The sequence below is a fragment of the Bradyrhizobium sp. CCBAU 11386 genome (assembly GCF_028128955.1).
Lineage (GTDB): Bacteria > Pseudomonadota > Alphaproteobacteria > Rhizobiales > Xanthobacteraceae > Bradyrhizobium.
This window is the reverse complement of sequence record NZ_LBKA01000002.1, coordinates 171,423-215,251: the sequence shown is the minus strand read 5'-3', so window position 1 is coordinate 215,251 and position 43,829 is coordinate 171,423. Positions and strand designations below refer to the sequence as shown.

The window sequence follows — 43,829 nt, the reverse complement described above, 5'->3', positions numbered from 1 at the left end:
GCTTAAGCTCGCTGCCCAGGGAGAGCGCCAGCCCGAGAACATCAAACGACATTTGCGAAACGAATTTTTCGCGTCGGATATCGCGCGGCATTGAGAGCCACGCCAGCGTGAACTGGCCGGCCTCTGGTTGCCCGCCGCGCTTACAGCCTCAGATTACCTGCCGACTGCTTGCCTCGATCCGTCACGATTTCGTAGCTCACCTTGGCACCCTCTGCCAAGCTGCTGAAGCCGGCCTTCTCCACCGCGGAAATATGCACAAAAATGTCCTTCCCGCCGTCGTCGGGCTGAATGAAGCCATAGCCCTTGGTCGGGTTGAACCATTTCACAATACCTGTAGCCACGCTCATCTCTCCCAAAAAATAAAGGTCGCCAAGTTGGCATAACCTGGTGACAACGAAAAGGCCCCGCCAGCGTGAACCGGCGGCTCATCTCGCCACCCACGACAGGCAGTAGTTTGACGCCATCCGCACAAGGTTCGCGTCGGCGTTTGACCGAGGGCTATTCCTAGTTTTTGAGCGACCTTCCGAAGCTTTGGCCGCCGTCAGAGCAAGACAATTGTCGGTAGGGATAAGATCCCGAGACGGTGCAAGCGACGGTCACGTTGCCAGATGATAAAGTGAATAGTGCAGTGTGCTGCTTGGGCGGCTTAGTCATAAAGCATCGAATCTGACTGTTACTGTACTGTTTTAGCTGCGAATTGGCCTTCACGTAGTTTAAAAATCCGGGACAATCGTTGGCGAAAGCGCTCGCCGGAAAAATCATGAGGATTGAAAGAATAAGCTTCATGAATATCTCCTCGTGTGTCGATCGCGACCGCACAGGCCGAGGAAACATTAGAAAAACAAACCCTCGCGCGTTGTGAAGCAGTTCACAAATGCCTGAAAAAGCCCGCCATCCTGATACACGACGGGCTGTATTTCACGCCCGTTCCGAGCCACCAGTAATCGACAATTTGACTCTCGCCCACGCCGCGTTTCGATGGCGGCATGCCACGCCATGTCCGCCGCCACACGCCTACGCACGCCGATGGTCGGCCGCGCAAGATATCCTTCGGCGAGATGCGCGAGATGGGCCTGCGCGGTGTCCTAGTTTACTGCGCAGATTACCGCTGTAGCCACTCAATAGCCCTCAGCGCCGACCGCTGGGCCGATGACGTGCGACTGTCAGATATCGAGCCTCGCTTCGTGTGCGGCGCCTGCGGCAGGCGCGGTGCGGACGTGCGGCCGGACTTCAACTGGAAGGCCATAGGGCCTATCGGTGGCATGGGCTATCGGTAGCCATTTGAAAGACGACCCCGGCCATGGGGGCTTTTGAGGTGTGGAAGGCCGGGGCCGCTGGAGGTGCTGGACTGCGTCGATCCAGCGACCCGAGCCTAGGAAAATTCGGCATTCAGCTCTGTTCGCTTTCACACCTTGGCAGTACGGTTCCCCTCAGGGAACGGAATAGCTGCAATGAAAGACATGCAGGTTCAGTTGGAAAAGCTCCGCACAGATGCGGCGGAGGCCGCATCGGCGCAAGCTGAAGCGGGATCAATGATCGTCTCTCTCTCTCTCTCTCTCTCTCTCTCTCTCTCTCTCTCTCTCTCTCTCTCTCTCTCTCTCTCTCTGGGGAGACGCCACACGATTTTCGTTTTGTCGGAATCAAATTGAGCCGTTGCTTCAATTATAAGGACGTCATTCATGACCAAGGAAAATTGCCTGATCGTCCACGTTACTGGAAGAAAGTTGGATCTGCTGCGAGGAGAAGCCTCCCGCATTGCAAGGGACAGTAAAATTGATTGGTGGATCGATCGCGCCGATGTCGGCACGCGCTTCTGCTTTGAGGATGCGAAGGCGAAAGAGACCTTCGCTCTCACCTGCGACAACTTCGGTGTTCCGTGCCGCGACGGCTAGGAACTAACTCCAACGGGAAAAGCCGCAGCGTGGTTCCAGCCCCACTGCGGCCATATCCCGGGCAACTTGAAATTGGCTGATACTTAAATCTCGCCGGTGTTCTCACAGTAGAACACCCCGTTCCGAATAAGGACTCCGTGTAACTACCGGAGTCCGCTGTTCCGCCCGTTGTCATTAACGGCCGAACATGGCACCGCTCGCTCTTCCAGCCCCGATGCTCCCGGCTGCCGATCCAATTGCGGATTAGAGCGCCGGGAGTGCTAGGCCCGCCAGCGTGAACCGGCGGGGCCTTAATTCTTCACTTCGCCGAGAACGCGTTCTCAAGCGCCTGGGCTCGTACCCAATATGGCCAGGTCGAACGCGGCACCTAGCGCCATAAAGACTCTATCACGATGCGGTCTAGCGATGGCGCCGCCGACAACTGCGTGAGTGCTTAAAATCATATCTCGTCGGCTCGTATACTACGTCGCTATTAGGGCGCCGCTCATTGCCCCACCTCTTAGCACGGCCCCCCGCAGATGAGCAGGGATCGGCATCGCGTTTCGCCTGGCTGGTTCCTGACCGCCGAGACAAGGGGAAATGTCCCCGCCGCGGGTGCACGCGATCCGGAAGTTCGAACTGTCCCACTGAGCCCGCGGGGACGGTGCCGCTTATTTGCGCGAGATGCCCAACATTCTCGCCATCCGAAAGCTTCAATCCAACGTTCTACCAAGGCGGGTCCTTGGCACGACACCTCGCAAGAGCCTCGCGCCATCCATCTGCACGGCCCCTGTCGCGTGCACCGGCAGGGGCTTGTTTACGTTCGGCGCTCTCACGCTCGGAACGTCTAGCCTTTGGATGGAATCCTGCGCTTCATCGCATCGAACCCAGATCTGTGATCCGATATTTTCGGTTTGGCCCCACCAGTTCGATCCAGCCCTTCGCGAGCATTTTGATCACAGTGCGGGGACCGACTTCGCCGGGGATTAGCTAACTTTTTATGGTCGCTTCAAGACCTAGGCGCTCGAAATAAGTCGGAATGTGCGAGGGCCTAGCCGGCATCCTAATCCACAGATTTGAACCAGGGCCGTGCGGGATCTATGCCGCACGGCCCTGGCTGCAACTGTCCAGCCCCGGCCGGATTCCGTCGCTGCCGACAGACTAGCCGATTCCTGTAAGTCGCCACCGATTCGGAGGGGCCTTCTTCACACCTATACGGGAGGCAATAGCGCGCTGACGTCCGGGCCACCATCGATCGACAATTTGCAGAATGCTCACCGGGCCACTTTCATCGGCATGGCAGACCTATTGCCTCTGGATCCAGACTCAGATCTCGTTCCGTTCATTGCGACCAAATTGCTTTTCCGGAGGATCTATCGTGAACGGCGAAGCCGGATGCATGCTTTGTAACCAACCTCGAGTGCTCAAGGTCCTTTTTCCCGTCGGCAAAGGTTACGAGCTGAAGCTCTATGAATGCACCAGCTGCGGCAGCAATCTGCGGCTAGTTACCAGAGTTTCCAAATTATCGCCCAAGCGGCAGAGGGGACTATCTCCTCGCGGCACCCGTTTCAAGACCATCGATGCGGCGCTGAAAAGGGCCGCTCGTGCGGCAGTTGCGCCAAAACTGAAAGGCCCGCCAGCGTGAACCGCCGGGCCTCGGAAGTGTTTACAGCGCCCGTTAGGGGATTCGGGAAGTGCCTTTAGGCAAACTGCTCTCGAAGCTGCTCCTGCAGGCCTGGATTGAGGATCAACGATAATGGACACTCGCTCCGGTCTCCCAAGCGAGCAAGAAACCGCCGTCAAGCAGCTGTTGAGGCAAGCGGCCAAACGCTACCGTCCAAGCAGAGCGTATTCGGTCATCGTCCGTCATGGCACCGAAAAAGATGCAAACCGTGAGTTTTCGCGGGATGCAGACAACAACGTGGTGTGGTTTTTCTTCGCTCTTCCTGTTTTCATGATCTTACACGCGGTCTGCGCGAAGCTAGGCGCAATTTAGGTGACGAGTAGCGAATTGANTGTTGAAGGGGGTTCTCGTCACCTCCTTCAACCCAGATCCGCCCTCGTCGCTCCAACCTCGAATCCGAAGCGCCGCACCTCAGATCAGGCGCTCAGTGGACCTTGTCTTCCTCGCGACGATCCACACGTGCAACAGATGACAGGTCAGAGCGCGCGGTCTCCGAAATCCTTTCAAGCCAAATCTCACGCCACCAGGAATAGATGCTTCGAGGACAGAACATTCGATTGTGACTGTAACGAGATTGGCAGCACACGCCCTCCAACAGCACGGCGGGGGTTTTCAACCTAGTCATCTTTCCGGTTCGTTCGTCTATAAAGTTGTTCACCCTCGCTCTGACGCGATAGGTTCCTCCGCAATAAGGCGCCAATTCTGCGTCGAAACCCATTCCTCGGTTTTGGCCTGCTGTGTCGAGTGAAGCACGGATCTCCTCGAACGACTTAACACGAACCAGTTCACCGGGCTGTAGATTCAGGTCGCACTTGGGTGTGGGGTGTCCGAACGGTATATTTCCTTCTCTTCGCGGGAATGGAACCCCGCCCCTCATCGCCTGGAAGCGATCGTACAACCAACGACCTGGACGTCCCAGTCTCCCGCGGTACGCCAGTGATCCGAAATAGTAAGCTACGTAGAGAAAGCCGCAAGCCATACGACCCAATGATGCATTGCCGGAGGTATAATCCTCAACGTACTGCCTGACGTCCCACCACGGCAACTGCGTGGTGTAGTCGAGCAATCGCGTTGCTTGGCAACGGTATACTGCCTCGCCAAAGGGACCGCGGACATGCGTTGCATTGCAGACGTCCTCCTCGGTGCAAACGGCCGAGGCGGCCTTGCCGCTCGGCGCGGAGTCAGATCGTGGCGAGGTTACCGTGGAAGCCGCACCTTCCATGACCGGCTTAAGCCACGCTTCCTTCCAAAAAATCAGGCAGGCAGCTTGGCAGCTGCCGTATGCCTTGCCATCACAACGCAGATCAAGATGCACCCCGTCCGGGAGCTTTCGTCCGAGTGAATTACCGGTGACCGTATCGCAAGTCTTGTGCGCCCGCTTGTAGACCCTGAAGCGCTGACCGCAATACTGGAACATCTGCGGCATGAATGGGAGCCCTTCCAAGCAACCATTCTTGCCGAGTGTGCGCAAGATTTCTGCTTTGCTCCGGACTTCCACCCAATCGCCTGATCGTAGCCTGCTCATGTCCGTTCTCCAATGCACTCAGCCGCGGTACTCATGCGAAAGTCTGATCAGCAATCCCACAAAGTAGTATCTAGGGTGCGGAAAACGCGCCCCTAATTTCCTTGAATAGAGCAAGGTAAAACGTCCTCTGTCCCATGAAGAACAGAAGCACCAAAGAGTAAACGGCAACAACGGTGGCGCCTCCCACGAATAGCTTCGCGAGGTGCCATTCCGACCGACCGAGACAGAGTTCCACTGCTACGCCGAAACCAGCAGCGACAATTCCTGCAAGCAACGGCCGCCCCGCTGCCAACAGCAGGTCCCGCGGGGAGACCAGCGTTCCATGCAAGCACCAGAGAATGTGTGGGATGAACCACAAAATCATGGCGGCGGAGTAGGCAAATGCGACCCCGCGGGGGCCATAAGGTAGACCAATGATGTAGGCCGTAATCACCAAGGGAGCGATGACCAACGCGATCTTCAGGCTTCGTACTTGCAGTCCGAGCGCAAAGAGAAGCCATGCAACGGGATTGATGACGCCAAAGATCAGGATTGTCGGCGTCAGCAAGCGAAAAATATCCGCCACAGCTGCCCATCTTGGCCCGAGCACCACCGCGATAATGTCATCGACGAACACTGCGCAAAGAATGGTGATGGGAATCGTCATGGCCACAATGATCGAGTATCCCTTCAGAAAGTAGTTCCTCAACCGAATGCGATCGTTTTGAATCCGCGATAAGCCCGAAAATGCGATTCCACCGATAGCTGAGTTGAGTTCTGCGGTCGGGATGTTGATGAGCCGGTATCCTCGTTCATAAATTCCGAGTGCGTCCGCTCCCCAGTATCGACCGAGCAGCAGCTTTTCGACGTTGTAAGCGACGTAGACGACGAAAGCATTCAGCGTCACTACTCCACCAAAACCCAGCAAACCACGGACTCCAGCCGTGCGTCGCGGCAACGCGGGACTCCACCCACTGACTAACCATACGCAGATCGCATAGACGGCGCTCGAAACGAGCGCCATGCTCAGGATGGCCCAGTATCCCAAGCCAACAAGGGCCATACCCACTCCCGCAGCGAAGCTCACCAGCAATGAGAGAACTTCAATGACGGTGAGAGCCGTGTACCGCAGGTGGCGTTGCAGAAGCGCGGAATGCTGTGCCCCCGCAGCACCGAGGATGAACCCCGCCCCCGCTGCGACAGTCAGCCAGAACAGCCGTGGCTCGTTATAGAATGCGACAAGAATCGGTGCAGCGAGCACACAAAGCAATGCTAGAGTTGCTCCAATCAAGAGGTTGACCCAGAATAACGTTGAGAGCTGCTCGTGCGTAATCGTGTCCTTCTGAATTGTCGCTGAAGACAGCCCAGTAGTCGCGAGCAACTGAAAGACTCCGGTCACGACCGTGGTCATGGCGACCAATCCGAAATCCTGGGGCTCTAGCAGGCGCGCCAGGGTCGCCATGGTCGCAAGACGGAGCGAGAAACTGGCCGCCTGCCCTCCCAGCCTCACGAAGCCGCTGCGAACCACCACCCTTTTCAGATTGTCCATCCTAGTCTCCGCAGACGGAAGACCCGAGTTCTGCTCTGCCCTCGCATGACTCTGCCCGAGGGCTCCTGTTAGCATCCGACGCAAAGCTCAGTTCACCGTGAGTTTCCTCGCTACAAACGCTTCGGCGTATTCCTCCGGTGCCCGACACTCCATCCCACGGAGGCGCGCCAGCCCGCGGAAGACTTCGGGATCGAACCATTGCTTGGAGCGCTGGCTTCCGAAGTGTGACACCAATAGATCGATCTTGCGTTGCAGGGCCCGCGCCGAGACAGGCGCATAGAAATTTGGCCGTCCTACATCCCCATCCCACTTGGGGACTTCGTATTCGAGGATGAAGTGATCTCGGAACGTGTTCCACGTCAGGCGCGACACTTGGCGATGATCCTGATGAGCATCATCGCGCTTGTGGGTGAGAATCACATCCGGCCCAACTCGTCCCTTCAGGGCCTCGAACCAGCATTTGATCTCCTCGCCCTGCTCGGGAAACAACCCGTCTCGGAAACCCGCGATGTCGATTTGAGCCCTGGCCGCCTCGGATAGAAAGTCCGCCGCGGATGCTCGCGCCTCGCCCTCACGCTCGCCAGCGGCACTCAGGACACACCAGTGCACATCCAGACGAATGCCGCGCTCAAGCAAACTCAGAAGCGTGGCTCCTGCTCCAATTTCGATGTCATCCGAATGGGCGCCCAGGCAAAGCACAGACAAACGATCGCCAGGCGCAGCAAGCCGCAACGACTTCATGGCGCTACCGCGGCCCGAGCGCCACCATCGAGCCGCCACGGCATTTTTCCGCGTTCGATCATCTCTTCGAGGACTTGCCTATCTCTAAGAGTATCCATCGCCCGCCAGAAGCCTTCATGCTTGAATGCCATCAACTTGTCGCATTCGATCAACCGCTTGAATGGCTCAACCACGAGCTCTTCGCCTTCCTGGATGAAATCGAAGATCTCCTTACGAAAGATAAAGTAGCCTCCGTTGATCCAAATATCGGATTCCTGGCTGGCGCGTAGCCGCCGCACGGCACCTTGCTCGTCAAATTCGGCAAGGTGAAAACTGACCGGCGGATGGATGGCGATGAAGGAGGCAATCTTGCCGCTCTTCCTGAAGCGGTCGATCATGTCCGGCAGGTATGCGTCCGTCAGACCGTCACTGTAGTTCGCCAGGAATATCTCCTCGCTCTCGACAAGGTGGCGGACCGCCATCAAACGCTGTCCGATATTGCGCCAGATACCGGTATCCATCAGGGAGACACGCCAATCCGGCGGTCTCTGGCCCAGTATCTCGACCTTCTTGCCGAAGTTTGAAACCGTGCAGTCGCTATTTGCGGTCTGCCTGTAATTCAGGAAGTAGTCTTTGACGACGTTTGCCTTGTATCCAAGGCAGAGAATGAAATCCTGATGGCCGTACTGGCTGTAGTACTCCATGACGTGCCACAGAATCGGCTGGTGGCCGATAGGCACCATCGGCTTCGGAACGCTGTCGGAGTACTCGCGAATGCGGGTGCCGAGCCCGCCGCAGAACAGCACTACTTTCATGTTGCGAACTCCCGGGGATCGATCACTTCCACGTCGGGTATCGGCACAACCATCTTGCATCCCCACGAACTCACGTGTCGCATCTGCTCGACGATCTCGCGCTTCAGATTCCACGGCAAAATCAACAGATAGTCCGGCCGAAGCTCATCGATCGTCGATACTGGATAGATCGGGACATGCATCCCGGGGGTCACTCGCCCGTGCTTGTATGGATTGCGGTCAACGGTGCATTCGAGGAAATCCATACCGATGCCGCAGTAGTTCAGCAGCGTATTGCCTTTGCCCGGCGCTCCATATCCGCATATCTTTGCACCCTTCTCCTTGCATCCGATCAAGAATGACAAGAGCTGGCGCTTTGTGCGATGGACCTTTGCGGCGAACCGCGCGTAGCTTGCGATGTCCTCAAACCCGATTTCCCGTTCATGGCTCAGCAGCGCATTCACACTCGCGGACCGAGTGTGTGTCGCATCTGCGCGGCACAGATAGACGCGCAGTGATCCGCCATGCGTGCTGATCTGCTCAACGTCGAATATTCTGAGCTGATGGCGTTGCGCGAGACGATCAATCGTGAGGAGGGAAAAATACGAGAAGTGCTCATGGTAAATAGTGTCGAACTGGTTCTCGACTATGAGCCGTTCGAGGTGCGGGAATTCCAGTGTGATGACCCCTTCCGGCGCCAAAAGATGAGCCATTCCGGCCGCAAAGTCGTTCAGGTCGGGGACTTGTGCCAGGACATTGTTTCCAATGATCAGGTCAGCGCGCTGCCCCTCCGACACGAGACGACGAGCCAGCCTCAATCCGAAGAACTCGACCAAAGTTGGAATGTTCTTGCGGCGAGCCGCTTCAGCGACGTTGGCCGCGGGCTCAATGCCGAGAACGGGCACACCAAGCGGCAGAAAATGCTGGAGAAGGTATCCATCGTTGCTTGCAATTTCGAACACCTGGCTAGTTGACCCGAGTCCGAACCGCGCCACTGCCATCTCGCAATAGCGGCGCGCATGCTCGACCCATGACGTCGAGAATGAGGAAAAATATGCGTACTCGCTGAAGATGTTGACCGGCTGGACGTATTCGCGGAGCTGAACCAGGAAACATTCGCCGCAAACCAGCGCGTGGAGAGGGAAGTAGGCCTCCATCTTGTCCGTCTCGCCGGCTGCCAGGAAGCTTTCGCACAGCGGCGTCATCCCAAGGTTCACAAAGGTCGTCGCCAACGGCGCGCCGCACAGGCGACAACATCCATACTGCGCTGCGCCACTTTGTGCGGTTGCGCTTTCCTTGATCGTGGCGTGCATAGGCCCGGGTTCCTGGTGTGAATCGTGCGTCCGGCCGGCGCACTTCCGGCCAAGCTGCGCGCTAAAATCTCAACTAAGCCTGCATTTATTTAATAACGTAATCCAACTTTAAATCTAATAAATAGTCAACTATTATAATAGTCATCAAACCGCCGGCTCTATGGCCAGAGCCAGGCATTAACCACGAATGTCGCCTGAGTTTAACGAAATGGGACCGAAAGGGCGCAATCTCGAAGACCGGATGGCGGTCATTACAGGAGGCGGATCCGGAATCGGCGCCGCCGTCGCCCTCGCCCTCGCCCGCGAAGGCGCAGGCCTTTGCCTGATCGGTCGCAGGCTGGAAGCACTGGAGTCCGTCGCTTCAAGAGCACGTGACATGGGAGTGCCGGCCGTCTGCTATCGTGCCGATCTGTCCGTCCCCAGGGGCCAGCTCGAGTTGACGCAGGGCGTCAGGCAGAGCCTCCACCGGATTGACTTTCTGATACAGAGTGCGGCCCTGCATAAAGCCGGACCGGTCGAACAGAGCAGTCTCGCGGAGTTCGACGAACTCTACCAGACCAATGTTCGTGCACCCCTCGCCCTCGCACAAGCGCTCTTGCCCATGCTGAAGGAGCACAAGGGACAGATCGTCTTCATCAATTCGAGCAGCGGCATTACTGCCAAACCGATGTCCGCCCAATATGACGCAACCAAGCACGCCCTCAAGGCGATCGCCGATAGCCTGCGCGGTGAGGTCAATTCGTATGGTGTCAGGGTCCTGAGCGTATACCCGGGACGGACGGCTACCGACATGCAGGAGCGGCTCCACCGAATCGAGGACAAGAGCTATCACTCCGAGCTTCTGCTGCAGCCCGCTGACGTAGCGTCGGTCATCGTGAATGCCCTGCTCCTGCCACGTACGGCTGAGGTCACCGACATTCACATCCGCCCAATGATTAAGACCTGAATGACGAGCTATGCGGTTCGCGCCGCGCGCCGGCGGCACACACTGTGAGACGCATCAAAAACAGAGACAACCTGTGCAAATTATCCCAACGCCCCTCCACGGAGCTTACATCGTTGAATTGGAGCCAGCCCATGACAACCGGGGATTCTTTGCTCGCACCTTTTGCATGGACGCGTTCGCCGAACATGGACTCGAGCAGCAATATCCCCAGCACAGCATCTCGTTTTCGGCGCGGAGAGGCACCTTGCGTGGGCTTCATTTTCAGCGTGAGCCGTACTCGGAAGCAAAGCTGATACGCTGCACGAGCGGTTCAATTCTTGATGTCATCGTTGACATCAGGCGGGATTCGCCGTCCTTTCGCCGCTGGCAGAAATTTGAACTCTCTTCTGCCAACGGTTCCCAGCTCTACGTTCCAAAGGGGTTCGCCCACGGGTTTCAAACCCTCTGCGATGATGTCGAGGTGAGCTACCTGATCTCGACGCGCTACGAACCGGCGTTTGCCGGCGGCATCCGCTACGATGACCCGGCATTCGACATTGATTGGCCGTTACCGGTCGTGGAAGTTTCCGAGAGGGATTTGCGTTGGCCCGGCTTTTCTGAATAGCCCATGGGCGGTCATGGCCGATCATCGGATTGACCCAGCATGATTGACACCACCACATTCGCGTCGGGGATCAGGGTGCTCCCATGGCGCCTCCGCGCCTGCACGGAAAGGTGGATGCGCGCGTCGGCTCACCCCCTCCTCGTCGCCGCGACACTTCTAGCGTTTGGCTCCGACGCCGTTGCGCTCGATGCCTCAACGGGACCCAACGCGAATACAGCCGCCGACAGGATAAATCTGCTGTGCAATGATGCACTGAGATGCAGGTCCGACGGCGGGACCGAGGACGGGATTGTTCCGTTCGTCGTAACGAACGACCTCCCGACACCGAATCCGGCCTTTTTTCAACGGGCAGAGAACATCATCCGCCATGCCGAAGAGCTCGGACTTGCCGTGATCCTCGATCCCATCGAGACTACAGGATGGCTACATACCTTGCGGGTCAATGGCGTCGCGGGAGCCTACAGATATGGCCTATACCTGGGTAACCGCTACCGAGACATCCCGAATATCATCTGGTTGCATGGCAACGATTTCCAGTCCTGGCAAAACAAGGATGACGATGCGCTCGTCCAGGCGGTCGCGCGGGGAATCCGCCATGAGGCCCCAAACCAGCTTCAGACAGTCGAACTGAACTTCCTGACGAGTGGCTCGCTCGATGATCCGGGTTGGCAGCCCCTGATTGATATGAGTGCCGCATACACCTATTTCCCAACCTACGTCCAAATATTGAACGAGTATAATCGTGCCAACTACAAGCTGGTTTTCCTGGTAGAAGCGAATTACGAGCTTGAACAACAGCCTAACACCGACGGCGGTAGCGCCCAGAACCTGCGGCGGCAGGAATACTGGACCATGTTGAGCGGCGCGGCCGGTCAGCTTTACGGCTCGAGGAACTGGAGCTTCGAAGAAGGCTGGAGGACTGATCTGAATACTCGCGGCGCTATCGAGCTTCGCTATATGAAGGATCTGTTTGCTCGCCGAAGGTGGTATGATCTCATTCCTGACCAAACGCATAGCGTCACAAAGGCCGGCTACCACTGGCTGGCCGAATCTGTTGCGAAACTTACCGCTTATCTCGGTAGCTATCGGGTCTCCAACTCGGTTCGAAGACGCTTTCTTTCATTCAAGGCATCGACCCGATTTGGATCGATCACAACCAATTCCTATGCTGCCACGGCCCGGACAAGCGACGGTTCGCTCGTAATCACCTATTTACCTACCGCTCGAGCAGCTAACATTGACATGTCGAAACTGGCCGCGACCGCGATCGCCCATTGGTTCGATCCTACCAACGGTCGCTACACATCCGTCGAAGGCTCGCCGTTTGCCAACAAAGGTGTTCGCCAATTTTCTCCGCCAGGCGTCAACAGCGCCGGCGACAGCGATTGGGTACTACTGCTTGAAACGCAACCGCCAGCCGATCATCTCGCCCCGTCGGCCTCAATGTCGCAGACCGACAGGAGTCCATGATCACTCAGGATTTGCGCCGTGCGTCGGATCAGCGAGAAGGGCAAATCCGCCCGCTCTGCAATATCCAACAGCGAATGCCGTCCGTCAGAGAGGTTCAGCACCCACAGCATCGCCATGTTGGCCTCCGCGGTCCCTTTGTCTCCCCCGATGGCTCCATATAGCCCGCGTCGGCCGAGTTGCGGTTCGCACCGGGCCACCACATTGCGATAGCCCCGGTCGTTCTCCACGACATCGATAGCTTCAGCTATGAGCCGGTAAGAGAGCGCGAGATGATCTGCCGCAATAAAATCGAGATTGTCCGCCGAGGTGTGATACTCCGGGATCTGACCGAACTGGCTGCGCTGGAATAGGCCGACGGGCAAGTCGAAGCCCGGCGAGCAATATTGACGCTCGTCATAGCCATAGGGTGAGAAGTCAAGGATCGTCGATTTCAGCCCGCAATGCCGAAGACCATGAGCAATGACCCTGTCGATCTTGGCATTGCCTTGCCTGCTCTTCTTGTACGTCGGACCGCCACCGTCACCGACCATCGAGACCACGAGCCCGTGCTTGATGCGCCTCGCGTGGTCCTCATTGCGTGCCAGCCACGTAATTGCACCGATGGTCCCTGGCGCGAACAGAAATCGATAGCTGTATCGGGTCCGTAGCCCCACCATGCATTTTGCAAGATGAGTCAGGAGCGCTACTCCCGAACAGTTGTCGTTCGCCAGTGAGGGGTGGCAGATGTGGGCGGAAAGCAGGAACTCCTCGTCAGTTTCGCCCTTGTGCAAATATTCGCCATAGCTCAAGGAGCCGTTGGAAAGATCGGAATCGATGACCACCTCGTACCGCTCGTCATCGAGGCTCTCAAACAGTCGATGGGGCATACAAAATGCCCAATTGTCCGCATAATAGGAGGTTCGATAGGGAGTGAGGTCCGGCTGGTCCGGCAGCGTATAGACATGCTGCTTGAGCTCCGCCAATGATATCCACCGATGGACCGGAACGCTGTAGCTCATGACATGCAGGTTTGACTCCGCAAAATCCACGATCTTGCGACCCTGCTGATCGCGGATATACGCCGCACGGACGTTCCATTCCCGCGGGACAACCCAGTCGAACACCTCCGTTCCGGTCGGGACCTCGTGGATATCAAGATCGATGTGAGAGCGGATCGCCCGCAATGTTTTCCGGACCCCATCGCCGGTGATGCTGCGGCAGATCGGGTATATCTTAGCGGCAAAGGCATTTATCTCCTCGCCCGGGCTGCCCCCGACCAGCCTCTCGCCGACCGTCAGCCCACCATTCATGATGCCGCTTGAAGCTGCAGCTTGATGTGGCGCAAGTCACGATCAAGGACCCCCTCGGCAAGCAGCTTCCGAATATGGCCGATTCGCTGATACCGGGGACCTTCGAATTCTTCCAGGGTCACGCCTGACGACCGATAAACCTTATAAAGCTGTTCAGCCCCCATTCGAGCATCCCAACGCGGCTGGAATCCCGGCAACTTGTGGCGAATTTTTTCAAAGTTCACTCGATAGGAGCGCGCATCCGGGCCCGCGTCGTCAGCAAACTCCACTTTGGAATTTGGCACGACACTCGCGACGATTTCGGCCAGATCTCGAATTCGATAGTTGTGGGCAGTCTGACCGACATTGAACGCTTCGTTAAATACGGCTTCGGCGGGCGCCTCCAACGCGGCGATGAACGCTCGCGAAATATCTTCAATATGGACGATCGGGCGCCAGGGTGTTCCGTCCGACTTGAGATGAATTTTTCCGGTGGTAAATGCCCACGCGACCAGATTATTCAACACGATATCGAAGCGCAGCCGGGGCGAGACGCCGTAAGCCGTTGCCGGCCGCAGATAGACCGGGCAGAACCTATCGTCGGCCAATGCCGAGATGTCCCGTTCCGACGCAACCTTGGATTCCCCGTAAGCTGTTACCGGATTGAGAGCTGCAGTCTCGTCAATCATATCCTCGCCGGCTTTTCCATAGTTGCTGCAGGATGAGGCAAACACGAAACGCTGCACACCGGCGTGTTTTGCAATTGCTGCCATCCGCACGCTTGCGCGGTGATTGATGTTGTCGGTCAGTTCAGGTCTTAGATTTCCGAGTGGATCATTAGACAGCGCCGCTAGATGCAGTACGGCACCAAAACCAGCGAGGTCAGCTACCTCCACATCTCTGACATCCTTCGAGATCGTCGGGACTTCGACAATGGCACCGCCCGCCGCATATGTGCACCGAGAGTAGATATTGCTGTCCAATCCGGTCACCTCGTGACCAGCCTGGACCAGCATTGGCGTCAATACAGTACCGATGTAGCCAAGATGCCCGGTTACTAGAACTCGCATTACTTTTCTCCACTCTGCACGTCAGGTTATCCATAAGTGGCGCGCCGGCCGGCCGGTCATCATGTTGTCGAGCGCGGCTATCTCGATGCAGCCCTCGTCACATAACATGTCAACAATGTGCGAACCGATGCATCCAGCACCATCGGTAACGATGATGCGTTTGCCCTTGAGGTCGATCAAGACGTCTCTCCTGACGTTTAAGCTCCGCTCCGGCTACTGACACTCCGCACAGCTCAAGACCACTGGCTTGAAGAAGCGGTACTGATTGTGCATTCCAACGCGCGCACGGTTGCAACATTCACTCCCGATCTGAATCGCTGGACCGCATCAACATCACGTCCGCACCGGCATGTCTTGCCATATGCCCCGCGTGTCAATGACGTCGAGATGCCGACGCTCGGCCAACGGAACCATCTTGAATTCATCATGATCGACCAAAAGAAGCGCGATCTCACACGTGCGCAACGCTTGATCGATGCTCACAAACTCGATTCTGTAGTCGGCAAGTTCCGGTGGCAGTCGTCGCAGGTTCGGTTCGACAACCTTGACGCGTTGGCCGTACTTCTTTACCAGCTCCAACGCGATTTCCATGGCCGGACTCTCGCGCAAATCGTCCACATTCGCCTTGAATGTCAGTCCGCAGCAGGCCACGTTCGCGTAAGGATGATCGTCGATCAGGGCCTTGGCCCGTTGGATGATGTTCTGCGTCTTGGCGTCGTTCACTTCGCGGCTCGTTCGCATTACGCGTGCCAAATCCGGCGCCGTATCGATGATGAACCATGGGTCGACCGCAATGCAGTGCCCGCCCACACCCGGGCCTGGCCGCAGCACGTTCACACGCGGATGACGGTTGGCAAGGTCGATCACCTCCCAGACATTGATGTCGAACCTGTCGCAAATCAGCGATAGCTCATTGGCAAAGGCGATATTCGTGTCCCGGAACGCGTTCTCGGTGAGCTTGACCAGTTCGGCAGCCCGGGCGGTCGTAGCAACACAAGCGCCGCGAACGAACATCTTGTAGAAGCGCTGAGCGCGACGCGCGCAGGCGGGAGTGATCCCGCCGATGCATCGGTCATTGTTTATGAGCTCACTCAAAATCCGCCCTGGCAGTACGCGCTCAGGACAATAGGCGACGTAGATCGAATCTTCCTCGCTGCCATTGACTCCGATTTTCAGATCCGGCCTGCGTTCGACGATCCGCTTTGCAATGCCTTCCGTCGTTCCGATTGGCGAGGTCGATTCGAGAATGACGAGATTGCCCGGAACGAGCAGATCCGGGATGGTCTCGACCGCAGCATCCACGCTGGACAAATCCGGTCGATGATCATGGTCAATGGGTGTAGGCACCGCGATAATGAAGACGTCGGCCGGCTGTGGCTTGTTTGAGGTCGTCAACGCGCCGCTCGACACAACCTTGGAAACGAGACCATCAAGATCAGGCTCTGAAATGTGAATGGCTCCCGAGGCCACCGTCCTGACCACATACTCCTTCGTGTCCACGCCAACCACCTGAAGGCCACGGCTGGCAATCAGCGCAGCGGTCGGCAACCCGATATAACCAAGTCCGATGACGGTCACTTTCTGAGGATCAGGCATCAAGCAGTACCTTCACGATCCGCTCGCTGGCACGACCATCGCCAAACGGATTATGGGAGCGCGCCATGGCGGCATAAGTCTCATCATCATCAAGCAGACGGAAGGTCTCACCAACGATCCTGTCGTAGTTCGCGCCAACCAGGCGAGCGGTTCCCGCTTCGATTCCCTCCGGTCGTTCCGTCGTCTCGCGCATGACAAGGACAGGTTTGCCGAAAGTCGGCGCCTCTTCTTGAACACCGCCTGAATCCGTCAGCACCAGGTACGATAGCGATAACAGACTGACGAAATCCGTGTATTCCTGGGGAGAAATAAGTACGACACGCGGATGGTCGGCCAGCCGAGTTGCGAACACGTCACGGACGTTCGGGTTTGGATGAACCGGAAGTACGACGGCGACGTCCCCTCTGCCCAGAATTGTCTCCAATGCATTCACGATGTTGAGAACCCCGCCGCCGAAGTTTTCCCGACGATGGCAAGTGACCAGGATGATGCGCCGGTTGCCGTGATGCTTCTTGATGACGTTCCAGCGAGACGACAGTTGCGGATCCGCCTCAACCATCGCTTTCGCGAGGATCAGCGCATCCACGACGGTGTTGCCAGTGACATGAATGCGATCGTTGGAGACGTTTTCCGACCGCAGCGCTCTGGCAGCACGCTCAGTCGGCGCGAAATGCTGATCCGCGATCGATCCGACGATCTTGCGGTTCACTTCCTCCGGCCAAGGCGCGAAGATATCTCCACTTCGCAGCCCCGCCTCGACATGTGAGACCGGGATGCGATGATAGTACGATGCGAGCGCGCCTGTCATAGCAGTCGCCGTATCGCCCTGGACGATGACTCTGGTTGGTTTCACCTTCTCAAGAAGTTCTCCGATCTGAGCCAACAACCGGCCAGTCAGACCGTCGAGCGTCTGATTGACCGTCATCACGTTGAGATCGTAGTCCGGGACTACCTTCGCCAACTTGAGAACCTGATCGAGCAACTCTCGGTGCTGCGCCGTCGCGCAGACCGTGAATGCGACGCCCTTGCACTTTTCGGCCTTGAGGCGATTGATAATCGGAAACAGCTTGATTGCTTCCGGCCTCGTTCCCAACAGAATGAGAAAATGCTTGCGCACGCGCCTTACCCTCCGATCCGACCCGTCCCGCGGGGAAGCGCATTTTGTGCTTCAGAAAATGCCCGCCGAAGCGCCTGCCGCAAGACGGCCTGGGTCAAGACGCCGGCAAATAACGTGTTCGTCCTGGTGTATCGCCACCACATGCGTCCGGGCTCCTGATAGACACGGTATAGCCATTCGAGACCGAACTGCTGCATCTGAACCGGAGCTCGATGGACCTCGCCCGCGAGGACGTCGAACGCACCACCGACGCCCATGATGAAAGACACGCCAAGTTCATCCCGATGGGCAGCAAGGAAGCGCTCCTTTCGTGGCGTGGGCATGCCGATGAACAGGCAATCGGCGCCACTGGATCGGATATCCCTGACCACATCACTCTCTTGCTCGCTGGTGAAGTAGCCGTCTTTCAATCCGGCTAAAACAAGCGAAGGATGTTTGTCTCGCGCACGCTGCGCCGCCTTCTGCAAGACAGCGGGTGTGGCCCCCAGAAAGTAGGGACGGAAACGATCCTGCGCGCAAACCGCGAGCAATTCGCCCAGCAGGTCAACACCAGTGACGCGCGACCTGGCCGGAAGGCCAAGCGCTCTCGCGCCCCAGAGGATGCCCATGCCGTCGATGCCGACCACATCGCTATTGGCAACATCGGCGGCAAGCACAGGATCGGACCGCATGTTGACGAACTTCGCGACGTTGAGCGCCACATGCTGCAAACGTCGACGGTCTCGCATGGCTTTGCGTGCAAGATCGATAGTCTCGGCCATCGTCAGGATATCAATGGGGCACCCCAAAAATGACGCGCGCATCGGTTTCCCCAGTTGTAAGAAGCTGCTCCCGGCGGCGGCTCTCCGCGCAGCGGTTGCAGTTAAATTAATAATCGGATAATACTGATATAATTATTTAATGCAAGTCGCTCCTGTGATTAATTTATCGTTGATGCATTAAATTAGGAGCGGTTGGACGACGGCCGTAACAATTGCCCTGAACGAACCACGGGCGGTACGGGAGCTTAAGCAGGTGTTTGAAGATGATTTCCGTAGTTATTCCGCATCTAAATCAACCCGGTGCCCTCGACGCCTGTCTGGCCAATCTCAAGGCACAAACTCTTTCCCACGACTCCTTCGAGATCATCGTCGTCGACAACGGCTCCGCGATCATGCCGACCGACGTGATCAGCCGATTTCCCGGTGTACGACTCTTGCATGAAGCTCGGCCGGGTCCTGGTCCGGCGCGCAACACTGGCGTCGCCGCCGGAAGTGGCGAGGTACTGGCTTTCATCGACGCCGATTGCAGGGCGCATCCGGACTGGCTGAGCAGCATTTGGCGTTCATTGCATTCATCGCCGTCCGGCACGGTTCTCGGAGGGGACGTTCGTATCTGGCATGACGCGAGCGAACACCTGGATGCCATCGCAGCCTATGAGAGCGTCTTCGCCTATCGATTCAGGCTCTACATCGAACGCGATGGCTATGCAGGCACGGGCAACATGGCGATGTTTCGCCGGGACTTTGATTCCGTCGGCCCGTTCGCTGGAATCGATGTGGCGGAAGACATGGAATGGGGGCGACGCGCACGGCGCGCCGGGCTTCGGTTTCGGTACATTCCAGAGATGATCGTCTATCACCCGGCCCGGAGCTCTCTGCACGAACTCTACGTCAAGTGGGACCGCCAGATCGCGCATTCCCGCAACATGGCCGAGGGGACACCTGCCTGGAGATTGCGCTGGATTGCGCAGGCTCTGCTCGTGCTGGCCTCGCCCGCCCCCAGCATCGTGACGGTTCTAACGAGCGACCGGCTCGATGGCGTCGGGGCCCGCATCAAGGCGATCGCTATTATGTGTGCAGTACGGCTTCATCGCGTGATGACCATGCTCTCGTTGCTTCGCAATCGACGAGCAGTCGCATGGAACCGCTAGCCGGTGGGACGCAGCTAGTGCTTGAGCCTCAGGCCCATATTGACGTCCCGTCAAACGCCGTGTTGCTAGTCAGCTCCGGCAGATCAGAGCGCCGTCCAAAAGACCACAGCATCCAACCCAGCTCGTAGCTGCGGCACTCAAGCCGCAGTCCGACACGAGAGCTTTCGATTAGCCCCGACTCGCGGCCGACATAGGCGTTCTTGATCGCACGCAGCATCCTGGGCGCTCTCGTCGTCAATTCCAGCTTTCGAATCTGCGACCGGATGGTCAACCCGAGATCGGGCACCAGCATCGAGCGGCGAAGCTGGTTCTCACCAAATGTCCAATTAAATCCCTTGACTAAGGCAGTCCGCGCTCCGCGTACCTCATACCGTTCCGCCCATTCCAGCAGCGCCGGGGCCATTCCATATTGATGGACCGAGTAGACTTCATAGAAGTCAAGCACGCGGCCACCGATCGCGTCAAAAAACCAGGGCCATTCGCCCTGAGGGCCCTGGAGCGCAATCAGCTTGCTTGCGCAGGCACCCGCCATCGCAAGTGCGGATGAGTCGCCTGCGAATTCGCCGTAATGGTAGCAAGCAATCGACAGATAGATTTGGGTCGCGAATGAAGCGAAGCGCCGCCGAAATCCGAAGGGCGCGTCGAAGAAAAGTCCTGATCCGGAATGGAATCGCTCCTTGAGAAAGCGAAAGAGCGGATCAGCGAACCGCATCCATTCCCTGTCGCCCGCCCTGGTTCGAGCCACGACGCCCGTCAAAAGCATGCCTAAATCCTGCGCACGGAAGCCTGCCCACCGCGTTTGATCGGTCAAGAGCGCCTTCACTTCGAGCCTCGCCTGCTCAGGCATCTCAAAGCCGAGTTCTGCGGAGGACCAAAGCGCCATGCCCAGCGCATACTTTGGTACCGGAAGAACGGTGAGCTGAGCGGCATTCCGATAAAAAATCTCCGGTAGGTCGATATTGCTCGGAACCGCCCTTATCCTGGACAATCCGAGCAGGACGTTAAGCGTGTAGAATACATCGCTATGGGTCAATGACTCATTCGGAGAGGCACGTCCGTCCAGATGGTAGATATGCGACCAGCGGCCGCATTCGGGCAGCCAACACTGCTCCAACCCTCTGAGCGCATAGCGCACCAGCGGCGAATTCTCCGAGAATTCGGGCATCGAACTCGCCCCCTTGACCAGGCTAATCTTCGGCGAAGAATTACCGTGGATAGAGTTCACTTCAATATTTCCGGACGGCCTCATCCGATCCTCAAACTGAAATCTAATTATTAAACTATTTAATCAGCAACACTTTAGTTGGTCAATGCGACCAAATGAACCTTAAACTCTTGATTGAATTTCTGAAACCTGCCAGCGGTGCGCCTGAGCGTGTTAGAAACAGGTCGAATCCGCCAACTGCCCTCCTCTGCAACCGCTCGAATTAACGCGGTTTCCAAAGCGTGCCGATGAGGAGAGCCTCTCGAGCACCCACCTGCGTCGATTGCGAACGGCGGGTCCTCGGCTCATCGCAGACCGGCTGTTCGATGCCCACTGTAGTGATCAGATAGAGCGGCATTCCGCTGCCAGGCGGTGCAATTGCCATCGGCATTGAATTCACCATCGACAAGCTGCTCGAGACAGGTTTCGACGGAACAAGCCCAAGCCGGGAGCCGAATCCCTAAAATGTGTTCAGCCTTAGATGAATCGACACGCGAATTCCTTGGCCTCCGCGCCGCAGTTGCGTGCTGCTCGGTGGCAATTGCTTCAAGTCGGGGCACTTGTATTCCACGATGGGCTAGCAGATCGAATATTGCCTCGGCCAAGCCGTGCCATGTCGTCTCGCCTCGCCCGGCGAAATGGTAGATGCCGGCCGCAGCCCTCCGATCTTCGGTTATGAGCCGTCGCGAGAGCTGAAGAATCGCTGAAGCGAGGTCGAGCGCCGATGTCGGATTTCCGCACTGGTCGGCCAGGTGATCGGGTGCGATGAAATCGAGATTGTCGGCTGAGGTGTGATATTGTGGGATTTGCCCGAACTGGCTGCGTTGAAAGAGTCCAACAGGTGAATTAAAGCCTGGCGAACAATACTGGCGCTCATCATAACTATACGGAGAAAACTCGAGAATCGTCGGGGCTAACCCGCAATGTCGAAGGCTGTGAGTGACTATCCTGTCGGTCTTGGCGTCGCCTCGCCTGCTCTTTTTGTATGTTGGACCTCCTCAGTCTCCGACCATGGACACAACGAGCCCCATGCTTGATGTGCTTGGCGCGATCCTCATTGCTGTGCATGTTCACCAATTCGCTGATCGAATGATTTGAGTCTGGGCGGCGGCGAAGTCCTTTGGGGTTTGTAGCCAAGATGACCAGTTACAAGAACTCGCATTGCTTTCCTCTACGTCACGCTACTCATGAGCTGAATGCCGCCCTACCCCGCGTTAGGCGTTCCAGGACGATGGCGTCGGCTTCTTCATGGGCCGTCGGCGGCGCTGCAAGCGGCGTCACGAAGCCACCGCTTGTCGTTCCCGCGCAGCCGAGAGGCCGCGCTCGGAGTGCCACCACTTCACGAAATCCGCGAGTCCCTGCTCGAGCGACACTGTGGCGCGGAAGCCCAGCAGACGTTCCGCTTTTCCCGTTGAGGCCACACGGCGCGGTACCGGATCGATCGAACGCTCGGGCGCGAATTGCGGGAGCACGCCGTTACGTCCCATAACAGAAGCCAGGGCCGAAGCGAGCTGCACGAGACTCGTTTCGATGCCGCTTCCTACGTTGAAGACCTCGTCGCTGACCTTTGCCCTCGCAGCGAGAATGTTCGCGCGAGCAACGTCACGGACATGCACTAGATCCAGGGTTTGCTGGCCGTGCCCAAATATGACCGGAGCCATTCCAGCTTCAAGTTGCTCCATCCAGCTGATCAACATCTCGGCGTATCGAGCGCGCACGTCCATGCGGCTGCCATACACGTTGAAATATCTGAAAGCGAGGTAGTCAAGGCCGTATATATCATTGTAGGCGCGCAACAGGCCCTCATTGCACGCCTTCGCGGCACCATATACCGTACGATTGTTATATGAGTTCTGACGTTCGGTTGTCGGAAACTCCTCCGCCATGCCATACACGGAAGCCGACGACGCCGCGATGATCTTCTCGATGTCGTGTTTCACGCAAAGTTCGAGCAGTTCGAAGGTCCCATTCACCATGACGTCCATGGCGAGACGCGGTTCAGCTGCACAATGGGTATTACGCAGTGCTGCCTGATGAAAGACGATGTCGGCCGCTTTCACCAGGGCTTCCATTAACTTTGTGTCGCGTATATCGCCATCGACCAGCCGCACTGGTCCTCGTGTCAGCGCCTTGCGAAGGTTCTCCGGTCGACCAGTCATCATATTGTCGAGCGCGACTATTTCGATGCAGCCTTCGTCGCATAGTAGATCGATGATATGCGAGCCGATAAACCCGGCGCCTCCGGTAACAAGAATGCGTTTGCCCTTGAGATCGATCAAGACCGCTCTCCTGCTTCTAGGCTACTAGACCATGTCGAGGCATTTTGTTCTGAAATGCCCAGTCACTCCGGAAGACTTGAGCCTCGGGTGCCGCGATTTTCTTCAATTCGGAGGCAACGACGCTGGGCCGATCCGGCAGTAGCTCGGGATAAACCGGAAGCGATAGGAACTCGCTCGCAAGCCTTTCACTTACGGGCAAATCGCCGACGCGATATCCAAGTTCTACGTAGCTCTTTTGTAAATGGACCGGAACGGCGTAATGAATGCCGACGCCGATCCCCGCGCCGCGTAGCATTTCGAGAGCCTCATCACGGTGCGGATGCCTAAGGGCGTAGATATGGTAGACATGCCGGCTGTGGCTGGGCGGCCGCGGATGCGCGCGCGCCCGACTGGACAGTGCCTGATCATACTGCGCGGCGATGGACCGACGAGCCTCGGTCCAGGATTCAATGTAGTCCATCTTTACGTTCAGTACAGCCGCCTGGACTTCGTCCATCCGGTCGTCGTATCTTGCGAGAACATGATTGCGCTCGCCACCCTGCGCCCGGTCGAGAAGCTGTGACACCCGCCGCGCAAGTTCAGGGTGATCCGTGACAACCGCCCCGGCCTCGCCATAAGCTCCGAGATTCTTGTCGGGATAGAAGCTGAAGCAGCCGAGATCCCCGATCGAGCCGGCCCGCTTGCTCTTGTACTCGGCACCATGCGCCTGAGCAGCGTCCTCGATCACAAAGAGACCGTGGCGGCGGGCAATCGACATGATCGGATCCATGTCCGCCATGAGTCCATGCAGTTGGGCCGGCAGTATTGCCTTCGTTTTCTTCGTAATCGCTGCCTCGATCAAGGAAGGATTCATCGTCCACGTGATTGGATCGACATCCACAAAGACCGGTGTTGCACGGCATCGAATGATGGCAGCCGTCGTCGCGACGAAATTCATCGAGACCGTGATCACCTCATCGCCCGGCCCCACTCCGGCCGCCAGCAATGCGAGATGGAGCGCCGATGCGCCGCTGTTGACGGCACGGCAGCAACCGACGTTGCAGTAATCCGCAAAGCGTTCCTCGAACGCGCCAGCTTCAAGTCTCCGCGCAGATCGCTCATCCCCGACGGCGCGGGCGATCGCAACATCGATTTCCCGCCCGATCGTGCGAGCTTGTGCTTTCAAGTCCAGGAAAGGTATCAATTCGGTTATCACACTCGCCGTCCCAACAATTCAAACGGTTTAATATATTATTTATTTTAGATCAAATAATAAATGAGGACAAAATACCAACAGCATATTTCTCAAGCTACGGCGTAGAGTTCCGGTTCGAATTGGCAGATAGCGCGAAACCTGGCCATGGAACTACCCCTTGGTGGGCCTATACCGCAGCTGTCTCCGAACCGTTCGACGTCGCTCCGGTTTCATCTAAGGAAATGCACGACCTCGTTCAGATACTTGCCATAGCCGCTCTTCTCCAGCGGTCTCGCCAGCGCGGCGACTTGATCGCGATCGATGAAGCCTTGCCTCAGGGCGACTTCCTCCAGACAGGCAACCTTCATCCCCTGTCGCTTTTCGAGCGTCTGCACGAACATCGCCGCATCGATCAGCGACTCCACCGTGCCGGTATCAAGCCAGGCGAAACCCCGCCCCATCCGCTCAACATGGAGCGCCTTAGCCGAAAGATAGCGCATCTGCAGCTCGGTGATCTCGAGTTCGCCGCGCGCCGACGGCTCGACGCGTCGTGCGTAGCGCACGACGTTGTTGTCGAAGAAATAGAGACCCGTGATCGCCCAGTTCGAGTTCGGCTGCTTCGGCTTCTCCTCAATTCGCACCGGGCGATCAGCATCGTCAAAAGTAACGACGCCATACCTCTCGGGATCTCGTACGTGGTAGGCGAAAACGGTCGCACCTTCCTCGCGCCCTGCAGCCCTAGCGAGCAGCTCGCTCAGGCCGTCGCCAAAGAAAATGTTATCCCCAAGCACCATCGCAACGCGACTGTCCCCGATGAAATCGGCACCAACAATGAACGCATCCGCAAGACCAGTGGGACGGGCCTGCTCCGCGTAACTGAGCCGAATCCCCCATTGACTGCCGTCCCCCAGCAAGCGCTCGAACTGACACCGGTCTGAAGGCGTGGTGATGACAAGTATATCGCGGATGCCTGCCAGCATCAGCGTCGACAAGGGATAGTAGATCATCGGCTTGTCATAGATGGGCAGCAGCTGCTTGCTGACCACGCGCGTGATCGGGTAAAGACGCGTTCCGCTGCCGCCAGCCAGCACGATTCCCCTCAGCATCGGGGTCTCCTTCTCCGACGAGTTGATCGAGACAGGTTTCGAGAGATTGGCGCCAGGCCGGCAATCGAATTCCGAACACGCGTTCGGCCTTGGATGAGTCCAGCCGCGAATTCGGCGGCCTGCGCGCGGCGCAGGGATGCTGGTCGGTCGTAATCGCTTCGAGCGTGGGAGGCTGCACTCCACGACGGGACAGGCCGTTGAAGATGGCCTCCGCAAACCCGTGCCAGGTCGTCGCCCCTTGACCAGTGAGATGAAAGATGCCGGCCACGGTGCGGCGGTCGTCGGTTAGCGACCGCTCCGCGATCTGCAGGAGCGCCGCCGCGAGTTCCGCCGCCGAAGTCGGATTTCCCTGTTGGTCGCAAACGACCTTTACAATCGGGCGCGTTTCGGCGAGCCGCAACATCGTCCGGACGAAGTTGCTGCCAACCGGGCTGTAGATCCAGGACGATCTGATTACAGTCGCAAGCGGATGCGCGGCCAAGACAGCCGCCTCGCCCGCCAGCTTCGATGCACCGTATGCGTTGAGCGGTGCCGGAACGTCTGCCTCGTCGTAGGCCTCCTGCTTCGCACCGTCGAAGACATAATCGGTCGACAAATGGATAAAAGGAATGTTTCGCTGCCATGCGATATCCGCCAACGCCACTGCACCATCGCGGTTGATTCTGAAGGCCTTCCCGACTTCGGATTCGGCCTGATCCACCGCCGTGTAGGCGGCGACGTTGATGATCATGCAAGGGCCAATCGAGGCGACTGTTCTGTCGATCCCCTCTCGGACCTCCAGGTCGAGTTCCTCACGCCCGAGGGCCACCGCGGGCAAGCCGCGGAGAGCAGCGAGGTGGCGAAGACACGTGGCCAATTGGCCATTCCGACCAGCAATCAGTATCGATTGTTCAATCATGTATGCGACCTCAGTGTTTCGTGGCTGGGAGGCCGAGACGCGAGCCGTCGTAGATGGTGTTGCGAGCCCCGCGCCCACCAGGCGCCGTTGGCGAGATACCATTCCACGGTCTCGGTGAGACCTTGCTCGAAGCTTCGGGTCGGCTGCCATCCCAGTTCGCGGTGAGCTTTGGACGCGTCGATCGCGTAGCGGGCGTCGTGTCCCGGCCGGTCCGGCACGAACTCGATCAGCGATCGCCTCGCTGCCGCCCCCGGACATAATCGATCAAGCACGTCACAAATCTGGGTGACGACCTCCAGGTTGGATCGTTCGCTGTTGCCGCCGAAATTGTACTTCTCTCCGGGTCTGCCTTCGAACAGCAGCTTGATTAAACCTGCTGCGTGATCCTCGACATAAAGCCAGTCACGCACATTGCTGCCGTCGCCATAGACAGGCAACGGCTTGTGCTCAATCGCATTGAGAATCGTCAGTGGAATGAGCTTTTCCGGAAATTGGAACGGTCCGTAATTGTTGGAACAATTCGACACGACGACCGGCAAGCCATATGTCTTGTACCAGGCAAGCGCGAGGTGATCGGAAGCCGCCTTGCTCGCCGAATAGGGCGAGCTCGGCCGATAAGGGGTCTCTTCCCGGAAGCGGTCGAACGATCCCAATGAACCGTAGACTTCATCGGTCGACACGTGAATGAACCTGAACTGTTTCCGCCGCTGATCTGGCAAGTGGTCGTAGTATCGCCTGGTTGCCTCCAACAGCGTATGGGTGCCGACGATGTTGGTACTGATGAACGCTGCCGAGCCGGTAATTGACCGGTCGACATGGCTCTCCGCGGCGAGATGGATGACCGCACCTGGCTCCCATCTGGAGAACAGATGATTTACCGCCTCCTGGTCGCAGATGTCGTGCTGCTCAAATCGATAGCAACTGGTGCCGTCAATGGATACCAATGACGCCAGATTGGCCGCGTATGTCAGCTTGTCGACATTGACGACTGTGGCCCCTGCATCCAACACCAACTGCCGACAGACCGCAGAACCGATAAATCCCGCTCCACCCGTCACCAGGACACGCATGCCACGCCCTCTATTCGAACACCGAAGTAAGCTGGCCGAAGGTAGGAAGCGTTCGGTCCTTTGGTGAGAGCTGGGCCTCCGAGGTTGTCACCGGCCAGTCAATCGCCAATTCGGGATCGGCCCAATAGAGCCCACCGTCATGGCGGGGAGAATAGACTTCATCGACTTTGTAAAAGACCACGGTTTGAGGCTGGAGCGTGCAGAAGCCGTGAGCGAACCCTTTTGGAACGAACAACTGCTCGTCGCTCTCGCTGTCCAGCTCGACCGAGACGTGCCTGCCGAATGTCGGGGAGAGGCGGCGAAGATCGACCACAACATCGAGAATGGCTCCCCTGAGCACCCGGACCAGCTTGGCCTGAGCGAATGGAGGCCGCTGGAAGTGCAAGCCGCGAACGGTCCCAATCCGCTCGGAGCAGGACTGATTGTCCTGGACGAAGTCGTGGGGAATGCCTTTCTCGGCAAACGCCGACCGATGAAATGCCTCGCAGAAGTAACCGCGGGCATCGCACAGTCGAGCTGTTCGGATCATTTTGACGTCAGGGATCGCCAAGGATCGCACTTCAACCATTAAAGCACCCTTCCGAAGCCTGCAGTTTCATCATCCAATATTTTTTGGGAGACCATCTGTCCACCCGGATTACTTTCGAATTCATTATTATCGATTATCGCCAAAAATCACTCCGACCGCTGAAACGCGCCGCGAAGCACTCAAATTTCCGCAAGAGATCACCCAACTCAATTTCAACAGATTAATATCGATTATCATTTAATTTGGCAATGCCATTTTTGTCTGATATCTTTATTTTAAATGCCAGGTTCACAAATCAACCAGGCGCGTCGGTGGGGACAGCACTCACATAATCATCCCCTCTGCCGGCCCAGATAGGTACGTGATGCTTCAGAGCAACCTCCTACAGACCGACGGCACACGCCTGCCGTTCGGCGCGCAGGCGCAGTCCGATCAGATAGACAGCGGTGGGATCGGCGACCTCATCAAATTCGGAATGTCGTTCCTTCGACGCCAATATTTGATGATCGCCGTCACTGCCGTGCTCGCAACCGCGACCAGTCTGCTCTACCTTCGATTGACCCCACCGACCTATACCGCGCAGGTCCAGGTGCTGCTCGGCAATACAAGGGCACAGTTCATCCAGCAACAGTCACTCCTCGCGGAGCCAGCCTTCGATCTCAGCCAAATCGAGACACAACTTCAGCTCCTGAAATCGAGAGCCACCGCGGTGGCGGTAATCAATAAGTTGAAGCTGACCGAAGATACTCAGTTTAATGAATCCGGGCCCTCTCTGCTTTCCGTGTGGCAGCGATTTCGGGCATGGGTGTCGTCCCAACCCAAAAATCGCCAATCCGATTCCCAAGGGCAGCCGTCGGAAGCGGCCATCGACGCATTTCTGGATCGACTGTCAGCAAACCGCGTCGGCTACAGCAACGTCATCGAGATCAGCTTCAGTTGGAGTAACCCACGCCAAGCGGCGGAGATCGTCAACGCAGTGGCCAACGCCTATGTCGCCGACCAACTGGACGCGAAATTCGAGGCCAATCGCAAGGCCACGAGTTGGTTACAGGAGAGGTTGCGCGATCTTGGCGAGCAAGCGCTCTCTGCGCAACGCGCCGTTGATGCCTACAAAGCCCAGAACAACATCGTCTCGTCTGACGGAAAGTCCATAGGTGATCAACAAATCACAGCACTCAACGCTCGATTGGCGGCCGTCCGCGCGCAGACCTCCGAGGCCCGGGCCAGGCTGACCCGCTATGAGGACCTCCTCAGCGCCGATCCAGCAAAACCCTCGTCGATCGACAATCTGGATGCCATCGGCACTGATGCGACGAACAGCCAAATCATCACTGTGCTGCGCCAGCAATATCTCGAACTGGCGAGGCGGGAAGCCGAGTTGTCGGCCCGTGTCGGTCGCGACCACCTGGCAGTCATCAATATCCGGAATCGCATGCGCGAGTTCCGCACCTCGCTTTTTGAGGAGGTCAAGAGGCTTGCCGGAATCAGTCGAAGTGAATTCGAGTTCGCAAAACAGCGCCAACAAGAAATTGAAAAGCAGTTGGCTGAGGCCGTGTCGCAGTCACGGTCGACGAACTCCGCCGAACTGACCATCAAGGACCTGGAAAGCCGTGCAAAGGGCTTGCGGAGCCTCTACGAGACGTTCCTGCAGCGTTACGTGGGATCGACCCAGCAGGAGACCTTTCCCATCTCAGAGACCCGGGTGATCTTTCCGGCCACACCGCCCCAGACCAAAAGCAAGCCGAAGACAAAGCTGGTGTTGGCGTTCGGCATCATTGGTGGTCTCGTACTCGGCATCGCGCTGGCGTTTATAAGGGACGTCATGGACCGCGTTTTTCGTACCTCGTCCCAGATCGAAGCCGCGTTGGAACTACCGTGCCTGTCCCTCGTACCGCTGCTGCGAGCTCCAACGAAATCAACAGGCCGATCTCAACAGGCGGATGGGGATGTGCAGCAACGGACACTCTCCACTGTGCCGGCGGTTCACCGGACAGTTGTCGGGATGCCGCTATCCCGATTCGCGGAGGCGATCCGCTCGATCAAACTTGCCATCGACCACAATCCCGCGAAAATCTCCAACCAAGTCATCGGTATCACGTCGGCCTTGCCGAATGAGGGTAAGACCACAATTGCAGCCTCGCTCGCGCAATTGATTGGACACAGCGGCAAGAGAGCCATCATTGTCGATTGCGATCTTAGGAATCCCTCGCTCACTGCCAACCTCGCCCCCAAAGCAATCGCTGGACTCATCGAGGTCGCAAACGGCAACCGCACCCTGGAAGAAACGATTTGGCGGGATCCTGAGACCAATCTTGCATTCCTCCCCGTCGTGCGGCGAGGACCTCTGATTCATACCAGTGAGATCCTTTGTGCCGAGACAATAAGCAAGCTGTTTGACCGTCTGCGAGCCAGCTACGACTACGTGATCGTGGATCTCCCGCCACTCACTCCTCTGGTCGATGTACGGGCCTCAGCACCTCTGGTTGACTGCTTCGTTCTGGTTGTCGAGTGGGGACGGACGAAGATCGACGTCGTCCAACACGCTCTGCACACGGCACCGAATATCCACGACTCTCTCATCGGCACAGTCCTTAACAAGACCGACATCAAGGCAATGGCTCGATACGATACCTACCGAAGTGACTATTATGATGACAGCCACTACGTCCGCTATGGCCTATCCAGTTCCTGAAATTTCCTAGCGTCTCCCCCCGGGTCTGGAGACCGGCCGTCGCAAGAGATGGTGAGTACATGATTGCCCCGCTCGTACTACTGGCTTTGCTCTTGGCCACCTGTTTGTCATTCCTAATTACAGAAACCCTGCCGGCGGCGGCAGTCGCGTCGGTGATCCTCGCGACAGCGGCGTCAGCTCTAGCGGCCCTCCAACCAACCTCCACATTCACGCGGCTTGCTAGGCTGCTGCGACCTCTTCTCATCATTGCTCTCATTACGCCGGCGCTTTGGATGGCTTTGCAACTCGTTCCGATCCCGTTTGGCGGACTTGGAAATCCCATCTGGGCGACCGCGTCGGCTGCCTTGAACGAACCGCTCGCCGAACGGTTCACCGTCGACCTCCGCGCTACCATGCTGTCGCTTGCGCAGTATAACGCCATCGTCGCTACTGCGCTGGTCACCGCGGTCGTCGCTCTGGATAGGCAGCGTGCGGCGCGCGTCCTGTACGCCCTGGTATGTGTCACGACCCTCGTCTCCGCACTCGCGATCTGGAGGACAATTAGCCCCTCGCATGATTCCTCGCCTAGCGCGTATGCTGCCGCCGTAACGAACGGCTCGATCGCCGCAGCGCTGGGCGTCATCCTCTCGACTGCGATGGCTATCCGGGCGTTCGATCAGCTGCGGCGTCCTGGAAGGTCACCGCGTTCGGCGAAAGGTCCGATAGCCAGTCTCTTGGCTGCCATTCTCTCGCTGATCGTCTCCATTGCAACGGTCCTCGTCTGCTCCGATTCCGCGATGGTCGCCGCTGCCCTGCTTGGGGCCGGGACCTTGGCTGCTGTCGTAGCTATCCGCAGATGGTTCTTCGGATTCTGGGGCATGGCGGGGGCTGTCGCAACTGCCGCAATCATTTTCATCGCGAGCTTCACCGTCATTCCGATCAAGAAGAATACCGACCTGACACTCGCTTTGTCGACGCAGAGTGAGGCCGCAACTGAACGGATGCTGCAGGACATCGGCCCGGTCGGATCCGGCGCGGGAACATTTGATGCGCTCCTGCCGGTTTATCGAGACATTGGCGTGACCGCCGTGCGCGAGCGACCGACGGTTGCTGCAGCAATTGCCATCGAGATGGGGCACGCGTTCCTCTGCGGGCTGCTGATTGTTACGGTGGTGGGCGCCTGCACCTTGTTCAAACGCTCTCTGTCGCGAGGGTATGATTACCTATTCCCGGCCGTCGGCGCCGGCGCCTCGGTCTCACTGCTGATCTTGGCATTCGCCAAGGATGGCATTCTCAATCTTAGCGTATCGCTTTTGGTTGCGGCGCTCTATGGCTTGGCGTTCGGTCAGAGCCTTGCCTTGCAGGAATTTCCAGAAGCCGTAACTGGCAAGCATTCGCTGGGGTGGCGAGGCTACTCAGCTGCATTCCGGAATAATTGGGCGCGCATAGCACTGGTATCCGTCGGAGTCGTGCTGATCGCCCAAGCAGCTTGGCTGACCTCGCACTGGTGGCCTTTCGGCGCTGGCTTCTCAACTGTCGCAGCCACTGTTTCACGCGACGGGCTGACCGACAAAGTCTCAAGAGCTGCATCAATCGCGCCCGGGCACGAAGACGTGGGGGCAACGCGGCGGTTTACAGCCGCAGCACAAGCAATGACCGATGAACTCGAGGTCCAGGCCGGGCAGAACGCTAGCCGTCTCTCCCCCACCAACGCGCTCGCAAACGCGTTGCATTGCTCGCCACTTCGGGGCGACGTTTGGCTCATGCTTGCAGCAATCGCAAAGCAGGACAAGTCGGCCGGATATAACGCGGCGGCCCTGCTCAAGATGTCGTACTACACTGCGCCAAATGATGTGGATCTGTTTCCGTTGCGGTTGTCTATCGCACTCGGCACAGACGCCGCAATCAGGGAGCCTGAGCTTCGTGATCTGGTTAGACGCGATCTCAAAGTTGCAATTGCACGCCAGCCAGCCTTCAAGCCAGCTATCGTCGCGGCGTACCAATCGGCGTCACCCGAGGGCAGGTCGTTGATCGAGAAGCTGGTTTCGGAGTTCGATCCGAGCTATCTCCAGAACACACGCGCGCGAGATCCCTAGTTCATTCGCGGCGGATCCCCAGCGAAAGATTTCGGCACCACTGCGTTCCTGGAACTCGTCAGAACCTGCAGGAACCCGGCCACTACCATTAAATATCGTTTAGCTTATCGTTTTTCTCTTGATATAATTAATAAAAATATAATAGATTAAATTAAATTAACCAAATTGAAATCGCCATCGCAATGAACTTTGTCCACCGACATGTTGGATATCGTGGCAGCGATGCGGCAGGCCTCGGCGCGGAGTTGTCTGCGCCTCCAGAGCGGAAGTGGCCGGTCCGATACGAGTCGATTGAATTCGTGGCACTTTGCGCCGACGCCGCAACCATCCTCTTCGCAAGCATCCTCTCCGCATTGCTCTACAAACTCCATAGCGGCGGAGTCGTGGGCGATCTGAGCAAGGCTGCGGGCTCTGCCATTGTCGCAACGGCGCTCTTCGTTTCCGGAATGAAAGCAAACGGTCTGTATAGACCGCCTGAACTTCTCGTGCTCCGAAGCCAAATCCGCGCCGTTTGCATGGCCTGGATGTCATTGCTTGTACTCGCTGCCACCATGGACGCGTTCAACCTTTACCCGGAATTATCCCGAGGTGCTGGCCCACCCTTTGCCGTGCTCGGTCTCGCTTCATTGATCGCTGAGCGGTGTATTGTCAGAGCATTGCTGATCAAATGCCTCAGTGGCCGAAAATTCGCCGGGACTAATATCTTCCTGATTACCGATCAAGCGCCTTCAAAGCATGCGGGTCTAACGGAGACCCTCGCGATCCTCGGCTTTTGCGTCAGGGAGCGATTCAGCTTGCCGTCGATGGGTTCAGATCTTGGCTGGCGCAAGCGGCTCAGTGCCCGCGTGATCGAACAAAGCCGAAGCTCCGAAATCGATGAAATCATAGTGGAGGCGAACCCGGAGCGGTGGTCCGACCTACGCGCTTTCATTGCGGATTTGCGGGTATTGCCATTTCCGATCATGTTCGTTCCGGTCGGCGCGGCATCAGAATTGCTTCGACGTCCCACGCGGAGTCTTGGAAGTGCCGTTTGTGTAGAACTCCAGCGAGGCCCCCTAACGGCGCTCGAATGCGCGAGCAAGCGAATGATTGACCTTGTCGGCGCGGGGCTCGCCCTGACGATATTTGCGGCATTGCTTGTGCTGGCTGCGGTCGCGATCAAGCTCGATTCTCCCGGCCCCATATTCTTTCGGCAACAACGCTGCGGCTTCAACGGCCGGATCTTTTCAATCCGCAAATTCCGGACGATGCATGTGCTCGAGGATGGCCCAGTGATCCTTCAGGCCAATCCCCTTGACCAACGCGTCACCCGGGTCGGCAAATGGCTGCGTCGGACAAGCTTCGACGAATTGCCGCAGTTGCTAAATGTTCTCGACGGCAGCATGTCGCTGGTGGGTCCGCGTCCTCATGCCTTGGCCCACGACGGACAATTTGACAAGCTCGTGCGGAACTACGCGTTCCGCCGCAGGGTCAGGCCAGGATTGACCGGATGGGCCCAAGTTCACGGCTGCCGCGGCCCAACTCCCACAGCAGTCATGGTCGAAACGCGCGTGCAGTACGATCTCTGGTACATCGACAATTGGAGCCTTTGGCTGGATCTCGCTATCCTGCTGCGAACTCCCATGGAGGTCTTGCGGGGGCGGAACGCCTATTAGGCTCGATCCGGACAAAGACCTACGGACTAACAAGCTGCGCCGGGCCAGCCGGCCGAACAATCCCCGCCGATTAGGCAGATGAAGTCACGCCCGTTGCCGAACCTTCGAACCTGCTTCCCCTATGCGAAACTCCTCAATCCTGCGGCCAGACTTCATGGCAGTAACCAACCACCGCGGCCGCTTACCACGCCCCGACCAGGTCTCGGACGTCAGGGGGTTCCGGTATTTCGGCAGCACTCGCGGATATTTGCGTCTCGGTTTGCCGGCCGGAGACACGTCCGACCCGCGCGAATCCGCCAAAACAGCCATCCCGCCGCCGAGGACGGCCAGGCGCTTCTCCAGTTCGCGCTTTTCCGCCTTAATCCGGTCCGACAAAATGCCGCTGATTTCCTCATGAAGCGACCAGAGATCGTCAAGAGACATTGATTCTAATTCGAGTTTCTTGGTTGACATGCCACCACCCTGTAGTTGCGCTGTGATATTGCCGCAGCCCGACGTTAATCAAGACCGAAAGGCCGATTTGCCAAAAAATGTATGGAACCGAACTGGAAATTCTCGTTCCAGATAACTGCGTCGCGATTGCTAATCAAGCTGAAAAATGAGCTGTCCGCACAATTTAATCAGCGGAGGGAGTAATATTACACACCCTACGTGCAGCCGCATGCTCTTCAAGCGACACCCAATTAAAGGACGCATCAAGAAGCGGGCAGCACGAACAATCTGCCACGGCGCACTCTTGACGAATTTGCCCGGCGCGTGAGGCCGCCCTTATTCCTCCTGGGCAGACTGCATATCATGCAGCTTTTGGACAGCCGCAGACGGGAGCGAATAACCTCGATATCCCTTAGCGCACATCGCCTGAGCTCGATTTGAGCCTTCAGGGAGCGGATGTCCGACAATGCAGCCGATTGAACGACAAACCGGCTGATCGAATTTTGGAGACGTCCAAGAGGATACTCGATCAACGTTGTTTTCCTCTTTGCACCTACAGCAAATTCCTTGGTCTGTGGGCGCTATTAATAAAATAATCCTCGCAATATTATTTAATAAATATAATATATTTATTGCAAGCGTCAATTTGAAAATGCTGGCGCCGGTCTATGGTTAATTCGCCACTCGGGCAATGATATCGAGAATGTGGAGGATAACAGATGGATAAATCAGCCGAACGGTGACGAGAACGCTATGCGCAGGCAGGATCTCGAAGCCATGGATTTTGAGGAACTTTGGCTCCTTCACGAGGAACTAACGAAGATTCTTACCGAAAAGATCACCGCCGAAAAGCGGGAACTGGAAAAGCGCCTTGCGCAGCTGAACCAGCCAGGGCAGATCGGCGGATCTGAAGGCGGGGCGGCCGAGACGGGGACAGGCCAGCCGCCGCGCCGTAAATACCCAAAGGTCGTGCCGAAATACTTCAACCCGCTCCAGCCGACCGAAACTTGGTCAGGGCGAGGCAAACAGCCTCGCTGGCTGGTTGCCGCGCTCCAATCCGGACACACGCTGGAGGAGTTCAGGATTCGCGATAATGGCGAATCATCCGATCGAAATGCCAGCGGTCGAGAGCATTCATAGATCTGCGCGGCTGCGCAAATGTCGGATTGCCCGAAAGAGGTTTAGCCCTGCGGAAATCCGTGAAGTAACGCGAACAGCCTGAAGTTACGGGCTAATTCGAGGAATGCCGGCGATTGATTTTGCCGGCAATCGCGATGGCGGGGCCGATTTCCTTGCAAAATCGAATGAGGGATTCCGTCGAATCGGCGGTCGTGATTCTCTGCTCGTCAGAGTGCATGAGCGGAGGTTTGGGCCACGGGAGCGGCGCGAGACCGGCGAGCAGGATCTGTTTCGCTCCCGGCTCGATCGGATCATCAACATGAAGCATTCGCTGGTGACGCTGGCGCGCGCTGTGGATTGGGGCTTCCTGGAGCAGAAGTTCGGAGCGGTCTACACCGACGGCCCTGACCAGCCGCCGCTGCCGACGCGCTTGATGGCGAGGCTCGCGATCCTCAAGCACACCTATGACCCGTCCGACGAGGTGCTGTGCGAGCGCTGGGTGGAGAACCCCTGTTACCAGTTCTTCTGCGGCGAGGAGTTCTTCCAGCACCGGCTGGTGTTCGATCGCTCGTCGTTGACGCGCTGGCGCAACCGGATGGGCGAGGAGCGGCTTCAGGCTCTGCTGCAGGAGAGCCTGTCGGTTGCCGTCAGGACCAAGGCGATCAAACCGTCCGAGTTCTCCCGGGTGATCGTCGACACGACGGTGCAGCCCAAGAACGTGATGTTTTCGACCGATGCCAAGCTTCTGAACCGGCGCGCGAGAAGCTGGTGCGGCTGGCGCAGCTCACCGGGGTGGGTTTACGCCAGTCCTATGCGAGGGTGGGCAAGTTCGCCCTGATAAAACATCAGCGCTACGCCCATGCCAAGCAGTTCAAGCGTGCCAGGCGGGCGCTGAAGACGTTGCGTACCTATCTCGGCCGGGTCATGCGCGACATCAGCCGCAAGATCGCGGGCAACGCCGCGCTCGAGGGGAGGTTTTCGAAGCTGTTATTGCTGGCGCGCCGCGTCCACGAGCAGCAGCAGCGCCAGCGCGGGCCGAAGGTCTATTCGCTGCATGCGCCGGAGGTCGAATGCATCGGCAAGGGCAAGGCCCATCGCCCTTACGAGTTCGGCGCCGAGGTCTCCGTCGCAACCACGCTCAGCCACGCCGGGGGCGACCTGTTCGTCACCCATGTGAAGGCGCTGCCCGGCAATCCCTATGACGGCCACACGCTGCAAACCGGCATCCCAGACATGGAAAAGCTCGTCGGCAACATCATCGAGCGGCTCCTCCTCGACAAGGGATACCGCGGCCACAACGCGCCGCCGGATTACAAGTTCAGGGTCCTCATCTCGGGTCAGAAGCGAGGTGTCACGCCGTCGATCAAGCGCACCATGCGCCGCAGATCCGCCATCGAGCCTGTCATCGGCCATCTCAAGGCCGAGCACCGCATGGAACGCAACTATCTCTGGTTCAAGCACGGCGATGCCAACAACGCCGTGCTTGCCGCCGTCGGCCACAACTTCCGCCGTCTCCTCCGCTGGCTCAGGCGTTTGTTGCACCAAATCCTGGCCGCACTCTTCGCCCGGCCGCTGCTCAATCCGACCTGAAAACAGGAATCTTCACGGACGACTGCTTAGACCTTTCCCGCACGAACCGCGGTAGCCGCCCTCAACAGAAACTGCAAGGTATCCCCTCTTGGCATGGACCACAATCGACGCCGGCGCGCGCTGGTTTGCGTGTGGTTGATCGCCTCCCTCCGGTAATTTCTGAGGTCCAGAATCGTCATTGCGAGGAAAGGCACGCGTGTGGCCGGAAAGCGCGCTTGCATCAATTGTCGCATGAACTGCAGACGCGGGATCAGTCGGGAACGCAGCGAGTGCGGGATCTCGACCCCAAATAGTTCAGCGAGAGCGAGCAGCTGGGTTTCGACCGCGTTCTTCATCAATTTGCCCGAGACATGAGAGGTAAGCTCCTTCCAGTCGAGCCCCCCAACTGAATTATTCAGATCACGCAATTCAACAAGGTGCCGTAGATCGAGGTCGCCGAGCCAATAACCATGGTCTTGAAATTGATCATGGACGATCAGAATGAGCGCTTGGTAGGTGGGCGTGGGGATATACACGCTCCCCCGCCCCAGCAGCGGAGGGACGCAGTGGTTCAGAGCATCTCCGGGGCCGCGGTAAAGGTAGGCAGGGCCGGGAGCGCTCCGCTGCAGATCGATGGTTCCGACATCCCGCGACCGATTCAGCTCGACATACCATCTCCGGCTCTCGGGAGGCGCCTGGTCATGAATTTCATAGCCAATTGCGCGGAGAGCCGCGACCGCCCTTTCGGTTTCGTCCGGCATGACCATGACATCAAGATCAGACATCAGCCGAACTCCTCGCCGCTCAACAGGCGCGGTGGCCAGTGTCGCTGCTCCCTTGAGCAACACTGGCGTAACTCCCTGGCCATTCATCGCAACGACAGCTTCTTCCAATTGACCGGCCAACCGATCGTTGCGCAGCACGTTTCGGCGATAGATCTGGCGGATATACATGCAGACGTCGTCCGGCAGCACCGATGTTGATCGACGAAGTCGATCAGCGCCGGCGTCGTCAACGTCTGGTTTGCGAGCCCGATGACGGAGGTCCACTCCAACTCGACAGGAGGTAAGCCTTGCAAGCAATTGCAGAGGATCGTCAGTGCCGCGCTATGCCCTGCCATCGCACAAGTCCATCAGCAGCCTCTGGGCCTCCGCCGACTCGCAGTAAGTGAGTTGATACGATCGCGCGCCTGCCTGCTACGATCCGCTTCAAAGCGGAAAAAGCCGGCCAGCGACAGTCTTCCGTCGGCGGCAAATGCGCTCTCGATGAGCCGCTTCATCGAATCAAGCTGATCCAGCGCGGTCAGCTCGACCGCGCCGCTTGCGACCCGGTTCAAAAAGATGATCCAGCTCGCGGAAAGGCATTCGTTATGCGCGTCCGCTATTGGCAAGTACCGCACCTGAGCGCCATCTGGCCGGCAATGCGTCACGTCGTTCCGATCGCTTCGTCGTCGCAAGAGTAAATCCCACGCCCCTCCTTGAGGGTGAGAGCAAACGGAATTCCACGGATCGTTCCGTCAGTCCCGATCAGCGCGACGTCATCGCCCGCATACTGAAATCCGGCATCCACCAACTGCAGTGCAAGAGTTGACTTTCCGGCTCCCGGTTGGCCGCAGAGCAGCAAGCCCATGCCGCCCTTCGCGAGAGAACCGGCGTGGAGGGCGAGGGCCGAACGATCATCTCGGATAAGTCGCTCGGTGATATAAGCTTTGATTGCAGGTGCCAGTGCTTCGACTTCACATCTACGGACGCGCGCGTCATCTCCGCGGAATAACACTTGATCGTCGAGCACCATTACCTCGATCGCAATCCCGTCATCGCCGGCACTGTGGTCTGAAACACTAAATAGAGAGACCAACTCTTTCAATAGATCCCAATTTTCAGCCCGGATAGTGATCTTGCGCCGACCTAGAATCGCTGAAAAGGCACAATTGGTCGAGCTTCGCCAGTCGACGTCGAGCAGCGCTCGGTCGATCCAGATATTCATCGCCTGCCGCGTGAATTGGCGGGCCGTCTGCTCGTCAATGCCCAGCTTCCCAAGCTCCTGATGGATATTTTCCAAGGAAGCGTCTTGCGCCAACTTGCACCAAATGAACGCCCCCATTTGGTCCAGTTCGTAGATCTTCTGCGCTGCTTCGCTAAAAAGCACCGATCGACCGTCCAGCAACGCAAAGCCCGCATCCGCCGCCGGTCTCAACACCATCTCTGCCGATGATTTATCCAGCACGGCTCCGGCCAATATGAACGATATCTGTCTTGTCACTGCGCCGACTTGTTTGGCGACAGCATTTGCGATGCACTAGGCCAAACGAACAGCTGTCGCCGGCGACACTCAGCGGTAGCCGCGATAGCACGGCGCCGCGACGGAATTCTCGGACCGCCGTACCGCCTTGATGTAGGTCCGCATCCGGCGCGAGCACACATCACCCGATTGCTCTTCGTTTCGAAGTGAGATCCGACCTCAGTCACGCCGCCAACTGACTGCCCTCGTCCGCTCCAGGTGGACATATATTTAACAATTCTTCATCCGAAAAGCCCTCGCGCGCGAACAACCGGTGAGCATCCAGCAGATACCGGTAAGCTTCGCGATCAGCATTCCGCTCTTTCAGAATGCGCTCCTTCTCGCCAATGTTTATTAATTCCTCGCGCATTTGAGCCAACTCCTGCCCAGCCGAGATGGAGTTGTGCTTGGTATGAATTAATTCCCACATCGTCTCCTCCAACCGCACGGACTTTAAAGAGCTAGCTTACGTCATTGCCGGCAATTAACAACGAGATTTATATTTAAATTTTCAAGTCAACAATTGTTTCTTATTTGAACCGGGCGCAGGGCATTCAACACCGAGGATCGCCTCGAATTTGCTGCGTCGAAACGATGATCAGCCAGATTACCGTCGATCATCGAGGGTGGTGTCTGCGGTCGTGTCCCAGAGAGTGGTGTAGCTGACTAGCCGCTCGCGACGCGCGCCCCACCTGGCGCCGTAACGAGCGGGCGGCTTTGCGCGTGGTCTCCGATGATTCGTCGATAAGGTTTGGATTGCGACACCAACCTGATTCGAGGAACCACCGATGACCGACGACATGATGAACCTACGCGCGCTCATGGAGAAGACCCCAGATACGGATCTGTTGCGCGAGATGATTGGCTACCAAGAGCCAGGTGTCGCGGCTCTGCAGTGAGATCGACGACAAGGTGAAAGCCTTCCTCAATCGCCCGATCGAGGGCGACTGGCCCTATCTGTGGATCGACGCGACCTATGTGAAGGTGCGGCAGAACGGGCGCATTGTCTCGGTCGCGGTGATCATCGCGGTCGGAGTCAACAGCGATGGCCGCCGCGAAGTGCTCGGCATGGACATCGGCCCGTCCGAGGCGGAGACGTTCTGGACCGCGTTCCTACGTAAGCTGGCGCGGCGGGGCTTGCGCGGCGTCAAGCTCGTCGTCTCTGACGCCCATGAGGGATCAAAGCCACGGTCGGAAAGGTTCTCAACGCCACCTGGCAGCGCTGCCGCGTGCACTTCATGCGCAGCGCGCTTGCACACGCCGGCAAGAGCGGGCGGCGCGTCGTCTCCGCCTTCATCGCCACCGCCTTTGCTCAGGATGATGCCGAAGCGGCGCGGGCGCAATGGGGGCGCATCGCTGATCAGCTACGCCCGAACCTGCCGAAGCTCGCGGCCTTCCTCGATGAGGCCGAGACCGAAGTGCTGGCCTACATGAGCTTCCCGACCGCGCACCGCGCCAAGTTGCACTCGACCCATCCGCTCGAACGGCTCAACGGCGAAATCAAGGTGGCCGGCATCTTCCCCAACGAGGATGCCATCACTCGTCTGGTCGGTGCCATCCTGCTTGAACAGAACGACGAGTGGGCCGTCCAGCGCGGCCGATACATGACACCGGAAACGATCGCCCCATTGGGCGATGATCCCGCCGTCAGCTTCCCACCTGACCGATCCGGCCCATGCCGGCGAACGCGGTCACCCGCACTCAGCTACACCACGCCCCGGGGCACGATCGTGTCTGCCCCGAGCGAGCCCGGCTGCAAGTGGGGTGTACGCAATCCGCGATCGGGCGACGGCAGTGCCGCCAGCCCTTTCTGAACGCTAGTCCAGCACTCTGTTACGGACGTTCCTTTGGGGGTATTGCAGTGAGCGATCGGTTTTGCAGTCGCATGGCCGTTCTGCGCCACACGGCGCTCAAACTCGTTCAACAGCTGACGCAACTACGGATGCTTCGAGAAAGAGAGCGCAACGCGGAAGCGCAGGGCCTAGGCAAGGGCGCGGCTCAGCGTCGCTTTCGCAGATGCGGAACCACTCGCTTGAGGCAGGCGTTGCACGCGAGCTCGATGGCGCCGACGATGAGAGGCAATCGACGTCGGTCAACGTTCCTCGCAGGCTATTCAAGCCGTCCTAGAAGGCGATCGGGTTCAAGATCGACGCGCGGGCCACCCAGTTTGCGCAATGTCCACCCTCGTGGTCGTTTTCGCGACTAAACACCTGACCTGGTCGGCACCGCTGGATCCAATGGACCCGGCTGAAAGCGACTGCCATCGGCAGGCATATTATTCGATCTCCGGTCAAAACAATCTATTGATTATTAAACAATAATTTGTTTAAATTTAGAAATTGACATGCAGATTATAGATTGGAAAAAGGCGCCGCATTCATGTGGCCGATGGGTGTAGAAGCGGCAACGCGGAGACGATCGGGCATTGTCGGCGATAACATCGGGCCAACTCTGGAATTCTCGGTCCAGTTACCCGTCCCCGGCGACAAAGCGAGGCTCGCAGAGCATTCCTTTAAGCGCCGAGCCGTTCGGGCACGAACGAAGCCGGCGTGGATTGCAGCGGCCATTATGGCGGCGACGTGGGTATCGACGACCCAGGGTCTCGCGGAACGCCAAGACCTGCAGCTAACTCCGCAAGCGTTACGCCCCAGCGCTGCGACGACAGACTCTAGTCAGACGATACGCCTGGGCGTGCGGCGGCCGGCCCAGATTGGGCAATCCATCGACAAGACCGCCAAGCGGCTTGCACAAGCCAAAACCAGCGATACTGAGGAACTGCGGCAAGCTCTGATCCAGGAACAGCGGAAAGTACAGGCTCTGACGCGCGATCTTCAAACATCCCAGCAGGAGCCGGATTCGGTCCTAAGACTGCTACAGCATGCACGCGAGCAATGGATCAACATTGCTGAAGCAGCCGAGAATGAATCGGAAAAGCTGCAGAAATCGCTGCAAGAGGAGCGCGCGCGAGGACAACGGCTGGAGCAGGAGCTGGCCCTGGCGCGCCGCGATCTTGAATTGCAAGCTACGCTGACGTCCAGACCCGGCAACGAGAGCACCGAACTGAAGCAAGCAGCAGAGCGAGAGCTGCAAAAGGTTACGCAGCAGGAGCGAGATCGAACGATCCAGCTGGAGCAGGATCTGGCAGTCGCTCGCCGCGAACTGGAAACACAATCGACGCAAGCTGCCAAGGTGACCGCAGAAGAGACTAGCGCGAAGGAGGCCGCGGAGAAAGCTCTCGCGGAGCTGCGGATGACCCTCCAGCAGGAACGCGGTCGCGCTAAGCGACTGGAAGAGGACCTTTCGACAATGCGATCCGAGCTCGAGAACCGATCCCTAGAGGTCGCCAAGGCGACCGAGGAAACGGGCCAAATCAGGCGAACGGCGGAAAATGGCTTCGCCAAATTGAGGTCATTACTCAAGGAGGAACACGAAAGAGCAGATAGGCTGGCACAAGAGCTCTCGCAGGCGCGCACCAAAGTCTTCGCATACGAAGCCAAAGCCGCGGCAAACGACGAAGCAGGGCGCACGACGCAATCGACCGACGGTGGATCGAAAGAGCTGCAAGAACTGCTTCGGCAAGAACGCGCTCGATCCAGCCGACTGGAGCAGGAACTTGCGACAGCACGCCGAACTCTTGAGACAAGGACTGCGGTAGGCAGGTCTACGAGAACGCCGCCGGCATGGGAACTAGGGGCCCGGCTGCTTGGCTCATCGCAGCAGCAGTTTCGGCAGTCTCTGCCCGAGCTTGCGGCGACACCAAACAAGGCGAAGGCACCGTCTACCGATCTTAGCGTCGTCACGGCTGGAGCAATCGCTCGCGTACCGCCTATTGAAACTCAGACCGCCAGCGCGGCTCGGCTCGCAGCTGGCAGCGGTGACCTTAGGCTCGAGCATGAACAGGCAGCGGAGCTGGTGCGTTTGATTGCCCGCGCAAGCGGCTTACTCGGGCAAGGCGATATTGGTGCGGCACGAGCAGTCCTGGAGCGTGCTTCCGAGCTGGGTAGTGCTCAAGCAAGCTTCGCACTCGCCGAAACATATGATCCCAACATCCTTGTCAAATGGGGCGCGTACGGAACGCGCGGCGACGCGATCAAGGCACGGGAGTTCTACGCCAGGGCTGAAGCAGGAGGAATCAAGGAGGCGAAGGAGCGGTTAGACGCACTTGAGTAGCATCATCGTCCCAGCAAGGGCGGCAATATCAGAGGCGGACCTCGACTTACTGCTCTGCCTTCACATGTCCAAGCGCCTTCGCTAGAAGCTAGCGCATCCGCCCCGGCGAACTCCGTCAGCTTTCCTGACCAATCGTCTCCTCCTTTGGCGTGCGACGCC

The 43,829-nt window shown here is 57.8% G+C and carries 37 protein-coding genes and 3 pseudogenes; 14 read left to right on the top strand and 26 right to left on the bottom strand.

The window, feature by feature from the left end:
• Positions 1 to 140: 140 nt before the first annotated feature.
• Entirely contained in the window at positions 141 to 341 is a 201-nt protein-coding gene (locus XI09_RS01220; protein WP_271565320.1) for a cold-shock protein, read from the bottom strand.
• 1,338 nt (positions 342 to 1,679) lie between these two features.
• On the opposite strand from XI09_RS01220, the gene XI09_RS01210 reads away from it, so the two are divergent.
• The 3 genes from XI09_RS01210 (at position 1,680) to XI09_RS01200 (ending at position 3,867) form a co-directional block, all read left to right on the top strand.
• Entirely contained in the window at positions 1,680 to 1,892 is a 213-nt protein-coding gene (locus XI09_RS01210; RefSeq protein WP_271565318.1) for a hypothetical protein, read from the top strand.
• Between the two features lie 1,357 nt (positions 1,893 to 3,249).
• Positions 3,250 to 3,516 (top strand): hypothetical protein, encoded by a 267-nt coding sequence (locus tag XI09_RS01205; RefSeq protein WP_271565317.1) that lies wholly within the window; start codon positions 3,250 to 3,252, stop codon positions 3,514 to 3,516.
• Positions 3,517 to 3,627: 111 nt separating this feature from the next.
• Complete coding sequence (locus XI09_RS01200) at positions 3,628 to 3,867, top strand: hypothetical protein (protein WP_271565316.1); 240 nt, start codon at positions 3,628 to 3,630, stop codon at positions 3,865 to 3,867.
• 112 nt (positions 3,868 to 3,979) lie between these two features.
• Here the strand turns inward: XI09_RS01200 and XI09_RS01195 are convergent, their stop codons facing one another.
• From XI09_RS01195 to XI09_RS01175, 5 genes are all read right to left on the bottom strand, one after another.
• Complete coding sequence (locus XI09_RS01195; RefSeq protein WP_271565315.1) at positions 3,980 to 5,080, bottom strand: hypothetical protein; 1,101 nt, start codon at positions 5,078 to 5,080, stop codon at positions 3,980 to 3,982.
• Between the two features lie 70 nt (positions 5,081 to 5,150).
• Complete coding sequence (locus XI09_RS01190) at positions 5,151 to 6,608, bottom strand: lipopolysaccharide biosynthesis protein (RefSeq protein WP_271565314.1); 1,458 nt, start codon at positions 6,606 to 6,608, stop codon at positions 5,151 to 5,153.
• An 87-nt stretch (positions 6,609 to 6,695) separates the two neighbouring features.
• Positions 6,696 to 7,349 carry a PIG-L deacetylase family protein gene (locus XI09_RS01185; protein ID WP_271565313.1) on the bottom strand — a complete coding sequence of 218 codons (654 nt, stop codon included), beginning with the start codon at positions 7,347 to 7,349 and terminating at the stop codon, positions 6,696 to 6,698.
• The gene (locus tag XI09_RS01180) at positions 7,346 to 8,143 is read right to left on the bottom strand and encodes a glucose-1-phosphate cytidylyltransferase (RefSeq protein WP_271565312.1); all 798 of its coding nucleotides are present in this window, start codon (positions 8,141 to 8,143) and stop codon (positions 7,346 to 7,348) included. The genes XI09_RS01185 and XI09_RS01180 overlap by 4 nt, the downstream gene beginning before the upstream one ends.
• On the bottom strand, positions 8,140 to 9,435 hold the full coding sequence (locus XI09_RS01175; protein ID WP_271565311.1) for a class I SAM-dependent methyltransferase: 1,296 nt from the start codon (positions 9,433 to 9,435) through the stop codon (positions 8,140 to 8,142). Before XI09_RS01175 ends, XI09_RS01180 begins: the two co-directional genes overlap by 4 nt.
• Before the next feature lie 187 nt (positions 9,436 to 9,622).
• Here XI09_RS01175 and XI09_RS01170 point away from each other — a divergent pair, with 187 nt between their 5' ends.
• The 3 genes from XI09_RS01170 to XI09_RS01160 all read left to right on the top strand — a co-directional run bounded on the left by XI09_RS01170 (position 9,623) and on the right by XI09_RS01160 (position 12,455).
• Positions 9,623 to 10,381 (top strand): SDR family oxidoreductase, encoded by a 759-nt coding sequence (locus XI09_RS01170; protein ID WP_271565310.1) that lies wholly within the window; start codon positions 9,623 to 9,625, stop codon positions 10,379 to 10,381.
• A gap of 73 nt (positions 10,382 to 10,454) precedes the next feature.
• Positions 10,455 to 10,985 carry a dTDP-4-dehydrorhamnose 3,5-epimerase gene (gene rfbC, locus XI09_RS01165; protein ID WP_271565330.1) on the top strand — a complete coding sequence of 177 codons (531 nt, stop codon included), beginning with the start codon at positions 10,455 to 10,457 and terminating at the stop codon, positions 10,983 to 10,985.
• 39 nt (positions 10,986 to 11,024) lie between these two features.
• Positions 11,025 to 12,455, top strand: a complete 1,431-nt coding sequence (locus XI09_RS01160) for an apiosidase-like domain-containing protein (RefSeq protein ID WP_271565309.1) — start codon at positions 11,025 to 11,027, stop codon at positions 12,453 to 12,455.
• Here the strand turns inward: XI09_RS01160 and XI09_RS01155 are convergent.
• From XI09_RS01155 to XI09_RS01130, 6 genes are all read right to left on the bottom strand, one after another.
• The gene (locus XI09_RS01155; RefSeq protein ID WP_271565308.1) at positions 12,407 to 13,744 is read right to left on the bottom strand and encodes a DUF4910 domain-containing protein; all 1,338 of its coding nucleotides are present in this window, start codon (positions 13,742 to 13,744) and stop codon (positions 12,407 to 12,409) included. The two genes, XI09_RS01160 and XI09_RS01155, sit on opposite strands and share 49 nt — an antisense overlap.
• Positions 13,741 to 14,793: an NAD-dependent epimerase/dehydratase family protein gene (locus XI09_RS01150; protein ID WP_271565307.1), complete on the bottom strand. Its 1,053-nt coding sequence runs from the start codon at positions 14,791 to 14,793 to the stop codon at positions 13,741 to 13,743. Before XI09_RS01150 ends, XI09_RS01155 begins: the two co-directional genes overlap by 4 nt.
• 21 nt (positions 14,794 to 14,814) lie before the next feature.
• Positions 14,815 to 14,973, bottom strand: coding sequence for a hypothetical protein (locus XI09_RS01145; protein WP_442869506.1), 159 nt, complete (start codon positions 14,971 to 14,973; stop codon positions 14,815 to 14,817).
• A 153-nt stretch (positions 14,974 to 15,126) separates the two neighbouring features.
• Positions 15,127 to 16,389 (bottom strand): UDP-N-acetyl-D-mannosamine dehydrogenase, encoded by a 1,263-nt coding sequence (wecC, locus tag XI09_RS01140; RefSeq protein ID WP_271565306.1) that lies wholly within the window; start codon positions 16,387 to 16,389, stop codon positions 15,127 to 15,129.
• Positions 16,382 to 17,506 carry a non-hydrolyzing UDP-N-acetylglucosamine 2-epimerase gene (gene wecB, locus XI09_RS01135; protein WP_271565305.1) on the bottom strand — a complete coding sequence of 375 codons (1,125 nt, stop codon included), beginning with the start codon at positions 17,504 to 17,506 and terminating at the stop codon, positions 16,382 to 16,384. The genes wecC and wecB overlap by 8 nt, the downstream gene beginning before the upstream one ends.
• 5 nt (positions 17,507 to 17,511) lie before the next feature.
• Complete coding sequence (locus XI09_RS01130) at positions 17,512 to 18,309, bottom strand: WecB/TagA/CpsF family glycosyltransferase (RefSeq protein ID WP_271565304.1); 798 nt, start codon at positions 18,307 to 18,309, stop codon at positions 17,512 to 17,514.
• Positions 18,310 to 18,530: 221 nt separating this feature from the next.
• Between XI09_RS01130 and XI09_RS01125 the strand changes: the two genes are divergently transcribed.
• The gene (locus XI09_RS01125) at positions 18,531 to 19,418 is read left to right on the top strand and encodes a glycosyltransferase (RefSeq protein ID WP_271565303.1); all 888 of its coding nucleotides are present in this window, start codon (positions 18,531 to 18,533) and stop codon (positions 19,416 to 19,418) included.
• 28 nt (positions 19,419 to 19,446) lie between these two features.
• On the opposite strand, the gene XI09_RS01120 is transcribed toward XI09_RS01125, so the two are convergent.
• From XI09_RS01120 to rfbC (XI09_RS01085), 8 genes and pseudogenes are all read right to left on the bottom strand, one after another.
• A complete protein-coding gene (locus XI09_RS01120; protein WP_271565302.1) occupies positions 19,447 to 20,583 on the bottom strand; it encodes a hypothetical protein in 1,137 nt (378 codons plus the stop codon).
• Between the two features lie 344 nt (positions 20,584 to 20,927).
• A complete protein-coding gene (locus XI09_RS01115) occupies positions 20,928 to 21,569 on the bottom strand; it encodes a DUF4910 domain-containing protein (protein ID WP_442869508.1) in 642 nt (213 codons plus the stop codon).
• Between the two features lie 330 nt (positions 21,570 to 21,899).
• Positions 21,900 to 22,901, bottom strand: a complete 1,002-nt coding sequence (locus tag XI09_RS01110) for an NAD-dependent epimerase/dehydratase family protein (protein ID WP_271565301.1) — start codon at positions 22,899 to 22,901, stop codon at positions 21,900 to 21,902.
• Positions 22,902 to 22,917: 16 nt separating this feature from the next.
• Complete coding sequence (locus tag XI09_RS01105) at positions 22,918 to 24,084, bottom strand: DegT/DnrJ/EryC1/StrS family aminotransferase (RefSeq protein ID WP_271565329.1); 1,167 nt, start codon at positions 24,082 to 24,084, stop codon at positions 22,918 to 22,920.
• Positions 24,085 to 24,305: 221 nt separating this feature from the next.
• Entirely contained in the window at positions 24,306 to 25,181 is an 876-nt protein-coding gene (gene rfbA / locus XI09_RS01100; RefSeq protein WP_271565300.1) for a glucose-1-phosphate thymidylyltransferase RfbA, read from the bottom strand.
• Entirely contained in the window at positions 25,090 to 26,079 is a 990-nt protein-coding gene (rfbD, locus tag XI09_RS01095; RefSeq protein WP_271565299.1) for a dTDP-4-dehydrorhamnose reductase, read from the bottom strand. Before rfbD ends, rfbA begins: the two co-directional genes overlap by 92 nt.
• Positions 26,080 to 26,089: 10 nt before the next feature.
• Positions 26,090 to 27,149, bottom strand: a pseudogene (rfbB, locus tag XI09_RS01090) (dTDP-glucose 4,6-dehydratase).
• A 10-nt stretch (positions 27,150 to 27,159) separates the two neighbouring features.
• Positions 27,160 to 27,717, bottom strand: a complete 558-nt coding sequence (gene rfbC / locus XI09_RS01085; protein WP_271565298.1) for a dTDP-4-dehydrorhamnose 3,5-epimerase — start codon at positions 27,715 to 27,717, stop codon at positions 27,160 to 27,162.
• A 325-nt stretch (positions 27,718 to 28,042) separates the two neighbouring features.
• Between rfbC (XI09_RS01085) and XI09_RS01080 the strand changes: the two genes are divergently transcribed.
• From XI09_RS01080 to XI09_RS01070, 3 genes are all read left to right on the top strand, one after another.
• Positions 28,043 to 30,370, top strand: coding sequence for an AAA family ATPase (locus tag XI09_RS01080; protein ID WP_271565297.1), 2,328 nt, complete (start codon positions 28,043 to 28,045; stop codon positions 30,368 to 30,370).
• Positions 30,371 to 30,429: 59 nt separating this feature from the next.
• Positions 30,430 to 32,445, top strand: coding sequence for a hypothetical protein (locus XI09_RS01075; protein WP_271565296.1), 2,016 nt, complete (start codon positions 30,430 to 30,432; stop codon positions 32,443 to 32,445).
• 182 nt (positions 32,446 to 32,627) lie between these two features.
• Positions 32,628 to 34,100 carry an exopolysaccharide biosynthesis polyprenyl glycosylphosphotransferase gene (locus XI09_RS01070; RefSeq protein ID WP_271565295.1) on the top strand — a complete coding sequence of 491 codons (1,473 nt, stop codon included), beginning with the start codon at positions 32,628 to 32,630 and terminating at the stop codon, positions 34,098 to 34,100.
• Between the two features lie 84 nt (positions 34,101 to 34,184).
• Here the strand turns inward: XI09_RS01070 and XI09_RS01065 are convergent, their stop codons facing one another.
• The gene (locus XI09_RS01065) at positions 34,185 to 34,553 is read right to left on the bottom strand and encodes an H-NS histone family protein (protein ID WP_271565294.1); all 369 of its coding nucleotides are present in this window, start codon (positions 34,551 to 34,553) and stop codon (positions 34,185 to 34,187) included.
• A gap of 732 nt (positions 34,554 to 35,285) precedes the next feature.
• On the opposite strand from XI09_RS01065, the gene XI09_RS01060 reads away from it, so the two are divergent.
• A complete protein-coding gene (locus XI09_RS01060) occupies positions 35,286 to 35,672 on the top strand; it encodes an H-NS histone family protein (protein WP_271565293.1) in 387 nt (128 codons plus the stop codon).
• A gap of 91 nt (positions 35,673 to 35,763) precedes the next feature.
• On the opposite strand, the gene XI09_RS01055 is transcribed toward XI09_RS01060, so the two are convergent.
• Positions 35,764 to 35,979, bottom strand: a complete 216-nt coding sequence (locus tag XI09_RS01055) for a hypothetical protein (protein WP_271565331.1) — start codon at positions 35,977 to 35,979, stop codon at positions 35,764 to 35,766.
• Between XI09_RS01055 and XI09_RS01050 the strand changes: the two are divergent.
• A pseudogene (locus tag XI09_RS01050) lies at positions 35,884 to 37,241 on the top strand (IS5 family transposase). The gene XI09_RS01055 and the pseudogene XI09_RS01050 overlap by 96 nt on opposite strands.
• A gap of 26 nt (positions 37,242 to 37,267) precedes the next feature.
• Here the strand turns inward: XI09_RS01050 and XI09_RS01045 are convergent.
• The 4 genes from XI09_RS01045 to XI09_RS01030 form a co-directional block, all read right to left on the bottom strand.
• Positions 37,268 to 38,173 (bottom strand): nucleotidyltransferase family protein, encoded by a 906-nt coding sequence (locus XI09_RS01045; protein WP_271565292.1) that lies wholly within the window; start codon positions 38,171 to 38,173, stop codon positions 37,268 to 37,270.
• A 179-nt stretch (positions 38,174 to 38,352) separates the two neighbouring features.
• Complete coding sequence (locus XI09_RS01040; RefSeq protein WP_271565291.1) at positions 38,353 to 38,610, bottom strand: hypothetical protein; 258 nt, start codon at positions 38,608 to 38,610, stop codon at positions 38,353 to 38,355.
• Between the two features lie 35 nt (positions 38,611 to 38,645).
• Positions 38,646 to 39,446 carry a hypothetical protein gene (locus XI09_RS01035; protein ID WP_271565290.1) on the bottom strand — a complete coding sequence of 267 codons (801 nt, stop codon included), beginning with the start codon at positions 39,444 to 39,446 and terminating at the stop codon, positions 38,646 to 38,648.
• A 238-nt stretch (positions 39,447 to 39,684) separates the two neighbouring features.
• Positions 39,685 to 39,930, bottom strand: coding sequence for a hypothetical protein (locus XI09_RS01030; protein ID WP_271565289.1), 246 nt, complete (start codon positions 39,928 to 39,930; stop codon positions 39,685 to 39,687).
• Between the two features lie 437 nt (positions 39,931 to 40,367).
• Between XI09_RS01030 and XI09_RS01025 the strand changes: the two are divergent.
• Positions 40,368 to 41,158 (top strand): annotated as a pseudogene (locus tag XI09_RS01025) (IS256 family transposase); the annotation flags it as partial.
• 700 nt (positions 41,159 to 41,858) lie between these two features.
• A complete protein-coding gene (locus tag XI09_RS01020; protein ID WP_271565288.1) occupies positions 41,859 to 43,670 on the top strand; it encodes a hypothetical protein in 1,812 nt (603 codons plus the stop codon).
• The last annotated feature ends 159 nt before the right edge of the window (positions 43,671 to 43,829 follow it).

Coding starts and splice junctions, on each gene's coding strand:
- XI09_RS01060 (WP_271565293.1), top strand. CDS start 35,286: ATGCGCAGGCAGGATCTCGAAGCCATGGATTTTGAGGAACTTTGGCTC.
- XI09_RS01070 (WP_271565295.1), top strand. CDS start 32,628: ATGAACTTTGTCCACCGACATGTTGGATATCGTGGCAGCGATGCGGCA.
- XI09_RS01200 (WP_271565316.1), top strand. CDS start 3,628: ATGGACACTCGCTCCGGTCTCCCAAGCGAGCAAGAAACCGCCGTCAAG.
- XI09_RS01120 (WP_271565302.1), bottom strand. CDS start 20,583: ATGCCCGAATTCTCGGAGAATTCGCCGCTGGTGCGCTATGCGCTCAGA.
- rfbD (WP_271565299.1), bottom strand. CDS start 26,079: ATGATTGAACAATCGATACTGATTGCTGGTCGGAATGGCCAATTGGCC.
- XI09_RS01180 (WP_271565312.1), bottom strand. CDS start 8,143: ATGAAAGTAGTGCTGTTCTGCGGCGGGCTCGGCACCCGCATTCGCGAG.
- XI09_RS01175 (WP_271565311.1), bottom strand. CDS start 9,435: ATGCACGCCACGATCAAGGAAAGCGCAACCGCACAAAGTGGCGCAGCG.
- XI09_RS01065 (WP_271565294.1), bottom strand. CDS start 34,553: ATGTCAACCAAGAAACTCGAATTAGAATCAATGTCTCTTGACGATCTC.
- XI09_RS01170 (WP_271565310.1), top strand. CDS start 9,623: ATGTCGCCTGAGTTTAACGAAATGGGACCGAAAGGGCGCAATCTCGAA.
- XI09_RS01195 (WP_271565315.1), bottom strand. CDS start 5,080: ATGAGCAGGCTACGATCAGGCGATTGGGTGGAAGTCCGGAGCAAAGCA.
- XI09_RS01030 (WP_271565289.1), bottom strand. CDS start 39,930: ATGTGGGAATTAATTCATACCAAGCACAACTCCATCTCGGCTGGGCAG.
- XI09_RS01210 (WP_271565318.1), top strand. CDS start 1,680: ATGACCAAGGAAAATTGCCTGATCGTCCACGTTACTGGAAGAAAGTTG.
- XI09_RS01190 (WP_271565314.1), bottom strand. CDS start 6,608: ATGGACAATCTGAAAAGGGTGGTGGTTCGCAGCGGCTTCGTGAGGCTG.
- XI09_RS01130 (WP_271565304.1), bottom strand. CDS start 18,309: ATGCGCGCGTCATTTTTGGGGTGCCCCATTGATATCCTGACGATGGCC.
- XI09_RS01080 (WP_271565297.1), top strand. CDS start 28,043: ATGCTTCAGAGCAACCTCCTACAGACCGACGGCACACGCCTGCCGTTC.
- rfbA (WP_271565300.1), bottom strand. CDS start 25,181: ATGCTGAGGGGAATCGTGCTGGCTGGCGGCAGCGGAACGCGTCTTTAC.
- rfbC (WP_271565298.1), bottom strand. CDS start 27,717: ATGGTTGAAGTGCGATCCTTGGCGATCCCTGACGTCAAAATGATCCGA.
- XI09_RS01185 (WP_271565313.1), bottom strand. CDS start 7,349: ATGAAGTCGTTGCGGCTTGCTGCGCCTGGCGATCGTTTGTCTGTGCTT.
- XI09_RS01155 (WP_271565308.1), bottom strand. CDS start 13,744: ATGAATGGTGGGCTGACGGTCGGCGAGAGGCTGGTCGGGGGCAGCCCG.
- XI09_RS01055 (WP_271565331.1), bottom strand. CDS start 35,979: ATGCTTCATGTTGATGATCCGATCGAGCCGGGAGCGAAACAGATCCTG.
- XI09_RS01045 (WP_271565292.1), bottom strand. CDS start 38,173: ATGTATATCCGCCAGATCTATCGCCGAAACGTGCTGCGCAACGATCGG.
- XI09_RS01075 (WP_271565296.1), top strand. CDS start 30,430: ATGATTGCCCCGCTCGTACTACTGGCTTTGCTCTTGGCCACCTGTTTG.
- wecC (WP_271565306.1), bottom strand. CDS start 16,389: ATGCCTGATCCTCAGAAAGTGACCGTCATCGGACTTGGTTATATCGGG.
- XI09_RS01150 (WP_271565307.1), bottom strand. CDS start 14,793: ATGCGAGTTCTAGTAACCGGGCATCTTGGCTACATCGGTACTGTATTG.
- XI09_RS01160 (WP_271565309.1), top strand. CDS start 11,025: ATGATTGACACCACCACATTCGCGTCGGGGATCAGGGTGCTCCCATGG.
- XI09_RS01125 (WP_271565303.1), top strand. CDS start 18,531: ATGATTTCCGTAGTTATTCCGCATCTAAATCAACCCGGTGCCCTCGAC.